Raw genomic sequence first — 57,226 nt, forward strand, 5'->3', positions numbered from 1 at the left:
TGCTTGCCGGGATCGCGCTCTATGACAAAATCATCGCCGCCAATCCCGATTTCCTGATGCCGCTGCGCAGCCTGGCCGATTTTTCGGTTGCCAAGGCCAAGGGCAAGCTGGGGCTCTATTTCGGAACGCAGGACACCAGCATGATCGGCACCGAGCTGGACCGGCTGGCCGATCTGAAGGCCAAAGGCATGCGGCAGATCCAGCTGACTTACAATTTGCGCAACCTTTCTGGCGATGGCGCGCTGGAATCAGCCAATGCCGGGCTATCCCGGCTGGGACACAAGACAATCGAGGCGATCGAGGCGCAAGGGCTGCTGCTTGATCTTAGCCACGGCGGCGCGCAGACCATGGCCGAAAGTGCCGCGGCGGCCAGGCGCCCGATGACGATCAGCCACACCGGCTGCCGCGCGCTGCACGATCATCCGCGCAACACCAGCGATGCGGTGATGCGGGCGGTGGCAGACAAGGGCGGCTGTGTGGGTATCTATTTCATGCCGTTTCTGGCCGCAGGCAGCCAGCCCACGGGCGAACAGCTGATCGATCATCTGGTCCATGCTGCCAATATCTGCGGCGAAGATCACGTCTCGATCGGTACCGATGGATTCGTTTTGCCGCTGATAATTGACGACAAGGCCCGCGCAGAGGCCAAGGCCGGCCATGAAGCGCGCAGCAAGGCCGGCTTCGCCGCGCCGGGCGAAGGGCCCGATGTGTTCACCATTGTCGCCGCATACAACAGCATCGACAAGTTTGAACGTCTGGCGGCCGCGCTGGCCAAGCGCGGCTGGACATCACGGCAGGTCGAGAAACTCTATGGCTCCAACCTGCTGCGGCTGTTCGCCGAGGTGTGGGGCACCGAACAATGTAAAACCCCCTAGCCACCCGTTCACCGTGCCGAAGCGGCTCTGGATCTATCCGCGCTGCATCACGCAGTTTGGGGGTCGGTACAAAAAATGCTTAAGCGAATCAGTCCTTCACAGGTTGAAATGGGCATGTTTGTCCACAAGCTGGAAGGCAGCTGGCTGAAGCATCCGTTCTGGAAAACGAAGTTCGTGCTGGATGATAACGGCACGTTGCAGGACTTGCGCGAAGCCGACATCGATGGTGTGGTGATCGACATTTCGAAGGGCCGCGATGTGGCGGCACCGCCTGCTGCCAGGTCTGCTCCGCGTGGCGCCCAATCCGCTCCGGTCCAGCAGCGCCGCCGGTTTGTTGCGCCATCAGCACCCGCGCAGTTCGATCTGACATCAACCGCGCCGCAATCCACCGCGCGCGAATTTGGCCATGCCGGAAAAGTGGCCGAACGCGGCCGCAAGGCAGTGGGCAAAGCGTTCCTCCAGGCAAGGCTGGGCAAGACGATCAAGGCCGAGGCGGTTGAGCCGATCATTGCCGATATCTTTGCCTCGGTGCAGCGCAATCCGCACGCGTTCAATGGGCTGATGCGCTGCAAGCAGGATCACGAATACCTTTATCGTCATGCGCTGGCCTGTGCGGCGCTGATGGTTTCGCTGGGGCGCGAACTGAAACTTTCACCGGGCCAGATCCGTGAAGCCGGGATGGCCGGGTTGCTGTTTGATGTGGGGATCAATCACCTGCCGATCGATCTGGATGCGCTGGGCGGCGATCATCGCAATCTGCCGCTTTCCGTGTTCGCCGCGCATACCCGGCTGGGCAGCGATTTTCTGCTGGCCAGCGGAATGCCCGCAGCTGTCGCCGAAGCGGCGCTGCACCACCATGAGCGCAACGATGGCAGCGGCTACCCAGACCGGCGCATTGGCGGCGATATCCCGCTGCTGTGCCGGATGGCTGCAGTTTGCGATGCCTATGATGATCTGGCCAGTGCCGGTAACAATGGTCAGGCGGTCGATCCGGGCGCAGTGATCGGCGCGATGGCAGCCATGCCCGGCAAATTTGATCCAGCCGTTTTCGCCGCCTTTGTTCGCTGCATGGGCAGCTTTCCGATTGGTACAATCGTCGAACTAAAAAGCCAGCGACTGGCGATGGTGGTCGATCAGGACGGCAATGATTATGCCAAGCCCACAGTACGCACGTTCTTTTCCCTGGCCAGCGGCGAACAGGTTCGATCAGAGACGATCGATCTGGCCAACTGCTTTGGCCAGGACGAGATTCTGGGCCTGGCCGACCTTGGCCGATTTGAACCAGAAGAGGTGCTGGAACTGCGGCAACGGATGATGCTGACGGTCGCGAAGGGGAAATAGCCCCTAATCGCGCGCCACCGGCAGCCATACTGCGCTGGCCTCTGCCCCGCCCCAGCGCACGGTCTGGGTGGCTTTCCTGTAGGCACCCGACGGCGCATCCATGATCGAGGGAACCCATGTCTGCGGGTTGCGATCATACAGCGGGAACAAGCTGGACTGGACCTGCACCATGATCCGGTGCCCCGGCAGAAATACGTGGTTCACATTGGGCAGCGACCAGCCAAAAGCATAGGTCTTGCCCGGCACCAATGGCGCAGGGCTGCTGAAACCATGGACGTAGCGCCCGCGGAAAATCTCGATCCCCACGCCCAGCTGATATCCAGGCAGGCCCGATGGCGCGCTGGCTTCGGACGGATAGACGTCGATCAGCTTGACCACGAAATCGCTGTCCTGTCCGCTGGTTGCCGCGCGCAGATCGATCCGGGGGGCACCCTTGATGTGCACCGCTTCGCCCAGCACCGCCGTGCTATAGCTCAGCACATCGCTGCGCCCATCGGCAAAGCGCTGATCCTGCACCAGCCAGTTGCGCCAGGCATCGCCTTCCATCCGGATCGGGCGCGGCACAAACGGCACGGGTTTGGCCGGATCCGAAACATAGGCATCGCTGCCGGCTGCAACCGGCTTTTCAAAGGAGAGGGCGAAATTGCCGGCCAGATAAAGCGGCTTTTCGGTTCCAGCCGGCCATTTTGCGTCCACCTCCCACTGGTTGGTGCCAGTGGCATAGGTTACCGCTGCGGGCATTGGCGCACAGGCTGCGGCTTTGCTTTTCAGCCGGCAATCAAGGAACGGTTTGATCCACTGCATGCGAAATTGCAGCGCGGTATCGCCCTCAAATTTAAGCGCGCCCAGATTGAACCCTTCGTAATTCGTTCCGGAATGCCGCCACGGGCCAATCCCCAGCATGATCGGTGCGTCTGGTTGCGCTGCCTTGATCGCTTTGAAAACTGCCGGTCCGCCATAGCTGTCTTCCTGATCCCATTGCCCCAGCATGACCAGCGTGGGCACGGTCAATTTGCGCTTGGCCAGCAGCCGGTCCACCGCCTGCTCCTGCCAGAATTGATCGTAGGCGGGGTGTTCGATCATCTTGCGCACGGCTGGCAGCTGATCAATGCCCCAGGCGCGGGCAAAGCCGGCCGATGATCCGGCAGCAAGATAGCTGATATATTCATCGCCCAGCCCGGTTGGCGCCGAGCCGCCACCTTCCTTGACTGTCTGACCCAGCGAATAATCAAACCCAAACGTGCGGAATGCGCCGTTGTGGAACCAATCATCGCCGATCCAGCCATCAACCATCGGCGATTGCGGCACCGCCGCCTTCAGCGCCGGATGCGGATCGATCAACGCCATCAAGGCGGTATAGCCCAGGTAGCTTGAACCGATGATGCCCACCTTGCCGTTGCCTTCGGGCAGGTTCTTGATCAACCAATCAATCGTATCGAAGGCATCGGTTGAATGATCGATCCCGGTTTTGTTGAGCGGGCCAGACAGGGGCCGGGCCATCACATAATCGCCCTCTGACTTATGCAGGCCCCGAACGTCCTGATAAACCCGGATATAGCCATCGTTAACAAACGGGGCGTCCATGATCGGAAGGATCTCTTCAATCTTCTGGCTGCGGTTGCGGCTGGTTGCCCCGCCCGCATCATAGGGCGTGCGGCTGAGCAGGATCGGGGCGTCCTTGGTCCCCTTGCGGTAGACGATCACCGTGAACAGCTTGGTTCCATCGCGCATCGGCATCATCACCTCGCGCCGGACAAAGTCAGCCTGCGGGCGGACCCAATCATAGCTGGCCACTTTGTCATTGGTCATCGGATCGAGCGGAGCCAGCACACTTTGGGCCGCCAACGGTGCAGCAGCAAGCGCCGCAGCGGCGAGGAACAATTGACGCATAGCAAACAGGCCCCAAAACAATTTGCCACAGGCTAGCAGCTTTGTTGCGCTTGAGAAGAGCCGCGATGCAGCTAGACTGGCCCCAAATGGAGATCAGTGATGCGCGCGACCCAAGCCTTTATCGAGCAGACCGGCGGCCCCGAGGTTATCCAGTGGTGCGAGGTGGATTTGCCTGCCCTCGGTCCGGGCGAAGTGCTGATCAGGCATAAAGCGGTTGGGCTCAATTACATCGACACCTATTTTAGAACCGGGCTTTATCCAGCCGCAATGCCCAGCGGGCTTGGCATGGAAGCCGCCGGCGTGGTTGAAGCGGTGGGCGAAGGAGTGACGCACCTTAAACCGGGCCAACGCGCAGTCACCTTTGGCGCGCTTGGCACCTATGCCACCGCACGGATCGCGCCAGCGCTGCAATACCTCCCGCTGCCCGATGCGATTGACAGCCAGACTGCCGCAGCAGTGTTCCTCAAGGGAGCGACGGTGGAGGCGCTGGCCGAACGCTGCGCACCGCTGGATGCGGGCGAATGGGCACTGGTCCCGGCAGCGGCAGGCGGCGTCGGGCAATTGCTGGTGCAATGGCTGAAGGCGCGCGGGGTCCGGGTGATCGGCACGGTCGGTACTGCGGAAAAGATGTCGCTGGCCAAGCACGCCGGAGCAGAGCTGGTGTTCCTGTCTGCCGATCCGGATCTGGCCAGCAAGGTTCGTGCAGCGACGGGCGGCGATGGGGTTGCAGTCAGCTATGACGGGGTTGGCGCGGCAACCTGGGAAGCATCGCTCAAATCGGTGCGGCGGCGCGGCACGATCGTCAGTTTTGGCAATGCCAGCGGCCCGGTGACTGGCGTAAACCTGGGCGTGCTGGCCCAGGCAGGATCGCTGTTCGTGACCCGGATGACCCTGTTTGACTATTACCGCGAACCCGCCGAGGCGATGGCCGGGGCAGCCAAGCTGTGGGCAATGGTCAGCAGCGGCAAGCTGACAGTCAAGATCGGCCAAACCTATCCGCTGATGCAGGCCGCGCAGGCGCACCGCGATCTGGAAGCGCGAAAGACAACCGGATCGACTGTGCTGCTGCCATGAGCGCCTTGCCCGTGATCGATCTGATTGGTTTGCCCAGCGATGCCAATTCCTCGTTCGCGCGCGGACCAGCGCAGGCGCCAACAGCAATCCGCGCCGCGCTGTGGTCAGATCGCGGCAATCTGGCCAGCGAAGATGGGCTGGAAGTGGGGATCGATTTTGATTTGCGCGATCTGGGTGACCTGCCGTTGGACGAAACTGCGGCGGACGATCCCCTGATCACCGCAGCAATCCAAGCCTCAATTGTTGCGGGTGCGGTGCCGGTTCTGCTGGGCGGCGATCATGCTATCAGCCATCCAGCAGTGCGCGGGGTCCATGCAGCGCACGGACCCGTAACTATCCTGCACTTCGATGCTCATCCCGATCTCTATGATGATTTTGATGGCAACCCGCGCAGCCACGCTTCTCCGTTTGCGCGGATCATGGAGGCCGGGCTGGCCGCGCGGTTGGTTCAGGTCGGGATCCGCACTCTCAACGCGCATTGCCGCGCGCAGGCCCAGCGGTTTGGGGTAGAGATTGTGCCGATGGCGCAATTCACGCCAGACAAGGTTCCGGTGCTGGAAGGCCCGCTTTATATCAGCATCGATCTTGATGGGATTGATCCGGCCGAGGCACCCGGCGTATCGCATCCCGAACCCGGCGGATTGACGATACGCGAAGTGTTGGCGGTGCTGCGCCGCCAGACCGCGCAGATTGTCGGCGCCGATGTGGTAGAGCTTAATCCCCGGTTCGACACCCATGATCGCACGGCAATCGTCGCTGCAAAGCTGGTCCGCGAACTGGCCGCACTGATTGTGCGCAATCGAGGTTAAGCCGCAGTCCGCGCAAACCAGATTACGTGACGGGGGCCCTTGCCCTTGCCCTGCGCATCAACGCGCGCGCGGACCTGCACCTCTTCAACGTCGAAGCCTACTTCTTCCATCCGCCGCTTGAACTTGGGATCGGGGAACGCCGACCACACCGCCAGCACTCCGCCGGGCACCAATGCCTTGCGGGCATTGTGGAGCCCGGCCTTGGAATAGAGCCGCTTGTTATCATCGCGCACCAGCCCGTCCGGGCCGTTGTCAACATCGAGCAGGATCGCATCGAGCGGTTCAGGCGCCAGCAAAATCGCTTCTGCGACATCGCCCATCACCAGCTTTACGCGGCGGTCGCTGAGTGACCCGGCCTCAATCGCCGCCATCGGCCCTTTGGCCCATTCGATGATTTCCGGCACCAGTTCGGCCACTGTAATTTGCGCCTTGGGATCCAGATTGGCCAAGGCCGCGCGCAGCGTGAAACCCATGCCGTACCCGCCGATCAACAGGTGCGGCGCAGTCCGCCCGCCCAGCCGCTCGATCGTCATCGTCGCCAAGGCTTCTTCCGAGCCGCGCAGCCGCGTGCTCATCAGTTCATTATGGCCCATCACGATCATGAAATCGCGGCCGTGGGAAAAGAGCTTTAACTCTGCCCCATCAGGAACCTGCGCAGAGCCGATCAGTTCGCGGGCAAGCATTATGCAGCCCGCGCCGCGCGGTTGGCCGCTTCCTGATTGAGCATGTCGGCCAGCAGAAACGCCAGTTCAAGCGATTGGGCCGCATTTAGCCGGGGATCGCAGTGGGTGTGATAGCGATCGGCCAGCCCTTCGCTGCTGATCGCCACTGCGCCGCCCATGCATTCGGTCACATCCTGTCCGGTCATTTCGATATGGATGCCGCCAGCGTGCGTGCCTTCAGCCCGGTGCACCGCGAAGAACCCGCGCACTTCATTCAGGATCCGGTCAAACGGCCGGGTCTTGTATCCCGAATTGGCCTTGATCACGTTGCCGTGCATCGGATCGCACGACCACACCACCGGGTGTCCTTCGCGCTTCACTGCGCGGACCAGCGGGGCAAGGCCGGCTTCAACCTTGTCATCGCCAAACCGGCTTATCAACGTGATCCGTCCGGCTTCCCGCACTGGATTGAGCAGATCGAGCTGCCGCAGCAATTCATCGGGCGTCATCGAAGGCCCGCACTTCATCCCCAGGGGATTACCAACCCCGCGCAGAAATTCAACGTGGGCAGAACCTTCAAACCGGGTGCGATCCCCGATCCACAGCATGTGCGCCGAGCAATCATACCAGTCGCCGGTCAGCGAATCCTGCCTGGTCATCACCTGCTCATAGGCCAGATGCAGTGCCTCGTGGCTGGTGTAGAAACTGGTGCCTTGCAATTGCGGCACGGTCTGCGGATCGATCCCACAGGCTTCCATGAAGTCCAGCGCTTCGCCGATCCGGTTTGATACTTCGGCGAACTTGTCTGCCCAGGGGCTGCGGCCCATGAAATCAAGCGTCCACTGGTGGACCTGGCGCAAGTTGGCATAGCCGCCGGTTGAGAACGCCCGCAACAGGTTAAGCGTTGCGGCGCTTTGCGAATAGGCCTGCAGCAGGCGCTGCGGATCGGGGATCCGGCTTTCCGAAGTGAATTCGATGCCGTTGATGTTATCGCCCAGATAGCTTGGCAGCTCGACCCCATCCTGCACTTCGACCGGCGAAGAACGTGGCTTGGAAAACTGCCCGGCCATCCGGCCCACCTTGATCACCGGCTGCTTGCTGGCAAAGGTCATCACCACCGCCATTTGCAGCAACACGCGAAAGGTATCGCGGATGTTGTTGGGGTGGAATTCGGCAAAGCTTTCGGCGCAGTCCCCACCTTGCAGCAGGAACCCGCGGCCCTGCGCCACTTCGGCAAGGTCTGCCTTCAGCGCGCGGGCCTCGCCCGCGAAGACCAGCGGGGGAAAGTTGGTGAGCGTGCCTGTTACCCGGTCAAGGGCAGCAGCATCGGGATAGCTGGGCAAATGCCGCGCTTCCTGTGCCTGCCAGCTTTCAGGGGTCCAGTTACTCACCACGACACATGCTCCTTATCGCGAAAGCGCGCGCCATAGCGCCGCATTGCAGCAATTGCAAAGACCGCAAAGCCGCCGCGCGCAATCGCGAAATAATATTGCGCGCGGGGCTTGGGCTCAGGTTTTGGGCTTAGCGCCCCGCTGCTGCCGGCGGATTGGCCGCCATCGTCATCCCTTGCGGCAGGATTGCCATCCGCCAGCTTTTGCCGCGAACCAGATATTTGACCGCCAGCGCCTGCATTTTCTCCGGCGTGGTCACTGTATAGTCACTAAGCACCGATCGCACCGAGGTGTAGCGGATCGGATCCTGGGTCGCCCCTTCGATCATATACATGATGAAGGCATTGCTGCCCGATACCGCACGGGTCAGCTGCTGCTTGAGCGGTTCGGTAACCCGTTCCAGTTCATCGGCAGAAACCGGCGTCGCGATCAAATCGGCCGCGATCTCGTCAGTCGCCTGATAGAAAATCGGCACCAGATCTGGCTTCATCTGCGCCAGCACCATGATCTTGCCGCCGCCTTCAAGATCAATCGGCCAATCATTGACCGCTTGTGGCGAATAGGATTGCCCCATCCGCTCGCGGACTTTGTCCAGCACCCGGTTAGACATGATCTGGGTCAGGATTTCCAGCTGGCGGCTTTCCCGAATCCCGGCCATCCCGCCCCCGGTTGGCCAGGCCACGATAGCCGCAGCCTGATCCTTGTCACCGCGGTGGAACAGCAGCACCGGTTCAAGCGAAGCCGGCAGGGTCTGCGCCTGGGCTGGCGCAGTGCTGGCCGGCAGATTGCCGCGCGCCGGCAAAGCGCCAAATGTTTTCGAAAGCGCGGCAATCGCATCAGCGCGCTTGAAATCACCGAACATCTGGATCTCGATCGGACCCTGTTTAAGGATCGGTTCCCACACCTGACGGAAGCCATCAGGGGTGGTCCCGGCGATATCCTGCGGGCTTGGGGTGCGCAGCGCAGGGTCTTTACCCCGCGCGTAATAGGTCAGATCGCGTTCCAGGACGCCGCCTGGGCTGGTGGCGTAATTATCATAGCTGAGCCGCTGCGCCGCCTGCGCCCGCAGCACCGGATTGGCATCCCAGCGCGGATTGGCGAACTTGTTGGCAAACAGATACAGCTGATCGGCCATGTCCGAACCGCGCGTATCGGCTGAGAACTGGAAACTGCCGTCGGTAATTTCAAAGTCCCAACCCATCTTGCGCCCGGTCATCGACTTATCGAGCGCTTCCTGATCAAGCGTGCCCACACCCGAACCGACCAGCGCCATCTCACCCAGCGCCGCATAAGGTGCGGTCTGCGCGTTGAATGCTCGATACCCGGCGCCAAAGCGCACCTTCACCGTCACCCGGCCCGGTTCATTGGTTGTTGGCCACAGATGAATCTTGACCCCATTGGCAAAATCGATCTGCTCAATTTCAAGCACCCCGGTTTCGGTTGTGGCGCTGGGCTGCTGCGCTTCGCCGATCGCCGGCAGGCTGGCAAAATCGATCCCCTTGGCATCGACCCGCGAATTGCCATTCGCCGCGACGGGGGCGGCCAGTGCAGTCTTCAGTCCGGGCGCGGTCGCTTCGCTGGCCGCCGGGGTAATATAGACCCCGCGCGTCACAGTGCCGCGAAACAGCGCCTTGGTGTGGGCCAGAATATTGGCCGGCGTGTAAAGCGGCATCGCCCCGCGGAAGATATCCTGAACCACTTCGGGCGAAGCCACGGTTTCGCGGATATCAAGTGCGGCAACGATATCATCTGCCAGCCGCGCGCCCGATTGCAGGCGGCGCTGCTCTACCGAACTTTCATAGGCAACCCCGAATTCCTTCACCTCGCGGTCAATTTCGGCCTGGGTTGGCGGCTTGATCATGGCATCGGCAATCACCGCGCGGGTATCGGCCAAAGCAGACTTCCAGTCCGTGCCCAGCGGCGTAATCGCGATCATCGTCATATCGGATGATCGCATCACTTTTTCACGCCCGACTTGCGCCACCAGAAAGCTGCCTCCGGCCCGCGCGCGGGCTTCCAGCCGGCGGTTGATAATCGCAGCAGCCAGCGCATCCAGCATATTGCCCTGATTATAGGCCACCGTATCGCGCACCGGGCGCCACGGCCGCATGATCGCATAGGTGATCGAGCGCGGCAGATCGGGCTCAACGATCACCCGGGTCTGGCCAACCGGGGCCAGCCCCTTCGCACCCTTGGGGGCCAGCGGATCCCCAAACCGCGGTTCAGGGGTGCGCAGGCCTTCGCCCTTCCAATCGCTGAACCACTTCTTGATCGATGCTTCCATTGCCGCGGGAGAAATATCGCCCGCAACGATAATCACCGCATTTTCAGGCCGATACCAGCGGCGATGGAAGGCACGGACTGAATCAGACGTAGCGCCCAGCAGGGTCTTTTCTGTGCCGATCACCGGCCGCGAACCCAGCTTTTGGCCGGCAAACAGCACTTCCTGCGTCTGGTCAAACACGCGCTCGGCAGTCCCGCCGCCTTCGCGCTTTTCCGCCAGCACGATCGGCACATCCTTGGTCACGTTATCAACCGACAGGGTTGGCGCGATCATCATGCCTGATAGCAGCTTGATGCTGGTATCGACCGATTCTGAAGTCGCATTGGGCAAATCGAGCTTGTAAGTGGTGCTCAGCGGTCCGGTCTGCGCATTGGTATCACTGCCAAACGTTGCGCCCATCCGCTGCCACGTGGGGATGGCATCGCCATCGCCCAGATACTTCGACTGGCGGAACACCATATGTTCCAGCAGGTGCGAAAAGCCCATTTCGCTGGGCAATTCATACATTGCGCCAACATCCATCCGGATCCGGATCGAAACCTGATCTGGCGGCACCCCATTGCGGCGCACGGCATAGCGCACACCGTTGGACAGCTCGCCAAAGGTCCATTCCTTGTCCGGTGTAATATCGCTGCCCCGATAGAGCCAGGGTGCGCTGGGATCGATCTTGGGTGCTGCGGGCACCGATGCGGGCGCAGGGGCGCGCTTCTTGCCGCGCGAAGTAGCCGCATCAAGCGCTGGCGCAGCCAGAACGACCAGTGAAGTGAAAGCAAGGGCGAAGAGGCGCGCAGGCCGGGTTTTGGGCATCATAGGGCTGAGACTATAGGCAGCGAAATTGTGTATCGCCAGTGAATATGGGGGCGGACCATGCGATCCGTCAAAAGTCTCGCTTGCCCCCCCGCCAAGCACAAGCTTGCCCCTGTGCTCTTGACCCTGCACCCTTCAGGCCTACATGGCAGCTATCATGTTCATCGAAACCGAAACCACGCCCAATCCCGCCACCTTGAAGTTCCTGCCCGGACAGCAAGTGATGGACGCCGGAACCCGCGATTTTCGCGATGAGGAGGACGCAGCGGTTTCGCCGCTGGCGTCCGCCCTGTTCGAACTGGGCGATGTAGCCGGGGTATTCTTTGGCAGGGATTTCATTTCGGTAACGGCCGGCGCCGGAACCGATTGGTCTGCGCTTAAGGGACAAGTCGTCGCAATCCTGCTCGATCATTTCGTATCGCAGGCTCCGCTGTTTGCCGAAGGCGGCAATGGCATTGCTGTACCTGCCGAAGAAGCCGATTTTGGCGATGATCCCGCCGATGCTGATATCGTGTCCCAGATCAAGGAACTGATCGAAACCCGCGTGCGCCCCGCCGTGGCCGGCGATGGCGGCGATATCGTTTACCGCGGTTTCCGCGAGGGGATCGTCTACCTTACCATGCAGGGTGCCTGCGCGGGTTGCCCCAGCTCTTCCGCTACGCTCAAGAACGGGATCGAATCGCTGCTCAAGCACTATGTCCCCGAAGTAAGCGAAGTGCGCGCCGCCTGATTTCCCTCGATCCGGAGTACTCAATGTCTCAGCCGCTTTCTGATGCTGCGCTCGATCAGCTATTCAATACTGCCCGCAGCTATAACGGTTATCTGGACAAGCCCGTTTCCACCGAGCAGCTTCACGCGATCTGGGACCTGATGAAGATGGGGCCGACTTCGGCCAACCAGCTGCCCGCGCGGCTGCTGTGGGTAACCACCGATGAAGCCAAGGCAAAGCTGGCGGCTTGCACGATGCCGGCCAATGGTGAGAAGATCCTGAAGGCCCCGGTCAGCGTGATCATCGCGATGGACACCGAATTCCACGAGAACCTGCCCTGGTTGTTCCCGCATGCCGATGCCAAGGCCTGGTTCACCGGAAGCGCCGAATTTCGTGAACGCTCAGCGTTCCTGAACACCACGCTGCAAGGCGCCTATTTCATCATGGCGGCACGCGCGTTGGGGCTTGATACCGGGCCAATGACCGGCTTTGCCCCCCCGGCGGTGGACGCCGCGTTTTTTGCCGATAAACCAAATTTCAAATCGGTGATGATCTCAACCCTGGGTTACGGTGATCCCGCCAGTATCTTTGATCGCAGCCCACGCCCCGATTTCGATACTTTCAATCAGGTCGTTTGACGCGTTACAACTGGTGTCATGAAACTGTTGGCGATCGATTGCGCAACCGAAGCCTGTTCGGTCGCCCTGTTTGAGGACACAGTCCTGCTGGCTGGCGAATGCCGCGTTCTGATGCGTGGCCACGCCGAAGCCGTGGTGCCGATGATCGCCGCCCTGCCGGATAAAGGACGGTCCGATCGGATCGCGGTTTCGCTTGGCCCCGGTAGTTTTACCGGACTTCGGGTGGGGCTTGCCGCAGCGCGCGCGCTGGGCCTGGCCTGGGATGTTCCGGTGCTGGGCTATTCCACACTTGCGCTGGTCGCGGCGATGGCCCGCCAGCAGCACGGCCAAATTGCCGTTAGCGCCGCGATGACCGGCGGGCACGGCGAATGGTTCATCGCCAACTATGACGCCGCCGGGGCGGAACTTTCTGCTCCCGCATCCTACCCTCCTGCCGCCGCCGCACTGGCTGCACAGGCCGATCTGATCGCGGGGAGCCAGGCCGCCGCCCTGGTTGCGCAGCGCGGCAGCGGCCAGGCGGCCACCATCCTGCCCGATGCCCGGGCGCTTATGGAATTGGGCTGCACCGGCTGGATCGATCCGCCTCAGCTGATCTATGGCCGCGCGCCCGATGCGCGCCTGCCAGAGGCCGCGCGATGAACCCGCCGGGCGATCATCTCGATCAAATCATGGCGGTTATGCAATCAGCGTTCGATCCGGTTTTTGGTGAGGCCTGGACCCGCCGCCAAGTTGAAGATTCGCTGCTGGTTGGCAATTGCCACTATGAACTGGCCTTGGCCAATGAAGGCTGCGCCGGTTTTTACCTTGCCCGCACCGGGTACGAAGAAGTGGAACTGTTGTTGCTGGCCGTTGCGCCAGAACATCGCCGCCGCGGGATCGCCCGGCACCTTCTGGCTGAACTTGCCCAATCCGCCAGACAAAGGGGCGCCACGCGGCTGCTGTTGGAAATGCGCCGCGATAATCCTGCCGGGCTCTTATACCGCGATTTTGGCTTCACCCCGATTGGAGAGCGCAAGGATTACTACAAACTTGCCAACGGATCACGGGCCGATGCAATAACGCTGGCGCTGCATTTGCCCTGAATATTCTCGGCATTGAAGTTATTTCAGCTTCCGCATCAAAATGGCGGCGATTTTCCAGCTCAAATCGATAGCGTTTTGCCACTCAACGCTTGATCCGCGCTTCGATTCCCATTAACGTTAATCCCGCCCATCAAAGAATGCGGGAACCAAACCAAAAATATGGGTCGACGCGTAATAACGAAAGGAAATGGTCATGGATGCAACCCAGGCCGATACCAATGAAATGCTCATCACGCTGACTTCGGACATTGTCGCCGCGCATGTCAGCAACAACTCTGTTTCGGTGGACGATGTTTCGACCCTGATCAGCAAGGTCTATGGCGCGCTTGCGGGTCTGGGCCAGGCCGCTGTGGTTGAGGAAGTAATGCCCGAACCGGCGGTTTCAATCCGCGCTTCGATCAAGCCAGACTTCATCGTCTGCCTTGAAGATGGCAAAAAGCTGAAAATGCTCAAGCGCCACCTGATGACGCACTACAACATGACCCCGGAACAATATCGCGCCCGCTGGAACCTTCCTGCGGATTACCCGATGGTTGCCCCCAACTATGCTGAAAAGCGCCGCGAACTGGCCAAGAAAATCGGCCTGGGCCGCAAGCCTGGCCAAAAGCGTGGCCGCAAGCCCAAGGCGGCTTAAGCGTGTGCGGGGACGGGCCGCCTGGCCCGCCCCCGCATCGCCTGCAAACAACAGCAGACAGCAATTGAACAATCGCCCCATCGGTCTATGATCGGCGGGGCGTTTCAATTTCAGGTGTTTCAACAGCGTGCATCAAACCATAGACTTGGAGGCGCTTTGCGCTGAACGCGGGCTTCGGATTACCGAACAGCGCCGGGTGATCGCCCGGGTCCTGTCCGAAGCGGATGACCACCCCGATGTTGAGGCCGTCCACGTTCGCGCCGCCGCCATCGATCCCAAGATTTCGATTGCAACGGTCTATCGCACCGTGCGGCTGTTCGAGGAAGCCGGGATCCTGGATCGCCATGATTTTGGCGATGGCCGGTCGCGTTATGAAGCCGCGCCAGAGGCGCACCACGATCACCTGATCGACGTTGAAACCGGCAAAGTGATCGAATTTGTCGATCCCGAGCTGGAAGCATTGCAGCGCCAGATCGCCGAACGGCTGGGATATCGGCTGGTAGATCACCGGATGGAACTTTACGGTGTGCGGCTGGACCGCAAAGACTAAGTCAGCAAAGTGCCTTCCTCCCTTGCCATGCCGCGCTCGCTGTCTTTTGGGGCCTGGCTGCGGGTATTTCTGCAAATTGCAGTGATGGTGTCATTGCTGCTGATCTGCATCCCGTTCTACTACGTCTACCGCGTCCTGGGCCTCCGCAATCCATGGCCCAGAGTGTTTCTGGGCGGGGTAGCCTTCGCGGCCGGGGTGCAGATCGTTCCCGAAGGCCATCGCCCCACCGGCCCTATTTTCCTGATCGCCAATCATGTCAGCTGGCTGGATATTCCGGCGATCAGCTGGATAACCGGCAGCGCCTTTGTTGGCCACGATGGGCTGGCATCGATGCCGCTGCTCAAGTGGCTGTGCAAGATGAACGACACCGTGTTTGTCGCCCGCCACGATCGAACCAGCGTGGCCGATCAGGTCTTGCAGGTGCGCCATGCGATGGACGATACCCATGCCTTGACGATTTTTCCCGAAGGAACCACCAGCGACGGGACCGGATTGCTGGCCTTCAAAAGCTCGCTGTTATCCGCGTTCGAACCGCTGCCACCAGGCGTTGCGATCCAGCCGGTGCTGATCGACTATGGCACCGATGCTGCGGATATTGCCTGGGTCGGTGAAGAGCATGGGCTTGATAATTTCCTGCGGATCCTGGTTCGTAAACAGCCAATCACGGTGCGTGTGCGTTTCCTCAAGCCGCTGGATGGGGCCGCACTGGAAAACCGCAAGACGATTGCAGCTGCGGCCCGCGATGCGATCATGCAGCAACTGGCATCGCGCTAGATCGGATCATGACCAGAATGCCCGCCTTTGATTCCAACGAAGCAATCGCCAGCCACGCGGCCGGTACGCCGCTACCGGTCGGACTGGCCGGAGAGCTTAGAATTCTGGGGCGCTCGGCGCTGCTGGCGCTGGCAATGCTGGTAATTGTGCCGCTGCATTACCTGTTTCGGCTGATCAAATACGGATCGCCCTTCCCGATGTACTTCTTGCGCTATGCGGCCTGGGTGATCGGGGCGCGAGTGCGGATCCATGGGGTGCCGCTGAAGCGTGACGTGTTCTTCATGCCCAATCACATTTCATGGTTCGATATCCCGGTACTGGGCGGGATCACCGGATCGGCCTTTGTCAGCCGCGCGGAAATTGGCGAGATGTTCATGCTTGGCTGGATGGCCCGGCTCAACCGCACGGTGTTCACCAAGCGTGAGGCCAAGTTCAACATTGCCCAAACCATCAACACCCTGCGCGAGGCGTTGGCCGATACCTGGTCGGTTGTGATCTTTCCAGAAGGCACAGTAACCGATGGGCATTCGCTGTTACCGTTCAAAACTTCGATCATATCGGTGCTGGAACCGCCCCCGCCCGGCATGTTGGTGCAGCCGGTGGTGATTGATTATGGCAAACTTGCTGAATGGATTGGCTGGCTTGATCAGGAAAGCGGGATCAACAATGCCCGGCGGATATTTGCCCGATCAGGCACGTTTCCGGTCGATGTCTATTTCCTCGATCCGTTCGATCCGCATGACTATCCCGGCCGCAAAAAAATTGCCGCCCGCGCCCGCGAAGCGATCGAGGCGCGGCTGGTCAAATCCTTGGGCAAACCGCTGCGTCCGTTCCGGTTTGACCTGGCAATGGTCGGTTACGTTGCACCCAAACCGGAAAGTTTGGATTCCGATTAAGCTGGCGCTATAGGCCGCAACCCATGCCCACTGCCCCGCTCCCCCGCACCTACCGCGTCAAAAGTTTTGGCTGCCAGATGAACGTCTATGATGGCGAACGCATGGCAGAATTGCTGGGCGCCCAAGGCATCCAACCCGCGCCTGAAGGCGAGGAATCCGATCTGGTGGTGCTGAATACCTGCCACATCCGGGAAAAGGCCGCCGAAAAGGTCTATTCTGATATCGGCCGGTTGCGCCGCAAGGACGGCACCGCACCCATGATCGCCGTGGCTGGCTGTGTCGCCCAGGCTGAGGGCGAAGAGATCATGGCCCGCGCGCCATCGGTTGGGATCGTGGTTGGCCCGCAGGCCTATCACCGTCTGCCGGGGATGATCGCAGAAGCCGCGCAAGGCCGCCGCGCGGTCGATACCGATATGCCGGCCGAGACCAAGTTCGATGTCTTGCCCGCCCGCCGCAAAGTGGGTGCCAGCGCTTTCCTGACAGTGCAGGAAGGCTGCGACAAGTTCTGCACTTATTGCGTAGTTCCCTACACCCGCGGCGCAGAAGTTTCGCGCTCATTCAGTGATTTGATGGCTGAGGCGGAGAGATTGGTCGAAGCTGGAGCCAAGGAAATCACACTGCTTGGCCAAAACGTCAACGCCTGGCGTGATGATGGCAACCGCGGGCTTGAAAAGTTGATTGAGGCTTTGGCAGACCTGCCAGGTCTGGCCCGCATCCGCTATACCACCAGCCACCCCAATGACATGACCGATGGCCTGATCGAAGCCCACCGCGACATCGAAAAGCTGATGCCGTTTCTGCACCTGCCGGTCCAGGCAGGGAATGACCGGGTGCTGAGAGCCATGAACCGTAGCCACACAGTTGCCAGCTATCTGAAGGTGCTGGATCAGGTTCGTACGGTGCGGCCGGATATTGCCCTTTCAGGCGACTTCATTGTCGGATTTCCGGGTGAAACTGACACGGAATTTGAAGATACGCTGAAGCTGGTTGAAATGGTTGGATATTCCCAGTGTTTCAGCTTCAAATATTCCCCCCGCCCCGGCACCCCCGCTGCAACAATGGATGGGCAGGTGCCCACGCAAGTCATGGATGAACGCCTGCAACGCCTGCAAGCCGCGCTCAATGTTTCGCAGCAAGCCTTCAACCACGCATCGGTCGGGCGGCGCTGCCAGGTTCTGGTCGAACGCAAGGGCAAGCTTGATGGCCAGTGGCTGGGCAAATCACCATGGCTGCAATCGGTCCATTTCATCGGCGATGCAGCGATCGGTGATCTGGTTGACGTGGACCTGATCGAGGCCGGTGGAATTTCGCTGTCAGGCCGCTTGGTCTAGGGTCAGGGCCGGTTCCGACCGCAAACGCCAGTCAAAGTTCGGCAATTTGGATCGGCTGACCGCTTTTCTCAAGGTGGCTTCACCAATCGGCTTGCGCCCTCGCGCGCGATGCCTAATCTTGCGAATCGAGGCCGCACCGGCCTCATGAAAGGAGCGCATCCAAAGCCCCCATGGCTCGCAAACCAGCCCGCGCCTATCACGAGGCCCCCACCCGTCCGGCGCCAAGCCGGGCCCGGACCGAAATCGAATTCGACGAGCCAACGATCCTCGGCGCGTTGTTCGGACAATTCGATGCCAACCTTGTCCTGATCGAGAACCGGCTGGGCGTGTTTATTTCAGCACGCGGCAACCGGGTTCAGATTGAAGGCAGTGATGATGGGGTGGGCCGTGCGCGTGATGTGCTGAAAGCAATGCACCAGCGGCTGCTGAAGGGTGAGGAGCTTGATCCCGGCGCGGTTGAATCGATCATCATGATGTCAGCCGAACCGACGCTTGAAGGGATCGTCAGCGGCGATGATGGCGCACCGCCGATCATGATCCGCACCCGCAAGAAGACTATTGTCCCGCGCAGCGCGATGCAGATCGAATACATGCGCGCGCTCGCCTCAAAGGATGTGATTTTCGCGTTGGGCCCGGCCGGCACCGGCAAGACCTATGTCGCTGTGGCCCAGGCGGTCAGCCAGTTGATCACCGGATCGGTCCAGCGCCTGATCCTTTCACGCCCGGCGGTAGAAGCAGGTGAACGACTGGGGTTCCTGCCCGGCGACATGAAGGAAAAGGTCGATCCCTATCTGCGCCCGCTTTACGATGCGCTGTATGATTGCATGCCGCCCGAGCAGGTTGAGCGGCGCCTTGCCAGCGGCGAGATAGAGATTGCGCCGATCGCGTTCATGCGCGGCCGCACCCTGGCAGACAGCTTCATCATCCTCGATGAAGCACAAAACACCTCGCGCGAGCAGATGAAGATGTTCCTCACCCGGTTCGGCCAGAACAGCCGGATGGTGGTCTGCGGCGATCCCAAGCAAGTCGATATCCCCGGCGGCCCGGCAATGAGCGGACTGAACGACGCGGTGGGCAGGCTGGACGGGGTAGAAGGGATTGCAATCACCCGCTTCAGCGTGAGCGATGTGGTGCGCCACCCGATCGTGGGGCGGATCGTTGAGGCTTATGAGGGGCAGGACGCCGCATGACGACCGAACAGCGCACTGTTGACGTATTGCTTGAACAGTTAGCGGCGGTAGCTGGCCTATCCGCGCGCAAGATGTTTGGCGAATACGCACTCCAGTTTGATGGCAAGACCGTGGCACTGGTTTGCGATGACCAGCTCTTCGTGAAACCAACTGCAGGCGGCCGCGCCTTTATCGGAGAAACGGACGAAGCCCCGCCATATCCGGGCGCAAAACCCAGCTTGCGGATAGATGCCGAACGCTGGGACGATGCCGATTGGCTATGCGGATTGCTCCGCATCACCATCGCTGAAGTCCCTTTGCCCAAGCCGAAAAGGCCGAAGAAAGCTTAGTCACATCTAGAAATCGGTCTGCAATTCTGCCATGATTTGCTAGAGCGCCCGGGTATGCTCACGCTTGATATAGATTGCACTTGGCCCACCCCATCTGGATGGACGGACTTGGCCGCGCGCGTGCTCAAGGCGGCACAAAAGGTGACGCCCGAACTCGCGCATCCCCGCCTGTCCGCCTCAATCCTGCTCGCCGATGATGCCGAAGTTCACGCGCTCAACCGCGAATGGCGCGGCATGGACAAGCCGACCAATGTGCTGTCGTTCCCGATGCTGGAACGAGACGAGCTGCTGGCCCTGCCCGCAGAAGGCCCACCCGAACTGCTCGGTGATCTGGCGCTGGCGCTCGAGACTTGCACGCGCGAAGCGGCGGACAAGGGCATAAGCCTTGAGCATCACACCGCGCACCTGCTTATTCACGGCCTGCTCCATCTGGCCGGCTATGATCACGAAACCTCTGCCGAAGATGCCCGCACGATGGAGCTCCTCGAAATAAAGGCGCTTGCACAGATGGGCATTGCCGACCCATATGGCGACCACGACGAAGCACAGGGACTTTAGCGGCGCAATGGCCGAATTATCTTCCGGAGACGGGGACAGTAGAAGCTGGCTGGCCAGCATGGTCCGCCGTCTGAAAAACATGGCCGAGCCAGACCAATCGCTGCGCGCCCAGCTTGAAGAAGCAATTGACGAGCACGAGGAAGACGGCGGCGAGGATGCCGACGGCGATCTTTCCCCGCTGGAACGCCAGATGCTGCGCAATTTGCTGCACTTCAGCGAACATGATGCCGATGATGTGGCAATCCCCCGCGGCGAAATTATCGCCGTGCCGATCACCGCTAGCTGGGACGAAGTGGTGGCCGCCTTTGCCGAGCATGGCCATTCGCGCCTGCCGGTCCACGGCGAAACGCTGGACGAAATCAAGGGCATGATCCTGATCAAGGATGTGTTCAATCATCTGGCAATCGGCAAACCGCCCAAGGATTGGACAGCGCTGATGCGCCAACCGCTGTTTGTGCCGCAGGCCCGAAATGCACTCGACGTGCTGAACGATATGCGTGCATCCCGCGTCCATCTGGCGATTGTGGTTGATGAATATTCTGGCACCGATGGGATAATCACCTTCGAGGATCTGGTTGAGGAAATCACCGGAGAGATCGAAGACGAGCACGACGATGAACCCGAACAGCTTTTGTTGCCGCTGGAAGGCGGGATCTGGCTGGCCGATGCCCGGGCCGAACTGGACGATGTTGGCGAAGCGATTGATCCGCGCCTGGCTGAGGTTGCGGAAGACGTTGATACCCTGGGCGGACTGGCCTTCATGCTGGCCGGGCAAGTCCCCGCTATCGGGGCGATGCTGCAGCATGACAGCGGCTGGACGCTGGAAGTTGTTGCAGGCGATGAAAAACGCGTTACCCGTCTGCGCCTGCACCCGCCTGCTCCCCAGGAAGAAACCGAAGAGTAACCCCCTTGGCAATCAGACGCCTTCCCCCTTTGCGTGCGATAGAGGCGTTTGTGCGGATTGTCCGGCTTGGCAGCGCGCGGGCAGCAGCGGACGAATTGGGGCTTTCGCCATCCGCGCTTTCGCGCCGGGTTGCCGCGCTTGAGGACTTTATCGGCAAGCGCCTGTTCACCCGCCAGCATCAGGCGATGCGGCTGACCGATGATGGCCAGGCATTCTATGATGCCGTCAGTCCCCGGTTCGATGAACTGGCGGCCGCGGTTGAAGGCCAGGTTGAAGACAGCAAGGTGCTGCGGCTGCATCTGGGTTTGCTGCCGTTGTTCGGCAGCCAGCGGCTGTTTCCGCGGCTACCTGAATTGCGCAAGGCCCATCCGCGCCTGCACATAGATTTCGATACCAGTCCGCATCTTGATCACCGGGTAGGCGATACGCTGGATGCGGCGATCATCCTTTCGAAACAGCCAGAACCGATGTTCCATGCGGTGCGGCTTGATCACAACCGGGTCTATGCCTTCACCTCGGCCGCGCTGGTGGAAGAGATCGGCAGCCATCCCGATGAAGCCGAACTTTCCAAGCAGACTTTCCTGATCCACACCGAGCTGCCCGACAGTTTTATCGCATGGAAGAAGGCCATCGGCCTGCCCGGACTGGAGCCGGCTGCAGTGGATCATTACGATTCGGGCCAGCTGATCCTCGAAGCCGCCGCCAACGGCCTTGGCATCGCGATCATGCACGATGATCACTTTCATCGCAGCCATGACAAGCGGCTTGCCAAGCTGTTCGATGTTGAGGTGGAAAGCCCGTATTCCTACTGGTTCATTTGCCGCCCACACGCGCTGGAAGTGCGCGCTGTGCGGATATTCCATGATTGGATATCGAAGGCCGGGCTTTAGGCGGCCAATGCCCATCCTCCGGGCTCATCATCGTTACCAGCTGCGCATTCTGCGCGCCGGGTCGGGCGGTTGCGGCGGGCGCGCATCCGTCCTTTGAGGTAGTTTGACAGGCCCGCCGCGCGCGCGCCAATCACCGCAACCCCGATCCCCGCGATTGCATCAACCAGCGTGGTGATTTCAAACATTGCAACCCATCCCGCAATTTCGGGCAGGATCATGGCCAGAAACAGCGGCGCATCGCCTTGCAGCGCCCAGAAGCCAGCATAGATCAATAGAGCAAAGCCGATACCAACAAGCGCGCGGCCCAGCCCGATCCTGCTGCGGATCGCTGTAACAAGGCCCAGGGTCTGGTGCGCGGCAGCGCGGCTGAGCTGCAGGTCGGGCCAAATCAGGCAGGCGCCAAGCAGCAGTCCAAAAAGTGCAGTCAGAATCAACAACGCCGCTCTCCCCTGATCTTTGATTTGATCTGGGGAGAAGCGGCGCAGTTACAAGTGGCGGATTGCTGGTTTAGCTGACAACCGCCTTGGTGATCACGCCCGGTTCGCGCGGCGGCTCACCCTTGGGCAGCGCATCAACGTGTTCCATGCCTTCTTCAACAACGCCCCACACGGTATATTGCCGATCGAGGAAACTGGCATCATCAAAGCAGATGAAGAACTGGCTGTTGGCCGAGTGCGGCGCATTGGTGCGCGCCATTGAACACACGCCGCGCACGTGCGGTTCGGCGTTGAATTCGGCTTGCAGATCAGGCTTGGACGAACCACCCATTCCGCTACCATCAGGGCAGCCGCCCTGCGCCATGAAACCGGGGATCACGCGGTGAAACTTGACCCCGTCATAAAAACCTTCGCCCACAAGCTCGGTAATCCGTTCAACGTGGCCGGGGGCCAGATCGGGGCGCAGCTTGATTTTCACGTCACCGCCCGAGCTGAGCGACAGGGTAAGGTATTCAGACATTGCAGTGTTCTCCTGAGAATTTGCGCACCGATATAGGGTGCTTGCCGACAATGTCACGCCTGTGCGGCCAGCCGGGTTGCTTTTGCAAACAACGGTCCTAGAGCCTGAGACCATGAGTCCAGAGGAACTCCTTGAAGCGCAAACAACTGCGGCCGGCGCTGCCGCCGTTGCCGCGCCTGTCGAAGACAGCCTGGACGAAGAGAACACCCTCAAGAAAGACTATGTTCGCAAGGTTCGCGATGCGCTGGAAGCAGGCGATAACGAGCGGGTCTATGAACTGGTTGAGCCGCTTCACCCGGCCGATGTGGCCGATCTGTTCGAACTGGTAGAGGCCGAAAAGCGCCCCGCGCTGGCCAAGGCGATTACAGATCTGATGGGTTCGGAAGTGTTCGCCGAACTGAACGATCACGTTCGCGAGCTGCTGGTTGAATCGCTCCCCGCAGGCGAAATTGCCGATATCGCCGAACAGCTTGATACCGACGATGCTGTGGCGATGCTGGAAGACCTCGATGAGGACGATCAGCAAGCCGTGCTGGCCGAGATGGAGCCAGAAGATCGTGCTGCGATTGAATCTGCGCTGTCCTATCCAGAGGAAACCGCCGGGCGCCTGATGAGCCGCGATTTCGTTGCGGTGCCAGAGCATATGACCGTTGGTGATCTGATCGATTTCCTGCGCGACGGGCGCGAACTGGCCAACGAATTCTGGGAAGTATTCATCGTTGATGCGCGGCACCATCCCATCGGTTCGTGCGCGCTCAGCTGGGTTTTGCGGACCCCGCGCAATATCGCGCTGACCGATGTGATGACCCGCGAGCAAACGCTGATTCCGGTCAGCATGGATCAGGAAGAAGTGGCGCTCCGGTTCCAGAAATACTCGCTGATCTCTGCCGCAGTGGTCGATCCGGATGGGCGGCTGGTGGGCCAGATCACGGTCGATGACGTGGTCCACATCATTCAGGAAGAAGCTGGCGAGGATGTGCTGCTGCTTTCGGGCGCGGGTGATGGCGATATCAACGAACCGATCCGCGAAAGCTATATCAGCCGGGTTCGCTGGCTGATCGCCAACCTGATCACCGCGCTGCTGGGGGCGACGATCATTTCCAGCTTTGGCGGGGCGATTGAAAAACTTGTCGCCCTGGCCGCGCTTTCCCCGATGGTTGCTTCGATCGGCGGCAATGCCGGCACACAAACCATGGCCGTCGCCGTGCGCGCATTGGCCACGAACCAGCTGACCCGGGCCAATACCGGGCGGATCGTGCTGCGTGAAATGCGGGTCGCGATGCTCAATGGAGTTACTGTCGCGGCGCTGATCGGCGTGGCAACCGCTCTCTTCTTCGCCAATCCGCTGCTGGGTGCGGTGATCGGCACAGCAGTGGTGATCAATATCATTACCGCCGGGCTAGCCGGCGTTGTGGTGCCGGTTACGCTTGATCGGTTGGGCCAGGATCCAGCAGTAGCAAGTTCGGTTTTTGTGACGATGATCACCGATTCGATGGGCTTTTTCGCCTTCCTTGGCCTGGCCGTGCTTAGCAAGCTGGTCTGATGCCGCTGCACCTGACCAAGGTTGCATTCAAGGCAACCTCGCTTGAAGAAGTCCACGGCTGGTTTGCCAGCCGGGGTGATGTGAGCAAGCTGACCACGCGCTATCTGCCAAAACGCCATGCCGAACTGATCGGCGGCTCGCTGTTCTGGATTTTCAAACGCCAGCTGGTTGCCCGCAGCGAAATCCTGGGTTTCGAGGAAGCCGAAGGCGGGCGCACCCATATCCTCATTTCATCAAAACTGATCGACGTGATGCCCAAGCCGCATCGGGCGCATCAGGGGTGGCGATATCTGGATGATGATGATGCCCCGCTCGATCTGGCCCCGGGCGAAGTTGCCGGTGATGCAATGCCCGGTAAACTGGCCGCCGATCTGGCTCGTCTGGGGTTGGTCTGAATTTCACCAGGCAATCAGGCGCGGCACGATCAAGCGGCCCAAAAGCCCCGCCAGCACCACCGTCAGCCCATGCCAGATTCCGATGTGAATCAATTCATTGTGCGGACAGAACAGGGAAATGGCGAAAGTCCCGGCAGAGCCTGCCGCCACGCCGGTCAGCAAACCCGCACGCCGGGGCAACGATGGTGCCCCGCGGCGCAGCCACAGGGTTAAAGCTGCAGCGGTAAACAAGCCCCAGATCAGCCCAAATTCCAGACAGTTGGCGCCATCCAAAGCAAGTCCGCTGGGTGAACCGCGCCACCAGGCCGCGGCGATAATGATCAGCGCGCCCAGCGGAAGCGTGGCGGCCATCAGGGCGGTCCAGCCCCACCCTTCGCGGCGCCCGCCAACATAGGGCCGGGCCATATCCACCGCGGCCCAGGCAGAGGCCAGCGCCAGGACAAGGAACAGCCCCGACCCCAGCAGCGCCAAAGCATCGGGGCGGCCAGCGGCCAGATCGGCACGCGGCCCAAACACCAGCAACGTTCCAGCTACACCGCACCCCAGCGCCAGGACGGCCAGCCCCATCCCGCTGCTTTGGCGCAATGGCTGAACCGGCCGGAGATCGGCAACCAGGCCGGCGATAAAGTCTTCAGAATTCCGGGCCATATTCTCAGCCTCTTTCAATTAGTGCTGCAAGCCGCTTAAGCCCGCGATGGATATTGACCTTGACCAGGCTTTCGCTTTGACCCGTGCTTTGGGATGCCTCTGCAATCGAAAGTCCTTCGATCTTGACCAGTTCAATCGCGCGCTGCTGCGCATCGGGCAACAGTTCAAACAGGCGCTCCAGGCTGATCCGCGCGGTGATTTGCGGTTCGTCGGTATGATCATCGACCTGCTCGGCGCTCAACTCGTCTTCGGCGCGGCGATAAATCAATCGCAGGTGATCGACATAGCGATAGCGCGCAATCGCTACGAGCCACGGTGTAAACGGGCGCGACGGTTCAAAACTGGCCAGCTTGCGATGCACTGAAAGCAAGGTTTCCTGGACCAGATCATCCAGCTGACAGGGCGTGGTGCGGCGCCGGAAATAGCGTTGAAGCCACGCCTTTGCAGCGCCCAGCAAGGCCGCATAGGCCTGCTGGTCGCCGCGCTGGGCCAGGCCCGCAAGCCGGGTCAAAGTGGCTTCATCCGCGATCAAGCACGCCTCCGTGAAAGCAGTGCATCAAGGCTTAGCAGCCCGCCACCCTTCAAGACCAGCACCAGTGCCAGCGCAGCCCACAGCGAATGCTGGGCCCACCATTCCTCAGGATAGACAAACAGCTGGATCACTAGCGTCATGCCAAGCAAGCCCAGCGCCGAAGCCCGGGTAAACAGGCCCAGCAGTAGGAACACTGGCAGCAAATGCTCGGCCGCATTGGCCATCACCGCAGCAAATTCAGGCGGAAGTGGGACGCCCGAATATTCGGTGCGGAACAGCTCATGCGTGCTGTCGGTCAACTGAAACCAGCTGCCCTCTTCAACCTTGGTCTGGCCTGATCGCCAGAAGATTCCGCCCAGCACCAGCCGCACAAACAGCAACAGCGCGCTTTCCGGCACATTGCCGGAAAGCCGCTGAACGACCGCGTCATAGTGCTTGAGTGGCGCGGCCAGCAGGCTCATGCCTGGGGCACCAGGGTGCCGTGCCCCTTGGGGGTCTTGATCGTCAGGCAAGTGCCCTTGGGAACCAGTGTCCAGGCATTGCCCTGATAGTCGCGGGTGGAAGAACCGGCGCAGCTGGTGCCAGGGCCGGCTTTGCAATCATTCTTGCCAGCCTTTGAAACGCCATAGCACTTTTCCATCGGCTTGGCCGGGGCATTGCCCGCGCCGGCTGCGCTGGCGATAGCAGCCATCGCAATAGCGGCGATCGCGGCGGTGGTCTTGGCATTCTTCATTGGCTGGTCCTTGAATCTCGTCACCCCGCCGCCGCTGCGGCAGGTAACCGTCAATTCGAGGGCAATACGTCCAAGGTTACAGCGCGTCCCTGAAAATTATTCCGACCCAGCGCTGTAACCGGTGCTATCCTTGCGGCGAACTAACCGATGCCACCTTGGCACCATCGCCATTCGGAGAGAGACAATGATCACCATCAAAACTGGAACCACCCTTGCCGCAGCAGCAGCCGGCTTGGCGCTTGCCGCCATCGCCAGTGCCGCCACCCCGCCGGCCGGCAGCAGCGGCACTGCCATCGGTGCGAATGACACCGTGCATTGCTACGGCGTCAACAGCTGCAAGGGTACCGCCGATTGCAAGACGACCGAGCAGGAATGCAAGGGCATGAACGCATGCAAGGGCCATGGTTTCAAGGCGATGACTGCTGCTGATTGCCTCAAGCGTGGCGGGACCATCGGCGACATCGGCTGATCGGAATTCCTCCCAGGCCCGGCCGGTTCTTACCCCTCCGCCGGTCGGGCCACATTTGATCCGAAAGCATTTGATGAGCGAGACGATTTCATCCTTCACCGGCTTTGGTCTGGGGTTGCGAAAGGAACACCATGCGCTGTTCCTAGACGAAGCGCAGCCGGTTGATTTTGTAGAGATCATTTCGGAAAATTTCATGGCTTGCGGCGGGCGGGCGTTGCACACGCTGGATGCGATGCGCGAGCGTTACCCGGTGATCATGCATGGGGTATCGATGGGCATTGGTTCGCCGCATGGCCTGAACCGCGAATATCTGGACGAACTGAAGTGCCTGGCAGACCGGGTAAATCCACTGTGGGTTTCGGATCATCTGTGCTGGACCGGGCTACCCGGCCACAATTCGCATGATCTGTTGCCGCTGCCCTATACCAACCAGGCGCTGGAAACCTGCATCGCCAATCTGCTCCACGCCCAGGCGCTGCTGGAACGGCCGATGCTGGTCGAAAATCCATCAAGCTACGTGACATTCGCAGAAAGCACGATGAGCGAATGGCAATTTCTGGCGGCACTGGCGCAGGATAGCGGCTGCTATTTGCTGCTCGATATCAACAATGTCTTCGTATCGAGTGTCAATCATGGCTTCGATCCACTTGAATTCCTGCGGGCAATTCCCGCCGACAGAGTCCGCCAGATCCACCTTGCAGGGCATAGCCAGGGGCCCGAAGGCATGTTGATTGACACGCACGACGCCCCGGTTTGTCCTGAGGTTTGGGCGCTTTACCAACGCGCACTGGATCGCTTTGGTCCCTGCGCCACCATGATCGAGCGCGATGATGCCATTCCGCCTTTGCCCGATTTACTGGCCGAGCTTGATCAGGCTCGCCTGGCCGCGCGCGAGCTGGTCTGATGCTGGCAAAGCTCCAGCGCCGATTTATCACAGAAATCGCCGAGGGTGATGATGGCCCGGCCAGTTCATCGCGCGGAATGGCGATTTACCGCAACGCCTACCGCGCACGGCTGGCTGACGCACTCGCTACCAGCTTTGAACGGACCCAATACTGGGTGGGAGACGAGCTGTTCAGCGCAGCCAGCGCGCACTACATTCTGACCCAACCTCCGGTCAGCTGGACCCTGGACGCCTATGGCGCGCAATTTCCGGCCGCGCTGGCCAAATTGTTCGGGGAAGATCCCGAAGTGGCGGAGCTGGCCTGGCTCGAATGGCACATGCAGCAAGCTTTCGCGGCCCGTGATATCGGCGCTTTGACCGCAGCAGACCTGGCGCAGGCCGGGCTGGCTGAAAGCGATTGGGAGGATTTGCGATTGGTCCCGGCTGCGGGATTTGCCTGCCGCCCGATCACCCACGATATCGCCAGTTTGTGGCATGGATTGAGCGGCACCGCAGATGATTTGCCGCCAATGCCGAACGCAGATGAAGCCGTACTGCTGATCTGGCGCAAAGATTTCTCACCGCAATTTCGGCAGATCGGCCCAGCTGAATGGGCCGCGCTGGATCCCATGCTGCGCGGCGATAGTTTTGGCGCAGTGGCTGCCGCAGCCGGTGAACACGGCATTGCCCTGCTCGGTCAGTGGTTTGCGCAGTGGCTGGGCGAAGGCCTGTTCAGCGCGATCAGGCTGCCGACTTGACCCCAAAAGCAGATTGCCTCTATTCTGACCCAAACCCGCCCTATGCTGAGCTTATAGGAAGCGAAGCTGGCCGTAGGCCAACCACTGTCCTTTTCTTCGTGCAGCAGCGCGCAATTGCTTGAAGAAAAAGCAGTCCTTCGACAAGCTCAGGAAACACGGGATTGGGGGAAGGTGATTCACATTTCCCAATCACCGCCTTAGCTTCTGGACATCAATTCTTGCGCCCGACGACCCGCCGCAGCGCATTAGTATAGACCTCTGGTTCCTGGGCGCCGGGGATCAGGTATTTCCCATCGACCAGCATCGCCGGAACCCCGGAAATGTTCATATCCCAGGCACTTGCCTCTTCCTGCCGGATGATAACCCCCAGCGCTTCATCGGCCAAAGCGGCGTGGCAGGCATCAGGATCCAGTCCAAGGCCGGCTGCAATATCGACCAGAACCTGCCGCTCGGAAACATTAAGGCGCTGCTGGAAGTGGGCATCAAACAGCGCCAATTTGAGTCGGTTCTGCATCATCGCCCCATGCTCGATCAGCGCCCATTTGAGCAATTTGTGCGCAGCGAATGTGTTCCAGATCATCGCTTTGGGCGGATCGCCGGGGCCGGCATAGTCAAACGAATATCCGGCGCGTGCGCCGATCGCCAAAAGTTGCCCGCGATTGGCCTCGGCCTGCTGAGGTGTTCGGCCATATTTGCGGGCGATGTGCTCACTCTGCCCTTCGCCCTCTGCTGGCATATCGGGGTTTAGTTCGAACGGCAGCCAGCGCACTTCGGCTTCGATCTCTCCCTTCAGCGTCTCCAGCCCCTTCATCAGCTGGCTGTATCCGATGATGCACCACGGGCACATCACATCGGAATAGATGTCGATTGTCAGCTTTTCCGGTGCCGTCATCGGGCCAGCCACCATTTGAGGAGATGATGCGCGATAGCCTGCGGGGGAGGCGCGATGAAGCGGCCGTCCTCACTGCCGCCCATGGCATAGGCCACATCTTCACGGGTGAACCAATCAGCTTCTTCCAGCTCGGTCATGTCGATCGTCAGCTTCCCGTCAAGCGCGTGCGAGTGGCAACCGATCATCAGGCTGGACGGGAACGGCCAGGGCTGACTGCCAACATACGTGACATCGCGCACAGTCACTCCAGCCTCTTCCATAACTTCGCGGGCCACCGCTTCCTCGATACTTTCACCCGGCTCGATAAATCCGGCCAGGGCCGAAAAGCGCCGCGCCGGAAAGCGCGGCTGGCGACCCAGCAGCAGGTGGCCTTCATGCTCAACCAACATGATAGTAACTGGATCAACCCGTGGGAAATGCTCAGCCTTGCAGACATCGTTGGTGCAGTTGCGTTGCCAGCCGCCTTTGGTAAGTATCGTAGGGCATCCGCAGCGCGCGCAATAGCGGTGTCGGGCATGCCAATCGACCAGCGCGCGGGCGGTGCCATAAGTCGCCAGTTCGGCGCTTCCAAGCGATGACATCGCCGCCCATAGCCGCGGATTTGCAGGGGCCACACTGCCCAGCAAGCTTGGCGAGACTTCGGCAAAACAGGCTTTGCCCTGGGCCAGGCCAAGGAACACCAGCTCGGCTGATGGCGCGGCATCGGCCAAAGTGCCCCAAGCCAGGTTTCCTTCAGGATCGAATTGCGGATCCAGCCCATCAAGCCGCAGCAGCCGCGCCCGCCAGTCCATCAACCCGGCCAGCGCATCGGCATCCGCGCGAATATGATCGGCCCGGTCCAGCCCAGAACCGGCAAATGCGATTGCCCCGATGCTCACCGCCGGCGCTTGCCCTTGGCGGCCGTATCGGCATCAACCGCTGCGTTGAATTCGTCGAAGATCGGATAGCGATCGGTCGGCATGTATTGGACATATAGCCCTGTTCGCAGACGACTTTTTACATTGCAGTAGCCGATTGTCCCGGCCGCACCCGACCAGCCATAGACCCCAGCCCGTTTGCCAACGCCAACCACACCGCCCGCACCGAAATGTTCGCCAGCGATCCAGGTTCCCGAAAGATCGGCACCAGCGGGCAACAGGTTAGAGGTGCCAAGCCGCACAGCCGCTTCGCTCATCACCCGGCCCCGGCGATGCCGCCCGGCATTGACCACCATCGATAGGAACCGGTCAAAATCGGCCGGACTGGTCACAAGGCCCGAACCGCCAAACGCAAACGGTGTTGGCTTCAGGTAGATCGAGGTCTTGGGCTGATCGATCGGAAATGGCTTGGCGTTCGCGCTGACGGCATAATTGGTGGTCAGATGATCGATCTCGGTTGCCGGCACCTGGAAAAAGCTGTCCGCCATCCCCAGCGGGCCCAGCAACCGGTCCTGCACAAACTGGCCAAAGCTTTTGGCCCCGGCGGCGCGCTGGATGATGATCCCCAGCACATCAAGGCTCATCGAATAGCGCCAGATCCGGCCTGGCTCATAGCATAGTGGCACCGTGGCGGCACGGCGCAGGAATTCTTCCGGATCCGGCGTAGCAGGCCCCCCGCCCAGTCCCGGAATCGGCAAATTGGTGATGATCGCCGGGGTCAGGCCCAGCCGCTCAAGCTCCTTGGCGATCGGCTTGTTCTTGCCGATTCCGGCATAGCCCATTCCGGCAGTGTGGGTCAGCAAATGCCGTACAGTAATCAGGGTTTCGGCGGGCCGTGCATCCAGGCCTTTGTCTGGATCAATCGCCACGTTCATCCTGGCAAATTCCGGCGCAAAATCCGCGATCGGTTGATCAAGCTTCAGCTTGCCATCGGCGATCAGAATCATCGCGGCCATGCCGGTCAACGGCTTGGTCTGCGAATAGGCGCGGTACAGGCTTTCCGGTCCCGCCTGATCCTTGTCATCAAAGCCTTCAAGCCCGGCGCTGATGTAGCTGGGTTCCCTATCGCCCCACCCCAAGGCTGCGGTCATTCCGGCAACCTTGGCTTCGCTGACATAGCGGTTGATCATGGCTGTAACCTTGGGCCAGGCCGCGCCTGCGCCCGGCGCATTGCGCGCGAATGCCGGAAATGCCGGAGCGCCAGCCAGCAGCGCCGCACCGCCCAGCCAGGCGCTGGATCGTAGCAATTCGCGGCGTGAAAAATCATTCTGGCTCAACCGGTTTCTCCCTGTATTTCGGTCACGACCGCAAGCCGCGCCGCTTTTGCAAACAGTGTGGGAAGTCCGGCTTCTTCAATCCGGTCCATCGGCCACCATTCGCCTTGGTGCGGCTCTAGCCTAGCCCAATCGCCGCCCGAATAAAGCATCAATTGCAATTCGAGATCGAAATGCGTGAAGCTGTGGCGAACCACCCCGCCGCTTTGCCAATTGCCAGCCAGGGGCGGATCGCCTTGCCCATCACCGCGGGCCGACCAGCTATCGCTGGGCAAGGCGCGCATGCCCCCCAGCATCCCCTTGGCCTCGCGCCGGACCAGCCAGACTGCGCCATCCCGCACAATCCAGAATGTCTGCCCGCGCCGCACCGGCTTGGTCGCTTTGGGCGGCTTTACCGGAAAGCGTTCAGGCCCGGCAGCGCGGCCATGGCAATGCGTTTGCAGCGGGCAGAGCGCACAGCGCGGCTGGCGTACCGAGCAAATCCCCGCCCCCAGATCCATCATGGCCTGGGCAAAGTCGCCGGGTCGGTCGGCCGGGGTCAGCTGGTCCACAGCCGCCCAGATTGCCGCGCGGCTGGCCGGCAACGGGGTATCGATTGCGCGCAGCCGGGCCACCACCCGTTCAACATTGGCATCGACCACCGCGGCCCGTTCACCAAACGCGATCGCCGCAACTGCGGCAGCAGTATAGGCCCCCAGCCCCGGCAGCAGGCGCAAATCCGTCTCTGTTTGGGGAAACTGCCCGCCGCGCGCCGCCACAGCGCGGGCGCAGGCAATCAGATTACGGGCGCGGGCATAATAGCCAAGCCCGGCCCACGCCGCCATGACATCGGCATCTTCGGCCCCGGCCAGGGCCAGGACGGTTGGCCAACGCTGGGTGAACCGTTCGAAATAGGGGATCACAGCAGCCACCGTGGTTTGCTGCAGCATCACTTCGGACAACCAGACGCGGTAAGGCCAGTTGTCATCGTTGGCGGGCGGCGGTTGGCCCGGCGGGCTGCGCCATGGCAGGCTGCGATGGCTGGTATCATACCATGCCAGCAGGGCAGCAGAGACTGTCTTGGCGCTGGCATCCATCGCTTCGCTATGGCATTGCCTGCGGCGTAATGGAACGGGACAAAAAGCCAAGCAGCCCCAACAAGGCGCGCCAGTATGAGCGGCCACGGGGCATGGGTGCGCGCCAAATCTCGGAACTGATGCCAGAAGTGGGCCGCACCGCATTTCGCCGGTTCGGGTTCGTCCAATCAAGTGTGGTCACCCGTTGGCCCGAAATCGTGGGCCCGGCGCATGCCCGGGTTTGCATGCCAGAGGCGATCAGGTTTGCCCCGGGAGAGCGCAATGAGGGAATCTTGCAACTGGTTGTTGTGCCCGCCCATGCCCCGATAATCAGCCATGTGGTGCCTGAAATCATTGAACGAGTGAACCGCTTTTTCGGCTACAATGCGATATCGCGGGTCAAATTGCGGCAAGGTGCGGTTAAGCCGCCTGCTGGCAATGCCCGTCCCGCAGCTCCGCCTTCGCTTCGGCCGATCCCGCTCGAGCTTGGGGATAGCCTGCGCGATATTGGCGATCCGGAACTGCGTGCGGTGCTGGAATCGCTGGCCCGCAATCTGATCGACGTAAAGGATGAAGGCTGAAATGGCGCTGGGCCGGATTCACGCAATGCTGCTCGCTGGTGCCGCGTTGCTTTCAATCGGCGCCGCAGCTCCCAGGGGTATTGGCTGGAATTCGGTTATCAATCCGGGCGCCGATGGCAGCCATATTATGGGCAATCCCGATGCCAGGGTGCGGATCACCGAATATGTCAGTTACACCTGCAAGGCCTGCTCAGCCTTTGCGATCCAATCAGAAGGTCCGCTGCGGATCGGTTACATCAGCTCGGGCAAAGTGTCGTTCGAGGTGCGCCATGTGCTGCAGGGCCCGATTGATCTGACCATCGCGATGCTGGCTGAATGCGGACCAAAGGACCGCTTCTTCATGCGCCATACCGGGTTTCTGCGGCGCCAGGCCAGCTGGATCAAACCCTTGGCGACCGCTTCTGCCTTACAGAAGCAGCGCTGGCAGTATGGCACGCTGGCGCAGCGCAACCGCGCGGTGGCCCGTGATTTTGGGCTGTATGATCTGCTGGAAGGCATGGGGACCGATCGCAGCGTAACCGATCGCTGCCTGACTGACGCAGCCATGGCCGAACGGATCACCGCCCAATCAAACGCCAGCAAGGCGCTGAACATTACCGACCAGCCAGGGCTGGCGATCAACGAAGCCTTGCTGGGCGGCGTTACTACCTGGGCGGCGCTGCGTCCGCATATCGACAAGAGACTGTAGATCATGAAAAAACTGGTTTCCGCTATCACCCTTGGCCTGGCAATTGCAGGGGTTTCTGCCGCACTTGAAGCCAAGCCGGCCAGCCGAACTGCGGCGCGCGATTGGCAGAGCACCATCCGCGTAACGCCCGAAGGCAACGCGGTGATGGGCAATCCAGCTGCGCCGATCAAACTGGTCGAATTCGTATCCTTCACCTGCGATCATTGCGCCCACTTTACCGAGGAATCGAACCAGCGCCTGCGCGGTGATCTGGTTCGGCGCGGGCAGGTTTCGGTTGAGCTGCGCCCGATCGTGTTTGAAAATCAGCCGTTCGGGCTGGTTGCCGCGCTGCTGGCCCAGTGTGGCCAGCCGGCCCGCTGGTTTGGCAATGGCGATGCCATTCTGGCAGCCCAGCAGCAATGGATTCCCAAAGTGCTCGATCCGGCGCTCCAACAGCGCTGGAATGCGCTGCCTGCCAATCAGTATGCCCTAGCTATGGCCCGTGACATCGGCTTTTACCCGATCATGCAAAGCCGCGGCTATACTGCCGCCCAGATTGATGCCTGCCTGACCGATCCGGCCCGCCAGGCCGCGATCCTCAAAACCACCAACCACGCATTCCAGGTCATCGGAATTTCCGGAACACCCAGCTTCATGATCAACGATTCGCTGCTGTCGATGTACGATTGGCCCAATCTTGATCTCTTGATCGATTCCATGCTTCCGCAATAATATCGCCGATACCGATTCACCTGTGGAGAAGCATGAAGCCACCACCTGTCTTGCTTCTTCAGTGGCCCGATCCGGGCTAGTTTTTACGACTCGCAATGCAAGGAACGCCATAGTGATGCGCAATATCTCCTCCCGCCACCTGTTGCTCGCCTTTGCCGCCGCGCCGCTCGCGCTGGGGCTGGCTGCTTGCGGCCCGTCCAAGGATGGACCCGGCGCCGGTGATCCGATTGCCAAAATTTCCGCGCCTGCTGGGCAAAAATGGGAAGATATGGTCAATCCCAGTGCCGATGGCGGCATGGTGATGGGTAATCCGCAGGCTCCGATCAAGCTGATTGAGTATGGTTCGCTTTCCTGCCCGCACTGCGCCAGTTTTGCGCAGGAAGGCATGCAGCCACTGATCAGCGATTACGTGGCATCGGGCCGGGTCAGTTATGAATTCCGCAGCTTTGCCATTCATCCGCAAGATATCCCGCTGACCGTGCTGGCGCGCTGCGGGCCGAAGGAAGCGTTTTTCCCGCTGGTTGAGCAGGTCTATACCAATTTTGACGCAATGAATGCGCCGCTTGGCGATCCAGCCGTCCAGGAAAAGGCTGCTGCGGCTTCAAAAGCACCTCCCGCTTCGCGATTTATTGCGCTGTCTGAGGCGCTTGGCTTTACCAGCTTCTTCTCAGCCCGCGGGATTTCGGCCGATCAAGCCAATGCCTGCCTTGCCAACCTTGCCACCGCAAAAGAAGTGGCTGAAAATGCGAAGAAGTATGGCGAACTTGGGGTAAGTTCCACGCCGACTTTCTTCATCAACGGCAGCCAACTACCCAGCGATGATGCGACCTGGGCCAAGGTTTCCGAAGCCCTGCGCCGCGCCGGCGCGCGCTAACCCAGCGCGCGGGGGGCCGGAACAAACCAGATGCGCATCAAGCGGCTCAAGCTCAGTGGTTTCAAAAGCTTTGTCGAGCCGGCTGAACTGCGCATCGAACCTGGACTGACCGGGGTTGTCGGCCCCAACGGCTGCGGCAAATCGAATCTGCTTGAAGCGATCCGCTGGGTAATGGGCGAATCGAGCGCCAAATCGATGCGGGGCGGCGGAATGGAAGACGTGATCTTCGCGGGCACCCAGCAGCGCCCGGCCCGCGATTTCGCCGAAGTGGTGCTGCATGTTGATGCCGGCGATAACGACAGCGAAATGGAAGTGGTGCGGCGGATCGAGCGCGGGGCCGGCAGCGCCTATCGCGTCAATGGCCGTGATGTTCGGGCCAAGGATGTCTCGTTGATCTTCGCCGATGCCGCCACCGGTGCGCACAGCCCAGCGCTGGTCAGCCAAGGCAAGATCGCTGCAGTGATCGCCGCCAAACCGGCCGAACGGCGCATGATGCTGGAGGAAGCGGCCGGGATTGCCGGGCTTCACGCCCGCCGCAAGGATGCCGAACAGAAACTGCGCGCGACAGAGGCCAACCTGGCCCGGCTTGAAGACCTGATGGGTCAACTCGATCAACAGATCGGATCCTTGCGCCGCCAGGCCCGCGCCGCTGATCGCTATAAGGCGCTGACCGACAAGATCCGGATCGCCGAAGCTCGGTTGGTGTTTGCCCGCTGGCGCGATGCCGCAGCGGCGGCAGACGCTGCCCGCAGCGAAGCCCAGGGGGCCGAGGCCCGGGTCAATGCTGCGCAGGTAGCCATGAAAGCCGCGCAGGACGCTCAGCACACCTTGGCTGGTGCCCTGGCCGAAGCCCGCGATGAATTGGCTGACCGGCGCGATGATTGCACCGCGCACGGCCACCGCATGGCCCAGCTTACCAGCCAGCTTGGATCGGCGGAAGAGCGGTTGGCGGATCTTGATCGCCAGCACCAGCGGCTTGAGGAAGATCGCGGCGATGCTGACCGTCTGACAAAGGACGCAGCCACGGCGCTGGCCAAACTGGAACGTGATTGCAGCGATGGTGAAGCGGCGCTGGAAGCCGACGAACGCCGCCGCCCGCTGATCGCTGCGGCGCTTGATGATGCAGATCGCGCGCTGCGCGGGGCCGAACTGGCGCTGGCCAAGGCAACCGCCGATCAGGCCGGGGTCGAAGCCGAATGGCGCGTTGCCGATGCAGAGCTGAACGCGGCCCAGCAGCGCGTGACCCGCCTTGGTGCGGAGCAACGTCGCCAAGACGAATTGCGCGCCGTGCTGGAGCGCGAAGGCGATCCAGCCGCAGCGCTGACCGCAGCGCAAACTGCGATTGAGCGCGCCGCCAGCGATCTTGGCCAGGCCCGCGGTGCGCTGAATGCCCAGCAAGCCCGCAAGGCACAGTTGCAGGAAGCCCGCGATGCCGCCGGTTCTGCCTTCGCTTTGGCCAAGGCCGATCTTGCCGGGATTGAGCGCGAATTTGGCGCCTTGCTGCGCGACCGGGAAGCACGAGCCAGGCAGGCCGGATCAAAGCACGGCCGCCCGGCGCTGGATACGGTGCGCGCCGCGCCGGGATTTGAACGCGCGCTGGCCGCTGTGCTGGGCCGCGATGCCAAGGCCCCGCTGGGGCAGGCACCAGCAGGTGAGGATGGCCGGTTCTGGACCGGTGCCAGCGCACCTTTTGCCGTACCTGAAAGCCTGGCCAGGCACGTCACCCAGTGCCCCGATGAATTGAAGGCTCGGTTGGCCCTGGTCCATGTGGCCGATGCCGATGATGCCCGCGCGCTGGGCCCGGGCGAATGGCTGGTGACCAAGGGCGGCCGGATCCGCCGCTGGGACGGGTTCATTTCGCAAGGCGAAGGCGCTGCAGAAGCCGCCCGGCTTGAGGCTGAGAACCGGTTCATGGCACTTGAGGCAGAACTTCCCGGCAAACGCGGCCTGGCGGCAGAGGCCGAAGCTGTGGCTGCGCAAATCCAGACCGAACTTTCAAGCCTGCAGACCGTGCTGATCGGCAGCGAACGCAGCGTTGCGGCGGCTTCAGAGGCAGAACGCAGCGCGCTGAGGGCATTCGATTCTGCCGAATCCGCCAAAATTCGGATCGAACAGCGCCGCGCTGAATTGGCCAAAGCGGCGGACGATCTGGCCCAGCAAGTAGAACAGGCTGCGGCCGAAAGCGATGCAGCCATGGCCCGCCGCAGTGAACTGCCCGATCCCGCAAGCGGCCGGGTGCAGCTTGCCGCCGCCCAGGCCCGCCATGATGCCGCGCGCCAAGGTCTGCAATCGGCCACCGCCAGACTTGCCGCGCACGATCAAGCAATCGCCGTCGCGCGCGAACGCACCATTGCCCTGCGCGGCGATATCAGGGGCTGGCAAGCCCGCGCTGGTGATGCCGCCAGCCGCCTTGCCGGGATGGAGCGCCGCTTTGCCGAAGTGGCAGAGGAACGCGCGGTGATTGCCGCCAAACCGGCCGGATTGATCCGTGAGATCGAAGCGGGCGACGCCGTGCGCACCAGGTTGACCGCCGAACTGGTTGTAGCCGAAACCAAGGTGGCCGAAGTTGCCGAAGCGGCCCGCCACGCCGATGCAGCATTCGCTGCAGCCAACGAAGCACTGAGCCTGGCCCGCGAAAGCCGTGCCGGGGCTGCGGCCCGGGCCGAGAACGAAGAGGCGCGCCGCCAGGAGATGGCCGGAATTTCGGGTGAGCGCTTTCAATGCCCGCCCCCACTGTTGCCCGAACGCTTCGCATTCCTTGCTGATGGTGTTGCCGGTTCAGGCAGCGAAAGCGCCGATCATGACAAATTGGTGGCTGACCGCGAACGGCTCGGCCCGGTCAATCTGATCGCCGCCGACGAACTGGCCGAAGCCGAAGGCAGGCACGGCGCAAGCCTGGCCGAACAGGCCGAACTGCACGAAGCCGTCAGCCGCCTGCGCGGTTCGATCGGCAACCTAAACCGTGAAGGCCGTGAGCGGCTGCGCGCCGCATTCGAAGCGGTCGATGTTCACTTTCGCCGCCTGTTCAGCCGCCTGTTCGAAGGCGGGCAGGCTCACCTTGCGCTGGTCGATAGCGACGATCCGCTTGAAGCGGGCCTTGAAATCTATGCCCAGCCGCCAGGCAAGCGGCTGCAATCGTTGACCTTGCTGTCTGGCGGGGAACAGGCATTAACCGCCGTTGCGCTGATTTTCGCACTGTTCCTGACCAATCCGGCGCCGATCTGCGTGCTCGACGAAGTTGATGCGCCATTGGATGATGCCAATATCGAACGCTTTTGCGATCTGCTCGATGCGATGGTTGGTGAAACCGATACCCGCTATCTGATCGTCACCCACAACGCCGTAACGATGAGCCGGATGCACCGCCTGTTCGGGGTGACGATGGTTGAGCGCGGGATTTCACGGCTGGTCAGCGTTGATCTTGAAGGTGCAGAGGATCTGCTGGCGGCAGAGTGATGGTGGGCGTTGCATTGGCTTTGATCGGTTAAGCTGCCCAATTAGGCATCACTTAACCCAGCACATACCGCGGCCCCGGCCCCGCCGCCCCGGCCCGGTCCTCTCGGTTGTAGAGTTGGCAGCGCTGCAAGCTGAGACATCCACAGCCGATGCATTCATCCAGCTTTGAACGGGTGCGGTTGAGCAGTGCGATCTTCGCGTCGATCTCTTTGCGCAAGGAACGGCTGATCTTCTGCCAATCGTTGATCGTAGGGGTGCGGCCCTGGGGCAGCTTTGAAAGCTCAGTTTCAATCTCTGTCAGACCCAGTCCCAATTTTTGGGCGATCAGGATGAAGCTGAGGCGCCGGATATCGCTGCGCAGGAAGCGGCGCTGGTTGCCGCTGGTGCGCAGCGCTTGGACCAGCCCCTTGTCCTCATAGAACCGGATCGCCGAAACGGCCAGGCCGGTGCGCCGGGCCAGTTCACCGATCGGGAGCAGATCGTTGCGATCCATCGCGCGACTCCAAAAAAAATTGCTTGACCTCAAGTTAACTTGAGGTTGCACAAAGGTAAAGCGTATTGATTCGTTTGCGCGGTAAACTTTTGAATAAAGGATATATATCATGCCAACGGGCTTTCTTGAGCACGCCAATATCACCGTCAGCAATCCGGATCGCCTGTCTGCGCTGCTGCAAAATTTGTGCGGTTGGCACGAGCGCTGGCGCGGCCCATCGCAGTTGGGCGGGTGGACCATCCATGTCGGCAATGACCGTGACTATCTGGCGCTCTACACCCATTCGAGCCCGGTTCCGCGCTATACCAAAGGCCAGCCGCTCAACCATGTTGCTCTGGTGGTCGATGATCTCGATGGGGCCGAAGCCGTGATAAAAGATGCCGGGCTGATCGCGTTCAACCACGGTGACTATGAACCCGGGCGGCGATTCTATTTTTACGATTGGGACGGGATTGAATTCGAAGTGGTCAGCTATGACTAGGACCTATGGGCCGCACCCGCAGTGGTGCAGGAATGCGGCCCATACTTTGCGGTGGATGATCGCTAAAGCACCGATTCCAGCCAACCCTTGAGCTGGCTCTTGGGGGCGGCACCCAGTTTTTGCGCAACCGGTTCACCGTTCTTGAACAACACCATCAGCGGGATCGACTGCACGCCGTACTTGGCTGGAGTATCAGTGCTTTCCATGATGTCCATCTTGACGATCTGCACCTGCTCACCCAGTTCCTCGCTGATTTCTTCCAGCGCCGGGGCGATCATTTTGCAAGGACCGCACCAATCAGCCCAGAAATCGACCAGAACGGGTTTGTCATTGCCCAATACGTCGGCGGCGAAAGTAGCATCGGTAACGGCTTTGGTGGCCATGGGAAATCTCCTGTAATAGTCTTGCGCCCAATCTAGGCACGATCAGAGCGAAGGCAACGCCCGTTGCAAAAAGCTTTAATGTGCAAGCTCCAATGCCTGCTTGTGGGCTTGCAGCAAAGCCGCTGGAATCTCCATCAGACGGGGCACCTCGGTATAGAGCAGCGCCACCTCAATCGTGCGGCCCGGATAGGCCACTTCCAATGCCGCGCAGTAAGCCGCCATCTGCCGCAAGATCGCCACCGGCACTTCATCAAGACTGGTCGGCGGGCGGCGACTGGTCTTGAAATCAACCAGACGGATAGTGTCCGCCCCCACCACCAGCCGATCAATTGTTCCTGCAACCACTTGTCCGCCAACGGTTGCAGCGATCGGCACTTCGGCCAGCGCACCGGGCGAAAACAGATCGCCCCAGCCCTTGTGATCCAAAACTTTCAGTGCGGCATCAACCAGTTCGGCCCGCGCCGGGGCGTCAAGATCGGCTGCGCAGCGCGCCAACCAGGCCTGCGCCGCGGCCTTGCGCGAAAGCCCTTCAACATCAGGCAAGCGTTCAAGCAGCCGGTGCAGCAGCACCCCGCGCCGCGCCGCCGCGCCGCCTGCGCCCGGTGGATAGGGCGGATCAGCTGCGCTATCCTCACCCAACGCGCTGGGCGCAAGCGGCCGCGGCGGGCGCGGTTCAGCCGCAACCGGCTGTTCGATCCACGGCGGCAGCAGCGCCAGTTGATCGCCCACAGCCTGTGCCGCCGGCACCGCCAGCTGCGGGCCTTCACCGTGCTCCAGCCGCTTGCCCCAGATCGGATCGCCTGCGATCCATTCTTCTTCAAGGAACAGCCCCTGCAGCCGTGCATACCAGCTGTCTTCGGCCGGAGCCTGTTCCTTTGGCCCCAGAGAGCCGGTGACGAACAGCGCCTCTTCGGCCCGGGTCATCGCCACATACAGCAGACGCCAATGCTCTTGCCGCTCCTCGATCTTCACGCGTTGGCGGGCCGCAGCGATCGGGCCCAGTTGCTCATCTTTGCGCAGCATCGGAAGCGGAATGGTTCGCGGCGCATCTGGGGGACTTACAGGATCGAGCAGTTCGATCCCGCTGGCGCGCGCCTTTTCGGGATTGTCCGCCGCATCGGCCAGGATCACGATCGGGGCTTGCAGCCCTTTTGAACCATGCACGGTCATCACCCTAACCTGATCCCCGGCATTTCCGGCTTCGCGCTTAAGCTCGCCTTCCCCGGCATCGAACCAGCGGATGAAAGTGTGGAGACTGGCGACTTCACCGGCTGCAAACTGGCTGGCGGCGTTGAGCAGTTCGCTGATCGGATCGTTTGCCTCACCCCCCAGCCGCCCGACGAGGCGCTGGCGGCCTTGCCAGGGCCCGGTCAGCAGCCAGTGCAGCAAGGCCTGCGGCATTTCGAAATCCGCCCGGCGCAACAGTTCAAATAATTGCGCCATCGCCGGATCCACCCCGCCGCCGCGCTGCCGGCGCAGATGCTCCCACAAGCGGGTCTTCTCTGGCCGGTAGCCAAATTGCAGCAATTGCTCCTGGCTCCAGCCAATCAAAGGAGATGTCAACAGGCACGCTAGATTGAGATCATCAAGCGGTTGAGCGGCAAACCGCAGCGCCGCCATCAGATCGCGCACGGCCAGTGGCGCAGCCAGCCGCAGCCGGTCCACCCCGGCCACCGGAACCTTGGCGGCATAAAGCCTGGCCACGATCAGGCCCGCCAGTTCTTTGCGCTTGCGCACCAGCACCATCACATCGCCGGGCTTTGCCCGGCGCGCGATGCCATCCTTTTCACCCTTTACCAGCGGAAAGCCCTGATCCATCCACAGCTGGATCTGGCACGCAATCCGGTCTGCCAACTGGCGATCCGCGCGATCAAGCCAGCTTTCCGCGCCTTCATCATCGACTTCCCCGTCATCATCGGCGGCGCTAATGGTTTTGACGACATCCCACAGCACAACCTGCCCGGGGCGCTCTTCACCAATGTGGGGAACGGGCTCCTTGTCGAGCCCGAAATTTTCAAAGCCGATCGCGCCGATTGCCTTGTCAACGAATTCCATCACCGGCCAGGCCGTGCGAAAACTGGTGCCAAGCCCCAGTTCCTGCAAACGCCGGTCGGGCAGGTAGGATCGCAGTGCCGTGACATTGCTGGAATAGCGATCCAGCTGGCCCTTTACCCGCTGCTGTGCATCCTTGAAATTCTTTGGACTGGTGCCCTGAAAACGGAAAATGGCCTGCTTGTAATCGCCCACTACGAACAGCGTGCGCAGCTTATCGTCATGCGCACCAAGCCCGGTGAAGAAATCGCCGGTCAAGGCTTCGATGATGCTCCACTGCGATGCGTTGGTATCCTGCGCCTCATCCACCAGCACGTGATCAAAGCGGCGATCCAGCTTGTAGCGGATCCAGTCAGACAGGTCACTGCGGCCCAGCAGCCGGGCCGCCTCGCGGATCTGATCGTCAAAATCAATCAACCCGGCGTGGGCCTTCGCCGCATCCCACAACACAGAGAATTTGCGCCCAAGCTCAAGCGCAGGAGTGAGCCATTTGGCCAGATCAAGCAATGTCCGGCGCTCTCGCACGGCCAACAGCGATTGCCGCACCGCTTCACCCGCTACGGCAAAATGCTCTTCAAATTTAACAAGATATCGCAGGTTCTTGAGATTTTCGTCCTTCTGGGTGAACAGCTCTCCCCATAAAGCATCGGCCTGATCAGCGCGGGTTTGCGGCCCCGCGGCAAGCCATCCCGCAATGACATCGCGTGGGGCATCGGCGCTGGCGGCCGACCATTGGCGATAGGCGGCCAGCAAGCACTGCAGCGCATCGAGATCGAACACATTGTCATCGCACAGCGCCGCCAGATCACTTTCGCTGGCGTCGCTTGGCAGACCCAGCAATTGTAGCACCCGCGATACCATCGGTGCTTGCCATCCGCCCGGCCCTTCCCACGCCTCACGCGCTTTGGCGCAGCGCAGCAGCCAGCCCTCCACCGCATCGGGGCCAAGCCGCACCGATAACGCTTCCAGCGCGCCAAGCGTGGCCGCATCATTGCTTGCCTCAGCCTCAACCAGCATCGCTGCCAGCACTTCGCGCAGCAGCAGATCACGTTCGCGATCTTCCATCGCCTTCGATCCGGGGATCAGCCCGGCCTCGTGCGGAAACGCCGCCAGAAGCCACTGCGCGAAGGCATGGATCGTATCGATCCGCAGCCCGCCGCCCGGACAATCGAGCACTTCTGCAAACAGCGTACGGGCATGCGCGCGGGTGGCCGGGCCATTGTCTGCGCCAATGAATTCAAGCTCTTTTCCCAGCTGCGTCTCTTCCAACCGCACCCAGCGCGCCAGCACGGTGTTTATCCGGCTGGCCATTTCGGTTGCCCCGGCTTTGGTGAAGGTCAGGCACAGGATTTGCCCAGGGCTGACATTATCCTGGAGGAGCAAGCGCAGCACCCGCGCTGACAAGACCTGGGTCTTGCCGGTTCCTGCTGAGGCGGAAAGCCACACCACTTCGCCCGGATCGACTGCGGCCATCTGGTTGCCCTTAAGGGGATGCAGCGCGCTCATTGATCCTGCTCCGCACGGGCCTGCCACTCGTCCAGCCGCATAAGCTGATCGTAATCGTTGTAACCGCCAAGATCAGGGTTGAGCCGCGCGGTGAAGGGCTTTTCGCCCAGAATGTAATCCTTCACCGCCCCGCGCAGAAAATCCTCGGTAACGACAAGGAAGTCTGCACGCGGGATACCGCTTTGCTTGCGGCCTTCCTTGACCGGCTCAAACACATAGCCAAACTGGTCCTTGCCCGCCTTCGATTTGGCCAGCGACCAATATTCGAAGTGCGCCGGTTCACCGGCCACGCCATCAAATCCACCATCACTGGCGATAAGGCCGATCGTGCCCAGCTGCAGAGCAAAACCTTGCTCAACCATTGTTCCGGATGGCGGCGCACCAGTCTTGTAATCGACAATCGCAAGGCTGCCATCGGCCAGCCGGTCGATCCGGTCAGCCCGGCCGTGAACCTTGACCCCAAGGTACTCCATCGCCCCTTTGGCTTCACTGGCCACTACTGTTCGCCCTTCGGCGCGCTGGATGATAATCTGGGCATCGATCCATTCGAGCGCCCTGGCCAGGCGCGGCCACCACAGGCTGCGAACCAGCGGGTGCGCGCGCATTTCCGCCAGTTCTTCGGCGGCGATGGCCAGCAGCTCGCCGCCTTGCCCTCCAGCCTTGTGCCATCGCTCCAGCACCTTGTGGACCACTTCGCCCTTCCACGCGGCGGTCGGCTCTGCATCCAGCGGATCGAGGCTTCGAAGCCGCAGGATCGCCTGAGCATAGAATTGGTAGGGATCGCCCCGCAGCCGATCGAGCGCTGTGACCGAGATGGGTACATCGCGCTGAGCCTTACTGGGCATCGGCTTGGGCTGAGAATAGGCCGGCGCTGCAACCCCGCGGTCAATTTCGCGCGCCAGCCGAACGGCTTCGCGCTCACGGTGGGCATCTGCCAGCTCGCCCAGCATCGCTTCAACCCGCAGCACAAACCGGCTGGGTATCACCGGCCCGGCCTCGTCGCGCATCGCCCAGCTAAGCACAACTTCGGGCGCGCCCAGCGCTCCGGCCAGATCGTGCGCAGCCAAGCCGATGCGGAACTCGCCCCCCGGCACCCCCAGCGCTCGCAGCACGGCCGGGGGCAGCAAGGGTTCGGGCGATGGGCTGGCCGGCCACGATCCTTCGGTAAGGCCGGCGCAGATCACCAGATCGGCACGGCTCATCCGGGCTTCAAGCAGGCCATAAATCGCCACGCGGGGATGCCCGCCCCATGGCGGTCGGACCGCTACCTGATCCATGGCATCGCGCAGCACCAAAGGCAGATCGACCGGGGCCAACACAGTTCCGACTGCTTGGGATGCAGCACGCAGTTCTTCGATCAACGCCGCCAGCGCGCGGCCATCAGCCCCGTTCCACAGGCCAGCACCGCACAACGCTTCTGCAGCAGCGGCAAGATCGCCCAGGGCAGTATCAAGCGGCACTGCGGCGGACCAATCCAGCAGCGGCGCCAGCACAGCCTCGATCCCGGCCCACCATTCGGCAATAGCGTCATGGCGCTGGGCCAGCTTGGCAATGGCTGCGCCCAGCGGTGCCAGGCCCGGCGCGCGGCGCGGTCCACGCAATTCAAGATCGAGCAGCCGGGCATTGTCCAGCCAATCCGCACGGCCCGCCCCGAACCCAGCCAAGGGATGGACCAGCATTGCCAGCAACGGCACCGGCGAAACCGCAGTGGCGATCACATCACCCAGCAACAGCACAAAGCGCCCCGCAGGGGTCTGCGCCAGCGGCTGACCTGCGGAATCGTCTGCCTCAACCCCCCAGCGCCGAAGATGCGCGACCACCCGGCCAGCCAGTCCGCGATCGGGCGTTATCAAGGCCACCCGCCGTTCGGGCACTTCCAGCGCAGCCCGGATCAGGATCGCGGCAGCCTGGGATTCCTCACCCGGATGCGCGCTTTCCATTAGCCTAACACCTGCAAGGCGGCGCTGCGCGGCGGGCAAGTTAACCCACCCAGCACTGGCAGCAGGCGGCAGAAACAGGTTTGAAATCGCACGGCTTCGCATCGGCGGGGCGGCGGCAAGGCCGGCCCGGTGCCATGGATCAATTTCGCCGCGCGCCACGCCCATCCGGCCCAGCAGCAGTTTCAAATGATACTGCGGATGGGTAACTGCATCACTATCGCCAAACGGTGCATCCGCTTCGCCCGCAGGATTACCGGCCCGGCCCAGTGCACCCCACACTGCGTCATCCAGCGTAAGATCAAGATCGGGCAGGATTACCGCGCAATCGGGCAGATCCGCCACCGTGCGCAGCAATTTGGCCAAGGCGGGCGAAGCGCTGGTGATCCCGGCGGCAACAATCGGATGCGGCGGCGGCGCGGCCTTCCAGGTCTTGGCCACATGTTCAAACAGCATATTGCGGCGGACCGGCGCATCCACTTCGCCGCTTAGCTCAAGCTCCTTCAGCCAACGGTCCTGAACCTTGATGAAAGTGCGCGCACTTTCCACCCAGTGGTGAGGCTGTTCGCAAATCTTGCCGATCATGGGTTCGCGCAGAATTGCAGCTGGATCGATCCCCTCGACCGCAAGCCGGTCCATCGTTTGGGCCATTTCGCGCGCCAGGCGCAACAGCCCTGGCAGCTTTGGCGCGTCCTTGCCCATTTCTGCATCAAGCAATTGTGCCAGGCGCAACCAACGCCGCATCGGATCAGCCGGCGGCGGCAGATCAGCACCCGCATCCAGCGGATCGAGCAATGGGCCCAGCGCCTCATCCAGATCAAGATCACCCACCAGCACCATTCGCGGCAACAGCATGCCGCCACCCGAAAGCCGCACAAAGGCCTCGGTCACGATCCGCTGGGCGCGGGCTGAGGGAAGCAGCAGCGTAAGCCGTGCAAGGCCCAGCTGCGGATCGGAATATCGCGGGATCAGCCCTGCCACCAACGCATCTGCAAACCCGCGGTGCGCGGCAACGGAATAGACGTGCGGCGGCCGGCGCTCAGCCACCGATGATCCTTGCTTCGGTCAACGCGATCGCTTCGGGATAACCGACATCAAACCAATCGCCATCGTGAGCCAGGCCAAAACAGCGGCCGTTGATAATCGCCCGATCCCAAAAGACGTTGGTGGAAAACACGGCGGACGGCGGATCGGTAACGACGTGCTTTGCCAGCATCTGGATCCCGGTCCAAACAAATGGACGCGGCCGCTTTGGCCCCTCACGCGACAGCCGATTATCATCATCAAGATCGAAATCGCCAGTACCCTGCGTGTTACCGGCCCGTTCATAAGGGACAACCAGCATCAGCACGTCCATTATGGCCGGATCCCACATCGCCGCCATCCGGTGCAGCGCGTGGACTTGGGTATCGGCAAACCAGTTGTCAGCGTTGATGCAGAAAAACGGATCGTCGGGGATCAGTGGCAGTGCCTGGATCAGCCCGCCCCCAGTATCGCGCAGCAGGGCGCGCTCGTCGGAAATCGCCACATCGAAATCGCCGGCACTGTCAGCCAGGTGCGCTTCGACCTGTTCGGCAAGGTAGTGCACGTTGACTACGATCCGCCCTATCCCGGCATCACGCAGCAGATCAAGGACATGGTCAAGCAGCTTGGTTCCAGCCACTTCGATCAAAGGCTTTGGCTTGTTCGCAGTAAGCGGCATCATCCGCGTGCCTTTTCCTGCGGCCATGATCATTGCCGTACCTGGCATACCAATCAAACCTGCCATTTGCCCCCGCTTGCGGCCCTTAGATCGGCCGGAACATTCGCCGCAAACCAGGCTGCCACCGGTTCGAGCGCGGGGTGAGTCAGATCGCGTTCAAGCTGGGCCCAGACCCGCGGGATCAGATCCAGATATCGGGGCTTGCCATCGCGCTTCCACAGCCGCACAAAAATGCCCACGATCTTGGCATTGCGCTGCGCTCCCAGCCGGGCATAATCGGCCAGAAAATGCTCTCCAGCGCCGGCCTGTTTGACGTAGTAATCAAACATTGCGGTTTCGAGCTCAGCTGAAACATCGCGCCGGGCATCTTGCAGCAGCGATACCAGATCATAGGCCGGATGCCCGTTCAGCGCGTCCTGAAAATCGAGCAGGCCCTGCTTTTCCGTGCTGCCCAGCAACATGATATTTTCCGCATGGTAATCGCGCAGCACGCAGACCCCCGGTCGCTGGCGCGGCAGCATTTGCGCCAGCACCGTTTCCCAGGCCTTGGTATAGCCATCGTGGTCAACGACCAGGCCATGCGCCGGACAATACCATTCCGTAAACAACCGCGCCTCACGCACATATTCGCTCATCGAATAATCCAGGAACGGTCCCGGCGGCAAACGATGCAGCACCGTCAAAGCATCGATCGCGGTGCGGTACACGGCTTCCTCATCAGCCGGCCAGGCATCGACATATTCGTGCATCCGCACATCGCCGAAATCTTCCAGCAAGACCCAGCCCTGCCCAGCATCCTGAGCCAGAATGCGCGGTGCGCGCAAACCGTTATCATCCAGCCACTTGCCAACCCGCAGGAACGGCGTGGGATCTTCCTGCGGCGGCGGGGCGTGCATCAGCATCGCCAGCTTCTCGCCCAGGCGGATCCGGAAATAGCGCCGGAACGAAGCATCACCAGCCAACGGCTCAACCGCAGCACCAGCCCAGCCTGAACCAGCAAGAAAGGCCTCAAGGCCATCGGGTAAAATATCACTCATCGCCAGCGCCCTAGCCAATCTGTACCCGGTTCGACAATGGCAATCCGGCCCATTTCCGCAGCTTCCAACCGGATCGACAAACAACCAGGCTCTTGCGCAAAACCGCCAGCCTGTTCTGGCCACTCGGCAATCAGCGCTGCGCCTTCGCGGTAATCGTCTAGTCCCAGCTCTTCGGCTTCCACCGGCTGTTTCAACCGATAGAAATCGGCATGAACCAGTGCCAGGCGCAGCGCAGGCGGATCATAGGTTTCGATGATCGCAAAACTGGGCGATGGCACTTCGCCATCATAGCCCAGCGCGGCAATAATCGCACGGGCCAGCGTGGTCTTTCCTGCGCCTAGCCCGCCAGACAGCGCGATCACATCGCCGGGCCGAAGCAAATCGGCGATGCGCGCACCAAAATCGGCCATCGCGGCCAGATCGGGCAGCACAACCTTCACGGCAATTCGACGATCGCCGCAGTGCCCTGCCCAGGTTCAGAATGGAGTTCAAGCGCGCCGCCATGCGCCTCGATCAATTGCCGGGCCAGCGGCAGGCCCAGGCCCTGCCTGCGTTCCACCCCTTTGCCATCGGCGCTCATCTTGATCCCTTCAAGGGCGCGGGCCAGCGTGGCCGGATCCATCCCCGCGCCGTTATCGGATATTACCACCCGCGCCTTGCCCTTGTGGCCGCCCACTTCAACCAGCACGCGTCCACCGGGGGGAGTAGCCGAAATTGCATTGTCGATCAGATGGCCCAACGCGCGGCCCAGTCGGCGGCGATCGCCGGTCATCCGCCCGGCGCTTTTATCTCCGCGCAAATCGAGCGTCAGGCCAGCTTCGGCCAGACGAGCGGCACGATCATCGGCCAAGCCTTTGACCAATGGCAGCAGCTCGAACTCCTCACGCGCCAAGGGAAGCATCCCGGCCTCGCTTTGCGAAAGATCGAGAACAGATTCAATCTGTTCCCCAAGGCGTTCAACAGATTGCAGAATTGCTGAAACGTATTCACGCCCCGGCTGCGAAAGATCGCCACCCAGCCCAGCCTGCAACAGCTCTGCAAAGCCGCCAATCGAGGTTAGCGGGGTGCGGAACTCATAGCTCATGCTGGCCAGGAAACGGGTCTTCATCGCATCGGCTTCTTCCAATGCTGCGGCCCGTTGCTTCAGTGCTTCGGCAGCTTTTTCAGAGTCTGAAATGTCGAGCACTGTCAGCAGGCCGTTGCCATCGGGCAGCGGCACCCCGGCAAATTCCAGCGTCCGGCCATCGGCCAGCACCACCCGGCCGCCGGTCTGCTTGCGTTCAAGCGTAGCCCCGCGCACCGCATCACCCACCACTTTGACCCGCAGCGGCTTTGCCAGCCTTCGCGCGATCTGTTCGAGCAGCGATTCAATCCGCGGGTGCTGATCAAGGAAGGCATCATCCAGCCCCCAATCGGCCGCAAACCGCCGGTTCCACAATTGCAGGCGGCCATCAGGCGCAAACACCGCCACCGATTCAAACAGGCTGTCAAAAGTGGCGGTGCGGGTGCGCAGCAACGTATCGCGCGCGGCGGACAGCTGCAATTGCTCGGTCCGGTCTTCGGCAATCAGGGTAAGCCCGCCATCGGGTAGCGGCTGGGCGACCAATCGCAAATGCGTCCCATCGGCCAGCATCCACGATTCTTCTTGCGCACTGCCGGCGGTAAACCAATCCGCCCGTTCACGCCGCCAGGCCGGGAAATCGCGTGCTTCGGGGACTCGTCCGGCTTCGCGCGCGTGATCCAGCAGGCGCTCAAACGGCGGCGGATCCAGCATCATCGCCGGGCCAAGCTTGAACAGCCGCTGGAACGGGGCGTTGGCAAACGTCAGCTGGCGCTTGCGATCGAACTGCGCGACCCCGGCCGAAAGCTGGCTCAGCGTTGTCCGCTCGGCCTCACCAAACGCTTTGAGGCTGCGGGCCAGCTCTTCCATTTCCTCAACATCAACGGCGTATCCGGCGATCCCTTCCTGCCCCAGCGGCAAGTCCGAAACGCGCAAGGCCCGCCGGGCGCCATCAATAGTAGCCGATACCATGCGTTCGATCGGCAATTGCCGGCCCGCCGCCTGAACTGCGATCTGCCGCGCGGAAAGGCCATCGACGTTTTCGATCAGCTCGATCCCGTCAGCCACCACCTGGCGCGCATTTTCGCCGCCGATCGCCGTAACATAGGCCGTGTTGACCAGGCGCAACTCACCTTCTGGGCCGCGGAACCACATCGGCATCGGCGCAGCCTCGATCAGCCCGACCAACGCCGCAAAATCACCGCGTGCCTGCGCCGCTTCATCACGCAGCTGGACCAGTTCGCTTTCGCTGTCAGAAAAATCGAACACCCAGACCAGCGCTGCACCGCCGGGCGAAATCTGCGGATCGGCCAGGTGTCCGCGCAAAGCCAGGCTGCGGGTTGAACCGCGCGGTGTGACAACCATCCGAAACGGCGTGGCGGTGCGCTGGCAGCGGCGCACTTCCTCGCCCAGTTGCTCAACATTCTCACGCGTCAGCCCGCCGCCGCCGCCGTCGATCCGGCCGCCATCCAGTTCGGTCAGGAATTGCGGGACCGCATCCAGCCCAAGCCAGCCAGCCAGCCGCTGCGGCGCTTCGATCTTGCCATCGACCCGGACCAAAAGCGGCAAGGCGGGGCTTTCATCGACCATCCGGGCCAATCGCCGGGCCTGGCGCTGCCCGGCTTCGGCCTTGCGTTCACGGGTGCGAGCAGCGGCCAGTGCCCACAGCGCAGCCAGTGTCCAACCTGCCAGAAGCAGGCCCAGCAATGCCAACATGAGCGGGGTAAAAGTCATGGTTGACGCCTATGCGCGGGGGCGCGCATTGGCAAGCGTAAGGGCGCTGGGGCTAAGCGGCCTTGATCTTTGGCTTGATCGCTTCAGCCTGGCCAAATTTGGGCAAGCTCAACGCCATGCCCGGCTGCTGCATCAACTGCATCGGATATTGCCCGGTTGGCAATGCCCCCAGCGGCATCCCGGCCTGGGCCAGAACGTATGGCGATACCCGGTGCCGGGTGCACAGACCGCCGGCGCCATCATCAACCAGTTGCTGTTCAAATTCGAGGCCTTGTGTAGATCCGGCAGATCGGCGAACCCGCGCCACGGCCAATTGGCCTTCCCCAAAATCGACCACGAACGGGGTGCCTTCGGGCACATCCAGCAAGCCTTCAACCATGCAGCCCGAACGCGAAAGATTGCGCATCGTGGCTTCATAGCGGTGGTCTTCATGGATCAACCCAACCTTGCGCAGCACGGTGCGACGTTCCTGCCGATATTTGCTGGGGCCATCGGGTTCGATCACCCATTCGCCGCTGGCCAGAGCCTCGCAGACTTCGTCAAACGGAACCGCACTGGCATAAATGTAGCCCTGGATTTGCCCGACGCCAAGCTTCTGCATAGCTGCCAATTCGTCGTGGGCCTCGATCCCTTCGGCTGTGGTATCCATGTTCAGGGCTTTGGCCAGGCTGACAATCGCGGCGATAATCGCGCCGTTGCGATTGCCTTCCTGCGTCAGGCCGCGAATGAAGCTCTGATCAATCTTGATCTTGTCAAAGGGTGCATGCTGCAGATAGCTGAGTGAGGAATACCCGGTGCCGAAATCGTCCAGCGCAAGACGCACACCAAGCAGTTTGAGCGCGTTGAACATTTCCTTCGTTGCCTGGCTATCTCCAAGGAAGATCGATTCGGTCAATTCCAACTCGAGTCGTTCGGGCGGCAATCCGGAATGGGCAAGCGCCTGTGCAACCAGCGAAGCAAAGCCTGGATTGGAAAACTGCGAAGCAGACACATTCACTGCGACTTTCACCCCGCCGGGCAATTGCGAGGCCTCCTCGCAAGCGCGGCGCAGAGACCAGTCACCCAGCGCGCCGATCAGATTGGCTTCTTCAGCAATCGGGATAAACACTCCAGGCGATATCGGCCCGAGTTCAGGGTGATCCCAGCGTGCCAGCGTTTCGAGTGTGACCACTTTGTTTGTCTTGGTGTCGACAATCGGCTGATAGGCCAACCGCAGCTGATCGCTTTGCAGCGCATCGCGCAGATCTTCTTCGATCTGGCGACGACGTTCGGCTTCGGAATGCAGGTCGCTTGAATAGAACCGGAACTGCCCGCGTCCGCCGCCCTTGGAGGCATAAAGCGCAAGATCAGCCGAACGGACCAGTTCTTCAGAATTAATACCATCATACGGCGCAATCGCAATCCCGATCGAAGCACCAATTACGCAGCGGCTGCCTTCGATCTGGTAGGGCTGGCTAACCATGGTGATGATCGTCTTGGCAATTTCGCCCAGCCGCCCGCGATCATCGATATCGGGGATCATGATCTGGAATTCATCGCCGCCCAGCCGGCCAATCTCGCAGCCCTTGTCGGTGACGACGCGCTGCAACCGGCTGGCGACCTGCTTGAGCAGTTCATCCCCGGCTGGATGGCCCAACGTATCGTTGACCTGCTTGAACCGATCGAGATCGATCATCATGATCGCGCAGCAGCGCTTGGCAGATTGATATGCGATCAGCGTCGAATCCAGCCGCTTGCCCATTCGGTGCCGATTGGCAAGGCCGGTTAGCGAATCGTACTGGGCAAGCCTCGAGGCATCCTTATTGTTCTGGCGCTGCGCGGTAATATCTGTTCCGTTGCCGCGATAGCCGACAAAGCTGCCATCGCCGTCAAATTGGGGCCGCCCCGAAATCGACCACCAGATTTCGCCGCCATCAAGCGCAGCACGGACATTGAGATCCGAAAAGGTTTTGCGCGCCGACAAAATCAGCGGCAGGGTTCGTTCGTGCCCATCGTCCTCATCGCGCTCAAGAATGAACAGCGATTGGACCGGATTTCCGATTATCTCCGCACGCGGGCGGCCCAGGCATTCGGCAACGCAATCGGAAACGTAGGAAATGCGCCCTTCGTTGTCGCTCGCCCAGAACCAGCCCAGCCCGGACGATTCGTAATCGCGCAGCAGCAGAACGGCCTGCTTAAGCTCATCACCCGTCGGCAGAGGCGCGGCCTTCTGGACAGCACCAGATTTGCCGCCGCCCAGCAGGCCGCGAAGACGTGAGAATGAATTGGAACCGGCGTTAGACATGGCACCCTTTGCTTATTGCTCGGACGTACCCAACTATGGTTACGATTTGTCTAACCGGGGCCAGGCGCGCGATCATTGCAGGCCTCCAGCAGCTCTAATCAGCGTCGGTCTGGTGATAACAACCGGGGTGAGGATCGCAATCCGGCCCGCATCGTCCATGATAAGCGGCGCCGCAAATTCAATCCCCATCCGGTCTTCCTGGCACCAGCGGGCTGTTGCCGTAACCAGTTGGCCTTCAGACAGCATGATCCGGAAAATCGTGCCCGGTGGCACATTCCATAGCCCCTCCACCATCGCTCCCGTTGCGGAGATATTCCGAATGGTGCCGTGATATTGCTGGCCGCCGTTATCAAGCACCACCTTGCGCAGCATGGTGTGCCGTGATGCGCGTGCGGCCCTTGGTCCCTTGGCGATTGCGGTCAGGCCGGATTGCAGACGGGCGCAGGCGTCTTCAAAGCTTAGCGGCTTTTCATAGATGAAGCCCTGTACGTGACTGCATCCCAGCATCCGGACCAGATCAAGCTCGTCAAGCGTCTCAACCCCTTCCGCAGTGGTTTCCATACCCAGCGCTTCGGCCAGGCTGACGATCGAGGCAATGATTGCACCGTTGCGGCTGCCGGTTATCGTTGCCCCGCGGACAAAGCTTTGGTCAATCTTGATCTTGTCGAACGGCGCCTTCTTGAGGTAGCCGAGCGAGGAATAGCCGGTCCCGAAATCGTCCAGTGACAGACGCACGCCGACCCGTTTCAGCGCGGTGAACATTGCATCGGTGCCTTCGTCGTCGTTCAGGAACACGCTCTCGGTAATTTCAAGCTCAAGCCGGGCCGGATTGACCTGTGCCGCGGCCAGGGCATTGGTGATGATCGATGGCAGCGCCGGATTGGCGAATTGCAGCGGTGATACGTTGACGGCAACGCGCACCGATTCGGGCAAAAGCGCCAGATCATGGCAAGCCTTGCGCAGGGCCCATTCGCCAATCTGCGCAATCAGCCCCGAATCTTCCGCGATCGGGATGAATTTGGCCGGCGAAATCGGGCCGCGTGTGGGGTGCGTCCAGCGCAGCAGCGCTTCGAAACCGGTAATCCGCTCTGTCGATGTATGGACTACTGGTTGATAGAAAAGGTTGAGACTGCCCTGTACCAGCGCATCGCGCAGATCCTGCTCCAACTGGCGGCGCTCTTCGGCATCAGAGTGGAGATCGGCTGCATAAAAGTGGTGCCGCCCGCGCCCGCCATCCTTGGCCGCATAAAGCGCAAGATCGGCATTGCGGATCAGCGCTTCTGCCGTCACGCCATCTTCGGGAGAAAGCGCCACGCCCACTGATGCTCCGATAACCACCCGGTGGCCATCGATCGAATAGGGTTCTGACAGGGAATGAATCACACGCAGCGCAAGCCCGGCCAGATCATCGCGGCGGTGCCGGCCCGGCAAGACAACCTGAAATTCATCGCCGCCCAGGCGCCCAACCCGGCCATATTCACCCACCACCTGCTCCAGTCGCGTGGCCACCTGGGTCAGCAGGTTATCGCCAGCTGGATGGCCCATGGTATCGTTGACCTGCTTGAACCGATCCAGATCGAGCAGAAACACGGCGCAGGCCCGGTGTTCCAGATTTGGCGCAGCCAGGATCTTCTCAAGGGTCTGCGACATCTGCAGCCGGTTGGCCAGGCCGGTCAGCGAATCATAATGCGCCAGGCGCGTTGCGTTTTCTTCTGACCTGCGCTTTTCGGTTAGATCATGGCCCGATCCGCGAAAGCCCAGAAAATTGCCGAAATGATCATAGAGCGGCCGTCCGCTGATTGACCACCAACGTTCCTCTCCGCGCGTTGCCGCCCGCATTGCCAATTCGCCAAACGATGATCGCGCAGATAGGTGGAACGAAAGCGTACGTTCGTTTTCCAATCCTTGCGGGTCGGCATCAAACAATTCGGAAATCGGCCGACCAGAAAGAGTTTGGCTGTCGATCCCCAGCAGATCCCCGATCGGCGGTGACAAATAGACCAGCTGCCCGCGCCGATCGGTTTCCCAAAACCAGCCTTGCCCGGTTTGCTCGAAATCGTGGAGAATTTCTTCTGCCCTCAGCTGCGCCCGTTGGCGCTCGCGGTCTTTGCGTTCTGCCCGGCCATCAGCCCGTGCTTGCCGCACCGTGGTGTAAAGACCAACGCCTGCGCCAATTGCCAGAGCAATCAGGCTGCCGATCGAACCCGAAACCGATGCAACACCAAGCCACAGCGCGACCTGAGATGTGATAACACTGGCAATCCGCCGGTTCAAAATGATCGCGGCAAGTGAACCGACGATGATCAGAATCCCGATCGAATTTTCCCAATGCCCATGGGCCGTATTGGTCCAATTTGCGGCGCCAAGTCCGAACAACAGCATTGGCAAACCGACCATGCCAGTCATCAGCATCGACCGCCGCGAACTGTTGTCGAGCTTATCGCGCTCAAAGCGCGCAGCAACGCGGGTCAGTGCAGCAATCGTCGAGCCGGCAATCAGCAGGGCGAGCGTCAGGACACCGGGCAAAGCGCCAATCGCAAAGCCGATCAGCACCGTTGCAAGTGCAAAGATTGGCACCATCAATTGCCAGTTGGGCTCAATCAGATCCTTCAGCCCATCGCGCGCCGATCCGCGCCGCCGTGTTTTGGCCAGATTGTGGACATTGGAGCCCTTTCGATCACCCGAAGCCGGCACGACCGAGCTGGGCATGGGCCGGCGCGCGTCCTCAAGGGTCGCGTCAAACTGTTCCGCAAAGGCTATGGCCGGTTCGGCAGACATAGCCTTCCTATGCCATCAGAGCACTTGCGGAAGGGTTAAGTTTACCAAACCAACCACACAAAATGCTGGGATTTTTTCGCCAAAGCCATGGCTGCTTGCAATGATTTGTAGGCACGGGCATGCTTGCCTTGAAAATCAGGGCAAGCAATCGGGGTAGTGGCATGGGCAAAGGCGGAACGAGGCTCGAAAACGAAGCTGCGCAATCGACAACGGCCTTGGGGCCACTAGTCGGTCTGGCCCGCGAGGATTTCGTGGGCGCGGTTGCGCTGCTGCTGCGCGAAACTGCATCTGATCCATCGCGCACCGTCAAGCACATGACATCGTTTGGCGAAGACGTGGTCCAGATCCTGTCCGGCAAAAGCGAACTGGCCCCTGATCCCAAGGACAAACGCTTCAAGGACCCGGCCTGGCAGTATAATCCCTTCTTTCGCGCCGGTGCGCAGTATTACCTGGCAATCCAGAAAGGGATGAAAAGCTGGCTGGACGATCTGGAACTTGACGATCTGGAGCGCGACCGCGCCAATTTCATTTCCAACATCATCATCGATGGGCTGGCCCCGACCAACAGCCTGATGGGCAATCCCACGGCCCAAAAACGGGTTATCGATAGCGGCGGGTTGAGCCTGATCAAGGGACTGAAAAACGCCTACAACGACATGGCCCACAACGGCGGCATGGTTTCGATGGTAGACAAGACCCCGTTCAAATTGGGTGAGAATGTCGCCACCGCAAAAGGCAGCGTGGTGTACCGCGATGCCATGTTTGAACTGGTCCACTATGCCCCAACCACGGACC

The 57,226-nt window shown here is 61.1% G+C and carries 54 protein-coding genes (1 of these 54 cut by a window edge); 30 read left to right on the forward strand and 24 right to left on the reverse strand.

Annotation, left to right across the window (positions count from 1 at the left end; all coding sequences use genetic code 11):
* Both ABL914_RS04640 and ABL914_RS04645 read left to right on the forward strand, forming a co-directional pair.
* Positions 1-875: dipeptidase (locus ABL914_RS04640; RefSeq protein WP_391561992.1), on the forward strand; the 875-nt coding region annotated here is incomplete at its 5' end.
* A 75-nt stretch (positions 876-950) separates the two neighbouring features.
* Positions 951-2,216 carry an HD-GYP domain-containing protein gene (locus ABL914_RS04645; RefSeq protein ID WP_391561993.1) on the forward strand — a complete coding sequence of 422 codons (1,266 nt, stop codon included), beginning with the start codon at positions 951-953 and terminating at the stop codon, positions 2,214-2,216.
* Positions 2,217-2,219: 3 nt separating this feature from the next.
* Here ABL914_RS04645 and ABL914_RS04650 read toward each other — a convergent pair whose 3' ends face one another.
* The gene (locus ABL914_RS04650; protein WP_391561994.1) at positions 2,220-4,106 is read right to left on the reverse strand and encodes a CocE/NonD family hydrolase; all 1,887 of its coding nucleotides are present in this window, start codon (positions 4,104-4,106) and stop codon (positions 2,220-2,222) included.
* Between the two features lie 99 nt (positions 4,107-4,205).
* Here ABL914_RS04650 and ABL914_RS04655 point away from each other — a divergent pair, with 99 nt between their 5' ends.
* Together ABL914_RS04655 and ABL914_RS04660 are read left to right on the forward strand one after the other, a co-directional pair.
* Complete coding sequence (locus tag ABL914_RS04655; RefSeq protein ID WP_391561995.1) at positions 4,206-5,180, forward strand: quinone oxidoreductase family protein; 975 nt, start codon at positions 4,206-4,208, stop codon at positions 5,178-5,180.
* Positions 5,177-5,989, forward strand: a complete 813-nt coding sequence (locus tag ABL914_RS04660; protein WP_391561996.1) for an agmatinase family protein — start codon at positions 5,177-5,179, stop codon at positions 5,987-5,989. The genes ABL914_RS04655 and ABL914_RS04660 overlap by 4 nt, the downstream gene beginning before the upstream one ends.
* On the opposite strand, the gene ABL914_RS04665 is transcribed toward ABL914_RS04660, so the two are convergent.
* The 3 genes from ABL914_RS04665 to ABL914_RS04675 all read right to left on the reverse strand — a co-directional run bounded on the left by ABL914_RS04665 (position 5,986) and on the right by ABL914_RS04675 (position 11,136).
* The gene (locus ABL914_RS04665; protein WP_391561997.1) at positions 5,986-6,672 is read right to left on the reverse strand and encodes a spermidine synthase; all 687 of its coding nucleotides are present in this window, start codon (positions 6,670-6,672) and stop codon (positions 5,986-5,988) included. The genes ABL914_RS04660 and ABL914_RS04665 overlap by 4 nt on opposite strands.
* A complete protein-coding gene (locus ABL914_RS04670; RefSeq protein WP_391561998.1) occupies positions 6,672-8,045 on the reverse strand; it encodes a class II 3-deoxy-7-phosphoheptulonate synthase in 1,374 nt (457 codons plus the stop codon). The genes ABL914_RS04665 and ABL914_RS04670 overlap by 1 nt, the downstream gene beginning before the upstream one ends.
* A gap of 127 nt (positions 8,046-8,172) precedes the next feature.
* A complete protein-coding gene (locus ABL914_RS04675) occupies positions 8,173-11,136 on the reverse strand; it encodes a M16 family metallopeptidase (RefSeq protein ID WP_391561999.1) in 2,964 nt (987 codons plus the stop codon).
* A gap of 154 nt (positions 11,137-11,290) precedes the next feature.
* On the opposite strand from ABL914_RS04675, the gene ABL914_RS04680 reads away from it, so the two are divergent.
* The 14 genes from ABL914_RS04680 (at position 11,291) to ABL914_RS04745 (ending at position 21,618) form a co-directional block, all read left to right on the forward strand.
* Positions 11,291-11,863 carry a NifU family protein gene (locus tag ABL914_RS04680; RefSeq protein WP_391562000.1) on the forward strand — a complete coding sequence of 191 codons (573 nt, stop codon included), beginning with the start codon at positions 11,291-11,293 and terminating at the stop codon, positions 11,861-11,863.
* Positions 11,864-11,886: 23 nt separating this feature from the next.
* Complete coding sequence (locus tag ABL914_RS04685) at positions 11,887-12,480, forward strand: malonic semialdehyde reductase (protein WP_391562001.1); 594 nt, start codon at positions 11,887-11,889, stop codon at positions 12,478-12,480.
* Positions 12,481-12,498: 18 nt separating this feature from the next.
* Positions 12,499-13,119 (forward strand): tRNA (adenosine(37)-N6)-threonylcarbamoyltransferase complex dimerization subunit type 1 TsaB, encoded by a 621-nt coding sequence (tsaB, locus tag ABL914_RS04690; protein WP_391562002.1) that lies wholly within the window; start codon positions 12,499-12,501, stop codon positions 13,117-13,119.
* Positions 13,116-13,562 (forward strand): GNAT family N-acetyltransferase, encoded by a 447-nt coding sequence (locus ABL914_RS04695; protein WP_391562003.1) that lies wholly within the window; start codon positions 13,116-13,118, stop codon positions 13,560-13,562. The genes tsaB and ABL914_RS04695 overlap by 4 nt, the downstream gene beginning before the upstream one ends.
* Positions 13,563-13,755: 193 nt before the next feature.
* Positions 13,756-14,196 carry a MucR family transcriptional regulator gene (locus tag ABL914_RS04700; protein WP_391562004.1) on the forward strand — a complete coding sequence of 147 codons (441 nt, stop codon included), beginning with the start codon at positions 13,756-13,758 and terminating at the stop codon, positions 14,194-14,196.
* A gap of 127 nt (positions 14,197-14,323) precedes the next feature.
* The gene (locus tag ABL914_RS04705; protein WP_391562005.1) at positions 14,324-14,746 is read left to right on the forward strand and encodes a Fur family transcriptional regulator; all 423 of its coding nucleotides are present in this window, start codon (positions 14,324-14,326) and stop codon (positions 14,744-14,746) included.
* 27 nt (positions 14,747-14,773) lie between these two features.
* Positions 14,774-15,520 (forward strand): lysophospholipid acyltransferase family protein, encoded by a 747-nt coding sequence (locus tag ABL914_RS04710; protein ID WP_391562006.1) that lies wholly within the window; start codon positions 14,774-14,776, stop codon positions 15,518-15,520.
* Between the two features lie 8 nt (positions 15,521-15,528).
* The gene (locus tag ABL914_RS04715; RefSeq protein ID WP_391562007.1) at positions 15,529-16,416 is read left to right on the forward strand and encodes a lysophospholipid acyltransferase family protein; all 888 of its coding nucleotides are present in this window, start codon (positions 15,529-15,531) and stop codon (positions 16,414-16,416) included.
* A gap of 23 nt (positions 16,417-16,439) precedes the next feature.
* Positions 16,440-17,747 (forward strand): tRNA (N6-isopentenyl adenosine(37)-C2)-methylthiotransferase MiaB, encoded by a 1,308-nt coding sequence (miaB, locus tag ABL914_RS04720; protein WP_391562008.1) that lies wholly within the window; start codon positions 16,440-16,442, stop codon positions 17,745-17,747.
* Between the two features lie 170 nt (positions 17,748-17,917).
* Complete coding sequence (locus ABL914_RS04725; RefSeq protein ID WP_391562009.1) at positions 17,918-18,937, forward strand: PhoH family protein; 1,020 nt, start codon at positions 17,918-17,920, stop codon at positions 18,935-18,937.
* Positions 18,934-19,266: a TfoX/Sxy family protein gene (locus ABL914_RS04730; protein ID WP_391562010.1), complete on the forward strand. Its 333-nt coding sequence runs from the start codon at positions 18,934-18,936 to the stop codon at positions 19,264-19,266. Before ABL914_RS04725 ends, ABL914_RS04730 begins: the two co-directional genes overlap by 4 nt.
* 54 nt (positions 19,267-19,320) lie before the next feature.
* A complete protein-coding gene (ybeY, locus tag ABL914_RS04735) occupies positions 19,321-19,824 on the forward strand; it encodes an rRNA maturation RNase YbeY (protein WP_391562011.1) in 504 nt (167 codons plus the stop codon).
* Between the two features lie 7 nt (positions 19,825-19,831).
* Positions 19,832-20,728, forward strand: coding sequence for a hemolysin family protein (locus ABL914_RS04740; protein ID WP_391562012.1), 897 nt, complete (start codon positions 19,832-19,834; stop codon positions 20,726-20,728).
* A 5-nt stretch (positions 20,729-20,733) separates the two neighbouring features.
* The gene (locus tag ABL914_RS04745; protein WP_391562013.1) at positions 20,734-21,618 is read left to right on the forward strand and encodes a LysR substrate-binding domain-containing protein; all 885 of its coding nucleotides are present in this window, start codon (positions 20,734-20,736) and stop codon (positions 21,616-21,618) included.
* Here the strand turns inward: ABL914_RS04745 and ABL914_RS04750 are convergent.
* Positions 21,615-22,055, reverse strand: coding sequence for a hypothetical protein (locus ABL914_RS04750; protein ID WP_391562014.1), 441 nt, complete (start codon positions 22,053-22,055; stop codon positions 21,615-21,617). The genes ABL914_RS04745 and ABL914_RS04750 overlap by 4 nt on opposite strands.
* Before the next feature lie 70 nt (positions 22,056-22,125).
* Positions 22,126-22,575 (reverse strand): peptidylprolyl isomerase, encoded by a 450-nt coding sequence (locus ABL914_RS04755; protein WP_391562015.1) that lies wholly within the window; start codon positions 22,573-22,575, stop codon positions 22,126-22,128.
* A gap of 112 nt (positions 22,576-22,687) precedes the next feature.
* On the opposite strand from ABL914_RS04755, the gene mgtE reads away from it, so the two are divergent.
* On the forward strand, positions 22,688-24,118 hold the full coding sequence (gene mgtE / locus ABL914_RS04760; RefSeq protein WP_391562016.1) for a magnesium transporter: 1,431 nt from the start codon (positions 22,688-22,690) through the stop codon (positions 24,116-24,118).
* Positions 24,118-24,513 carry a DUF1489 family protein gene (locus ABL914_RS04765; protein WP_391562017.1) on the forward strand — a complete coding sequence of 132 codons (396 nt, stop codon included), beginning with the start codon at positions 24,118-24,120 and terminating at the stop codon, positions 24,511-24,513. Before mgtE ends, ABL914_RS04765 begins: the two co-directional genes overlap by 1 nt.
* A 3-nt stretch (positions 24,514-24,516) precedes the next feature.
* On the opposite strand, the gene ABL914_RS04770 is transcribed toward ABL914_RS04765, so the two are convergent.
* Genes ABL914_RS04770 through ABL914_RS04785 form a run of 4 tightly spaced genes read right to left on the reverse strand, consistent with a single transcriptional unit; the run spans position 24,517 to position 26,426 of the window.
* Complete coding sequence (locus ABL914_RS04770) at positions 24,517-25,161, reverse strand: NrsF family protein (protein WP_391562018.1); 645 nt, start codon at positions 25,159-25,161, stop codon at positions 24,517-24,519.
* A gap of 4 nt (positions 25,162-25,165) precedes the next feature.
* Positions 25,166-25,693, reverse strand: a complete 528-nt coding sequence (locus ABL914_RS04775; RefSeq protein ID WP_391562019.1) for a sigma-70 family RNA polymerase sigma factor — start codon at positions 25,691-25,693, stop codon at positions 25,166-25,168.
* Complete coding sequence (locus ABL914_RS04780) at positions 25,690-26,154, reverse strand: DoxX family protein (RefSeq protein ID WP_391562020.1); 465 nt, start codon at positions 26,152-26,154, stop codon at positions 25,690-25,692. The genes ABL914_RS04775 and ABL914_RS04780 overlap by 4 nt, the downstream gene beginning before the upstream one ends.
* Positions 26,151-26,426 carry a DUF2282 domain-containing protein gene (locus ABL914_RS04785; RefSeq protein WP_391562021.1) on the reverse strand — a complete coding sequence of 92 codons (276 nt, stop codon included), beginning with the start codon at positions 26,424-26,426 and terminating at the stop codon, positions 26,151-26,153. Before ABL914_RS04785 ends, ABL914_RS04780 begins: the two co-directional genes overlap by 4 nt.
* Before the next feature lie 184 nt (positions 26,427-26,610).
* Here ABL914_RS04785 and ABL914_RS04790 point away from each other — a divergent pair, with 184 nt between their 5' ends.
* The 3 genes from ABL914_RS04790 (at position 26,611) to ABL914_RS04800 (ending at position 28,536) form a co-directional block, all read left to right on the forward strand.
* On the forward strand, positions 26,611-26,895 hold the full coding sequence (locus tag ABL914_RS04790) for a hypothetical protein (protein WP_391562022.1): 285 nt from the start codon (positions 26,611-26,613) through the stop codon (positions 26,893-26,895).
* Between the two features lie 73 nt (positions 26,896-26,968).
* On the forward strand, positions 26,969-27,799 hold the full coding sequence (locus ABL914_RS04795; protein WP_391562023.1) for a DUF692 domain-containing protein: 831 nt from the start codon (positions 26,969-26,971) through the stop codon (positions 27,797-27,799).
* Positions 27,799-28,536, forward strand: a complete 738-nt coding sequence (locus tag ABL914_RS04800) for a putative DNA-binding domain-containing protein (protein ID WP_391562024.1) — start codon at positions 27,799-27,801, stop codon at positions 28,534-28,536. Before ABL914_RS04795 ends, ABL914_RS04800 begins: the two co-directional genes overlap by 1 nt.
* A 211-nt stretch (positions 28,537-28,747) precedes the next feature.
* Here the strand turns inward: ABL914_RS04800 and ABL914_RS04805 are convergent, their stop codons facing one another.
* From ABL914_RS04805 to ABL914_RS04820, 4 genes are read right to left on the reverse strand one after another with little or no spacing between them, the layout of a single operon-like run.
* Positions 28,748-29,428, reverse strand: a complete 681-nt coding sequence (locus ABL914_RS04805) for a DsbA family oxidoreductase (RefSeq protein WP_391562025.1) — start codon at positions 29,426-29,428, stop codon at positions 28,748-28,750.
* Positions 29,425-30,306, reverse strand: coding sequence for an NAD(+) diphosphatase (nudC, locus tag ABL914_RS04810; protein WP_391562026.1), 882 nt, complete (start codon positions 30,304-30,306; stop codon positions 29,425-29,427). The genes ABL914_RS04805 and nudC overlap by 4 nt, the downstream gene beginning before the upstream one ends.
* Positions 30,303-31,622: a serine hydrolase domain-containing protein gene (locus tag ABL914_RS04815; RefSeq protein ID WP_391562027.1), complete on the reverse strand. Its 1,320-nt coding sequence runs from the start codon at positions 31,620-31,622 to the stop codon at positions 30,303-30,305. Before ABL914_RS04815 ends, nudC begins: the two co-directional genes overlap by 4 nt.
* A complete protein-coding gene (locus ABL914_RS04820; protein ID WP_391562028.1) occupies positions 31,619-32,695 on the reverse strand; it encodes an A/G-specific adenine glycosylase in 1,077 nt (358 codons plus the stop codon). The genes ABL914_RS04815 and ABL914_RS04820 overlap by 4 nt, the downstream gene beginning before the upstream one ends.
* A 29-nt stretch (positions 32,696-32,724) precedes the next feature.
* On the opposite strand from ABL914_RS04820, the gene ABL914_RS04825 reads away from it, so the two are divergent.
* The 5 genes from ABL914_RS04825 (at position 32,725) to smc (ending at position 38,984) form a co-directional block, all read left to right on the forward strand.
* Positions 32,725-33,255: a DUF721 domain-containing protein gene (locus tag ABL914_RS04825; protein WP_391562029.1), complete on the forward strand. Its 531-nt coding sequence runs from the start codon at positions 32,725-32,727 to the stop codon at positions 33,253-33,255.
* The gene (locus tag ABL914_RS04830) at positions 33,245-33,943 is read left to right on the forward strand and encodes a thioredoxin domain-containing protein (protein WP_391562030.1); all 699 of its coding nucleotides are present in this window, start codon (positions 33,245-33,247) and stop codon (positions 33,941-33,943) included. The genes ABL914_RS04825 and ABL914_RS04830 overlap by 11 nt, the downstream gene beginning before the upstream one ends.
* A 3-nt stretch (positions 33,944-33,946) precedes the next feature.
* Complete coding sequence (locus ABL914_RS04835; protein ID WP_391562031.1) at positions 33,947-34,654, forward strand: DsbA family protein; 708 nt, start codon at positions 33,947-33,949, stop codon at positions 34,652-34,654.
* A 115-nt stretch (positions 34,655-34,769) separates the two neighbouring features.
* Positions 34,770-35,528, forward strand: a complete 759-nt coding sequence (locus ABL914_RS04840) for a thioredoxin domain-containing protein (protein WP_391562032.1) — start codon at positions 34,770-34,772, stop codon at positions 35,526-35,528.
* A 30-nt stretch (positions 35,529-35,558) separates the two neighbouring features.
* The gene (smc, locus tag ABL914_RS04845; protein ID WP_391562033.1) at positions 35,559-38,984 is read left to right on the forward strand and encodes a chromosome segregation protein SMC; all 3,426 of its coding nucleotides are present in this window, start codon (positions 35,559-35,561) and stop codon (positions 38,982-38,984) included.
* A 52-nt stretch (positions 38,985-39,036) separates the two neighbouring features.
* Here smc and soxR read toward each other — a convergent pair whose 3' ends face one another.
* Positions 39,037-39,477, reverse strand: coding sequence for a redox-sensitive transcriptional activator SoxR (gene soxR / locus ABL914_RS04850; protein WP_391562034.1), 441 nt, complete (start codon positions 39,475-39,477; stop codon positions 39,037-39,039).
* A gap of 109 nt (positions 39,478-39,586) precedes the next feature.
* Between soxR and ABL914_RS04855 the strand changes: the two genes are divergently transcribed.
* Positions 39,587-39,958, forward strand: coding sequence for a VOC family protein (locus tag ABL914_RS04855; RefSeq protein ID WP_391562035.1), 372 nt, complete (start codon positions 39,587-39,589; stop codon positions 39,956-39,958).
* 62 nt (positions 39,959-40,020) lie between these two features.
* Here ABL914_RS04855 and trxA read toward each other — a convergent pair whose 3' ends face one another.
* From trxA to ABL914_RS04900, 9 genes are all read right to left on the reverse strand, one after another.
* Entirely contained in the window at positions 40,021-40,341 is a 321-nt protein-coding gene (gene trxA / locus ABL914_RS04860; RefSeq protein WP_391562036.1) for a thioredoxin, read from the reverse strand.
* A 75-nt stretch (positions 40,342-40,416) separates the two neighbouring features.
* The gene (addA, locus tag ABL914_RS04865; protein WP_391562037.1) at positions 40,417-43,899 is read right to left on the reverse strand and encodes a double-strand break repair helicase AddA; all 3,483 of its coding nucleotides are present in this window, start codon (positions 43,897-43,899) and stop codon (positions 40,417-40,419) included.
* The gene (gene addB, locus ABL914_RS04870; RefSeq protein WP_391562038.1) at positions 43,896-46,883 is read right to left on the reverse strand and encodes a double-strand break repair protein AddB; all 2,988 of its coding nucleotides are present in this window, start codon (positions 46,881-46,883) and stop codon (positions 43,896-43,898) included. Before addB ends, addA begins: the two co-directional genes overlap by 4 nt.
* Entirely contained in the window at positions 46,876-47,565 is a 690-nt protein-coding gene (locus ABL914_RS04875) for a nucleotidyltransferase family protein (protein WP_391562039.1), read from the reverse strand. Before ABL914_RS04875 ends, addB begins: the two co-directional genes overlap by 8 nt.
* A 26-nt stretch (positions 47,566-47,591) precedes the next feature.
* On the reverse strand, positions 47,592-48,575 hold the full coding sequence (locus ABL914_RS04880) for an aminoglycoside phosphotransferase family protein (RefSeq protein ID WP_391562040.1): 984 nt from the start codon (positions 48,573-48,575) through the stop codon (positions 47,592-47,594).
* A complete protein-coding gene (gene tsaE / locus ABL914_RS04885; protein ID WP_391562041.1) occupies positions 48,572-49,015 on the reverse strand; it encodes a tRNA (adenosine(37)-N6)-threonylcarbamoyltransferase complex ATPase subunit type 1 TsaE in 444 nt (147 codons plus the stop codon). Before tsaE ends, ABL914_RS04880 begins: the two co-directional genes overlap by 4 nt.
* Positions 49,012-51,369, reverse strand: a complete 2,358-nt coding sequence (locus tag ABL914_RS04890) for a PAS-domain containing protein (protein WP_391562042.1) — start codon at positions 51,367-51,369, stop codon at positions 49,012-49,014. Before ABL914_RS04890 ends, tsaE begins: the two co-directional genes overlap by 4 nt.
* Positions 51,370-51,421: 52 nt before the next feature.
* Positions 51,422-53,653, reverse strand: coding sequence for an EAL domain-containing protein (locus tag ABL914_RS04895; RefSeq protein WP_391562043.1), 2,232 nt, complete (start codon positions 53,651-53,653; stop codon positions 51,422-51,424).
* A gap of 72 nt (positions 53,654-53,725) precedes the next feature.
* Entirely contained in the window at positions 53,726-56,431 is a 2,706-nt protein-coding gene (locus ABL914_RS04900) for an EAL domain-containing protein (protein WP_391562044.1), read from the reverse strand.
* A gap of 161 nt (positions 56,432-56,592) precedes the next feature.
* Between ABL914_RS04900 and ABL914_RS04905 the strand changes: the two genes are divergently transcribed.
* Positions 56,593-57,226: the start of a PHA/PHB synthase family protein gene (locus ABL914_RS04905; RefSeq protein ID WP_391562045.1), read on the forward strand. Its footprint extends 1,064 nt past the window's final position; 634 of the gene's 1,698 nt are visible here — the first part of the coding sequence; the start codon lies at positions 56,593-56,595; its stop codon lies off the right edge, out of view.

The organism is Novosphingobium sp. (assembly GCF_040079535.1).
Taxonomy (GTDB): Bacteria; Pseudomonadota; Alphaproteobacteria; order Sphingomonadales; family Sphingomonadaceae; genus Novosphingobium.

Excerpts from the sequence above, each read along its gene's own strand:
- ABL914_RS04645 (WP_391561993.1), top strand. The coding sequence starts at position 951 with ATGCTTAAGCGAATCAGTCCTTCACAGGTTGAAATGGGCATGTTTGTC.
- ABL914_RS04650 (WP_391561994.1), bottom strand. The coding sequence starts at position 4,106 with ATGCGTCAATTGTTCCTCGCCGCTGCGGCGCTTGCTGCTGCACCGTTG.
- ABL914_RS04655 (WP_391561995.1), top strand. The coding sequence starts at position 4,206 with ATGCGCGCGACCCAAGCCTTTATCGAGCAGACCGGCGGCCCCGAGGTT.
- ABL914_RS04660 (WP_391561996.1), top strand. The coding sequence starts at position 5,177 with ATGAGCGCCTTGCCCGTGATCGATCTGATTGGTTTGCCCAGCGATGCC.
- ABL914_RS04665 (WP_391561997.1), bottom strand. The coding sequence starts at position 6,672 with ATGCTTGCCCGCGAACTGATCGGCTCTGCGCAGGTTCCTGATGGGGCA.
- ABL914_RS04675 (WP_391561999.1), bottom strand. The coding sequence starts at position 11,136 with ATGATGCCCAAAACCCGGCCTGCGCGCCTCTTCGCCCTTGCTTTCACT.
- ABL914_RS04680 (WP_391562000.1), top strand. The coding sequence starts at position 11,291 with ATGTTCATCGAAACCGAAACCACGCCCAATCCCGCCACCTTGAAGTTC.
- ABL914_RS04685 (WP_391562001.1), top strand. The coding sequence starts at position 11,887 with ATGTCTCAGCCGCTTTCTGATGCTGCGCTCGATCAGCTATTCAATACT.
- tsaB (WP_391562002.1), top strand. The coding sequence starts at position 12,499 with ATGAAACTGTTGGCGATCGATTGCGCAACCGAAGCCTGTTCGGTCGCC.
- ABL914_RS04695 (WP_391562003.1), top strand. The coding sequence starts at position 13,116 with ATGAACCCGCCGGGCGATCATCTCGATCAAATCATGGCGGTTATGCAA.
- ABL914_RS04700 (WP_391562004.1), top strand. The coding sequence starts at position 13,756 with ATGGATGCAACCCAGGCCGATACCAATGAAATGCTCATCACGCTGACT.
- ABL914_RS04710 (WP_391562006.1), top strand. The coding sequence starts at position 14,774 with ATGCCGCGCTCGCTGTCTTTTGGGGCCTGGCTGCGGGTATTTCTGCAA.
- ABL914_RS04715 (WP_391562007.1), top strand. The coding sequence starts at position 15,529 with ATGACCAGAATGCCCGCCTTTGATTCCAACGAAGCAATCGCCAGCCAC.
- miaB (WP_391562008.1), top strand. The coding sequence starts at position 16,440 with ATGCCCACTGCCCCGCTCCCCCGCACCTACCGCGTCAAAAGTTTTGGC.
- ABL914_RS04725 (WP_391562009.1), top strand. The coding sequence starts at position 17,918 with ATGGCTCGCAAACCAGCCCGCGCCTATCACGAGGCCCCCACCCGTCCG.
- ABL914_RS04730 (WP_391562010.1), top strand. The coding sequence starts at position 18,934 with ATGACGACCGAACAGCGCACTGTTGACGTATTGCTTGAACAGTTAGCG.
- ybeY (WP_391562011.1), top strand. The coding sequence starts at position 19,321 with ATGCTCACGCTTGATATAGATTGCACTTGGCCCACCCCATCTGGATGG.
- ABL914_RS04740 (WP_391562012.1), top strand. The coding sequence starts at position 19,832 with ATGGCCGAATTATCTTCCGGAGACGGGGACAGTAGAAGCTGGCTGGCC.
- ABL914_RS04755 (WP_391562015.1), bottom strand. The coding sequence starts at position 22,575 with ATGTCTGAATACCTTACCCTGTCGCTCAGCTCGGGCGGTGACGTGAAA.
- mgtE (WP_391562016.1), top strand. The coding sequence starts at position 22,688 with ATGAGTCCAGAGGAACTCCTTGAAGCGCAAACAACTGCGGCCGGCGCT.
- ABL914_RS04765 (WP_391562017.1), top strand. The coding sequence starts at position 24,118 with ATGCCGCTGCACCTGACCAAGGTTGCATTCAAGGCAACCTCGCTTGAA.
- ABL914_RS04770 (WP_391562018.1), bottom strand. The coding sequence starts at position 25,161 with ATGGCCCGGAATTCTGAAGACTTTATCGCCGGCCTGGTTGCCGATCTC.
- ABL914_RS04780 (WP_391562020.1), bottom strand. The coding sequence starts at position 26,154 with ATGAGCCTGCTGGCCGCGCCACTCAAGCACTATGACGCGGTCGTTCAG.
- ABL914_RS04785 (WP_391562021.1), bottom strand. The coding sequence starts at position 26,426 with ATGAAGAATGCCAAGACCACCGCCGCGATCGCCGCTATTGCGATGGCT.
- ABL914_RS04790 (WP_391562022.1), top strand. The coding sequence starts at position 26,611 with ATGATCACCATCAAAACTGGAACCACCCTTGCCGCAGCAGCAGCCGGC.
- ABL914_RS04795 (WP_391562023.1), top strand. The coding sequence starts at position 26,969 with ATGAGCGAGACGATTTCATCCTTCACCGGCTTTGGTCTGGGGTTGCGA.
- ABL914_RS04800 (WP_391562024.1), top strand. The coding sequence starts at position 27,799 with ATGCTGGCAAAGCTCCAGCGCCGATTTATCACAGAAATCGCCGAGGGT.
- ABL914_RS04805 (WP_391562025.1), bottom strand. The coding sequence starts at position 29,428 with ATGACGGCACCGGAAAAGCTGACAATCGACATCTATTCCGATGTGATG.
- ABL914_RS04820 (WP_391562028.1), bottom strand. The coding sequence starts at position 32,695 with ATGGATGCCAGCGCCAAGACAGTCTCTGCTGCCCTGCTGGCATGGTAT.
- ABL914_RS04825 (WP_391562029.1), top strand. The coding sequence starts at position 32,725 with ATGGAACGGGACAAAAAGCCAAGCAGCCCCAACAAGGCGCGCCAGTAT.
- ABL914_RS04830 (WP_391562030.1), top strand. The coding sequence starts at position 33,245 with ATGAAGGCTGAAATGGCGCTGGGCCGGATTCACGCAATGCTGCTCGCT.
- ABL914_RS04835 (WP_391562031.1), top strand. The coding sequence starts at position 33,947 with ATGAAAAAACTGGTTTCCGCTATCACCCTTGGCCTGGCAATTGCAGGG.
- ABL914_RS04840 (WP_391562032.1), top strand. The coding sequence starts at position 34,770 with ATGCGCAATATCTCCTCCCGCCACCTGTTGCTCGCCTTTGCCGCCGCG.
- smc (WP_391562033.1), top strand. The coding sequence starts at position 35,559 with ATGCGCATCAAGCGGCTCAAGCTCAGTGGTTTCAAAAGCTTTGTCGAG.
- soxR (WP_391562034.1), bottom strand. The coding sequence starts at position 39,477 with ATGGATCGCAACGATCTGCTCCCGATCGGTGAACTGGCCCGGCGCACC.
- ABL914_RS04855 (WP_391562035.1), top strand. The coding sequence starts at position 39,587 with ATGCCAACGGGCTTTCTTGAGCACGCCAATATCACCGTCAGCAATCCG.
- trxA (WP_391562036.1), bottom strand. The coding sequence starts at position 40,341 with ATGGCCACCAAAGCCGTTACCGATGCTACTTTCGCCGCCGACGTATTG.
- addA (WP_391562037.1), bottom strand. The coding sequence starts at position 43,899 with ATGAGCGCGCTGCATCCCCTTAAGGGCAACCAGATGGCCGCAGTCGAT.
- ABL914_RS04875 (WP_391562039.1), bottom strand. The coding sequence starts at position 47,565 with ATGGCCGCAGGAAAAGGCACGCGGATGATGCCGCTTACTGCGAACAAG.
- ABL914_RS04880 (WP_391562040.1), bottom strand. The coding sequence starts at position 48,575 with ATGAGTGATATTTTACCCGATGGCCTTGAGGCCTTTCTTGCTGGTTCA.
- ABL914_RS04890 (WP_391562042.1), bottom strand. The coding sequence starts at position 51,369 with ATGACTTTTACCCCGCTCATGTTGGCATTGCTGGGCCTGCTTCTGGCA.
- ABL914_RS04895 (WP_391562043.1), bottom strand. The coding sequence starts at position 53,653 with ATGTCTAACGCCGGTTCCAATTCATTCTCACGTCTTCGCGGCCTGCTG.
- ABL914_RS04900 (WP_391562044.1), bottom strand. The coding sequence starts at position 56,431 with ATGTCTGCCGAACCGGCCATAGCCTTTGCGGAACAGTTTGACGCGACC.